The sequence below is a fragment of the Pseudoalteromonas sp. SG43-7 genome, assembly GCF_014164295.1.
Taxonomy (GTDB): Bacteria; Pseudomonadota; Gammaproteobacteria; order Enterobacterales; family Alteromonadaceae; genus Pseudoalteromonas; species Pseudoalteromonas rhizosphaerae.
This window is the reverse complement of the sequence record NZ_JACJEY010000039.1, coordinates 1-44,885: the sequence shown is the minus strand read 5'-3', so window position 1 is coordinate 44,885 and position 44,885 is coordinate 1. Positions and strand designations below refer to the sequence as shown.

General features: G+C 41.7%; 38 protein-coding genes. 17 read left to right on the top strand and 21 right to left on the bottom strand.

The window, feature by feature from the left end; all coding sequences use genetic code 11:
* Positions 1 to 87: 87 nt before the first annotated feature.
* The 3 genes from H5200_RS16315 to H5200_RS16305 all read right to left on the bottom strand — a co-directional run bounded on the left by H5200_RS16315 (position 88) and on the right by H5200_RS16305 (position 3,460).
* Positions 88 to 939, bottom strand: coding sequence for a hypothetical protein (locus H5200_RS16315; protein ID WP_182761866.1), 852 nt, complete (start codon positions 937 to 939; stop codon positions 88 to 90).
* 359 nt (positions 940 to 1,298) lie between these two features.
* Complete coding sequence (locus H5200_RS16310) at positions 1,299 to 2,129, bottom strand: S1 RNA-binding domain-containing protein (RefSeq protein WP_182759316.1); 831 nt, start codon at positions 2,127 to 2,129, stop codon at positions 1,299 to 1,301.
* Between the two features lie 2 nt (positions 2,130 to 2,131).
* Complete coding sequence (locus H5200_RS16305; RefSeq protein ID WP_145233234.1) at positions 2,132 to 3,460, bottom strand: DEAD/DEAH box helicase; 1,329 nt, start codon at positions 3,458 to 3,460, stop codon at positions 2,132 to 2,134.
* Positions 3,461 to 3,675: 215 nt separating this feature from the next.
* Here H5200_RS16305 and H5200_RS16300 point away from each other — a divergent pair, with 215 nt between their 5' ends.
* Positions 3,676 to 4,683 (top strand): rhodanese-related sulfurtransferase, encoded by a 1,008-nt coding sequence (locus H5200_RS16300; protein WP_182761865.1) that lies wholly within the window; start codon positions 3,676 to 3,678, stop codon positions 4,681 to 4,683.
* Between the two features lie 136 nt (positions 4,684 to 4,819).
* The gene (gene aroQ / locus H5200_RS16295; RefSeq protein WP_149982480.1) at positions 4,820 to 5,350 is read left to right on the top strand and encodes a gamma subclass chorismate mutase AroQ; all 531 of its coding nucleotides are present in this window, start codon (positions 4,820 to 4,822) and stop codon (positions 5,348 to 5,350) included.
* A 320-nt stretch (positions 5,351 to 5,670) separates the two neighbouring features.
* Here the strand turns inward: aroQ and H5200_RS16290 are convergent, their stop codons facing one another.
* On the bottom strand, positions 5,671 to 6,012 hold the full coding sequence (locus H5200_RS16290; RefSeq protein ID WP_149982479.1) for a hypothetical protein: 342 nt from the start codon (positions 6,010 to 6,012) through the stop codon (positions 5,671 to 5,673).
* A gap of 410 nt (positions 6,013 to 6,422) precedes the next feature.
* Between H5200_RS16290 and H5200_RS16285 the strand changes: the two genes are divergently transcribed.
* From H5200_RS16285 to H5200_RS16270, 4 genes are all read left to right on the top strand, one after another.
* Positions 6,423 to 7,439 carry an efflux RND transporter periplasmic adaptor subunit gene (locus tag H5200_RS16285; protein WP_182761864.1) on the top strand — a complete coding sequence of 339 codons (1,017 nt, stop codon included), beginning with the start codon at positions 6,423 to 6,425 and terminating at the stop codon, positions 7,437 to 7,439.
* Between the two features lie 2 nt (positions 7,440 to 7,441).
* Complete coding sequence (locus H5200_RS16280; RefSeq protein WP_182761863.1) at positions 7,442 to 10,522, top strand: efflux RND transporter permease subunit; 3,081 nt, start codon at positions 7,442 to 7,444, stop codon at positions 10,520 to 10,522.
* A 94-nt stretch (positions 10,523 to 10,616) separates the two neighbouring features.
* Positions 10,617 to 12,512 carry a DUF294 nucleotidyltransferase-like domain-containing protein gene (locus H5200_RS16275; RefSeq protein WP_145233241.1) on the top strand — a complete coding sequence of 632 codons (1,896 nt, stop codon included), beginning with the start codon at positions 10,617 to 10,619 and terminating at the stop codon, positions 12,510 to 12,512.
* 3 nt (positions 12,513 to 12,515) lie between these two features.
* A complete protein-coding gene (locus H5200_RS16270; protein WP_182735627.1) occupies positions 12,516 to 13,226 on the top strand; it encodes a 3'-5' exonuclease in 711 nt (236 codons plus the stop codon).
* Positions 13,227 to 13,309: 83 nt separating this feature from the next.
* Here the strand turns inward: H5200_RS16270 and H5200_RS16265 are convergent, their stop codons facing one another.
* A complete protein-coding gene (locus H5200_RS16265) occupies positions 13,310 to 14,890 on the bottom strand; it encodes a BCCT family transporter (protein ID WP_145233245.1) in 1,581 nt (526 codons plus the stop codon).
* Positions 14,891 to 15,394: 504 nt separating this feature from the next.
* Between H5200_RS16265 and egtB the strand changes: the two genes are divergently transcribed.
* The 3 genes from egtB (at position 15,395) to H5200_RS16250 (ending at position 18,529) form a co-directional block, all read left to right on the top strand.
* Entirely contained in the window at positions 15,395 to 16,624 is a 1,230-nt protein-coding gene (gene egtB / locus H5200_RS16260; RefSeq protein WP_182761862.1) for an ergothioneine biosynthesis protein EgtB, read from the top strand.
* Positions 16,625 to 16,626: 2 nt separating this feature from the next.
* Positions 16,627 to 17,598, top strand: a complete 972-nt coding sequence (gene egtD, locus H5200_RS16255) for an L-histidine N(alpha)-methyltransferase (protein ID WP_145233249.1) — start codon at positions 16,627 to 16,629, stop codon at positions 17,596 to 17,598.
* A gap of 142 nt (positions 17,599 to 17,740) precedes the next feature.
* Positions 17,741 to 18,529 (top strand): 2-keto-4-pentenoate hydratase, encoded by a 789-nt coding sequence (locus tag H5200_RS16250; RefSeq protein WP_220497035.1) that lies wholly within the window; start codon positions 17,741 to 17,743, stop codon positions 18,527 to 18,529.
* On the opposite strand, the gene H5200_RS16245 is transcribed toward H5200_RS16250, so the two are convergent.
* From H5200_RS16245 to pxpB, 7 genes are all read right to left on the bottom strand, one after another.
* A complete protein-coding gene (locus H5200_RS16245) occupies positions 18,500 to 19,348 on the bottom strand; it encodes a PhzF family phenazine biosynthesis protein (RefSeq protein WP_182759309.1) in 849 nt (282 codons plus the stop codon). The two genes, H5200_RS16250 and H5200_RS16245, sit on opposite strands and share 30 nt — an antisense overlap.
* On the bottom strand, positions 19,332 to 21,005 hold the full coding sequence (gene asnB, locus H5200_RS16240) for an asparagine synthase B (protein WP_182761861.1): 1,674 nt from the start codon (positions 21,003 to 21,005) through the stop codon (positions 19,332 to 19,334). Before asnB ends, H5200_RS16245 begins: the two co-directional genes overlap by 17 nt.
* A gap of 154 nt (positions 21,006 to 21,159) precedes the next feature.
* Complete coding sequence (pcp, locus tag H5200_RS16235; RefSeq protein WP_220497034.1) at positions 21,160 to 21,828, bottom strand: pyroglutamyl-peptidase I; 669 nt, start codon at positions 21,826 to 21,828, stop codon at positions 21,160 to 21,162.
* Positions 21,821 to 22,846, bottom strand: coding sequence for a DUF979 domain-containing protein (locus tag H5200_RS16230; RefSeq protein ID WP_145233259.1), 1,026 nt, complete (start codon positions 22,844 to 22,846; stop codon positions 21,821 to 21,823). The genes pcp and H5200_RS16230 overlap by 8 nt, the downstream gene beginning before the upstream one ends.
* Positions 22,846 to 23,550, bottom strand: a complete 705-nt coding sequence (locus H5200_RS16225; RefSeq protein WP_145233413.1) for a DUF969 domain-containing protein — start codon at positions 23,548 to 23,550, stop codon at positions 22,846 to 22,848. The genes H5200_RS16230 and H5200_RS16225 overlap by 1 nt, the downstream gene beginning before the upstream one ends.
* 65 nt (positions 23,551 to 23,615) lie before the next feature.
* Positions 23,616 to 24,551, bottom strand: a complete 936-nt coding sequence (locus tag H5200_RS16220) for a biotin-dependent carboxyltransferase family protein (protein WP_182761860.1) — start codon at positions 24,549 to 24,551, stop codon at positions 23,616 to 23,618.
* Positions 24,548 to 25,216, bottom strand: coding sequence for a 5-oxoprolinase subunit PxpB (gene pxpB, locus H5200_RS16215; protein WP_182735622.1), 669 nt, complete (start codon positions 25,214 to 25,216; stop codon positions 24,548 to 24,550). Before pxpB ends, H5200_RS16220 begins: the two co-directional genes overlap by 4 nt.
* A gap of 383 nt (positions 25,217 to 25,599) precedes the next feature.
* On the opposite strand from pxpB, the gene msrA reads away from it, so the two are divergent.
* Positions 25,600 to 26,892, top strand: coding sequence for a peptide-methionine (S)-S-oxide reductase MsrA (msrA, locus tag H5200_RS16210; protein ID WP_182761859.1), 1,293 nt, complete (start codon positions 25,600 to 25,602; stop codon positions 26,890 to 26,892).
* Between the two features lie 152 nt (positions 26,893 to 27,044).
* On the opposite strand, the gene H5200_RS16205 is transcribed toward msrA, so the two are convergent.
* From H5200_RS16205 to H5200_RS16165, 9 genes are all read right to left on the bottom strand, one after another.
* The gene (locus H5200_RS16205; protein WP_145233266.1) at positions 27,045 to 27,923 is read right to left on the bottom strand and encodes a LysR family transcriptional regulator; all 879 of its coding nucleotides are present in this window, start codon (positions 27,921 to 27,923) and stop codon (positions 27,045 to 27,047) included.
* 361 nt (positions 27,924 to 28,284) lie between these two features.
* Positions 28,285 to 28,941: a 3-oxoacid CoA-transferase subunit B gene (locus H5200_RS16200; RefSeq protein WP_145233269.1), complete on the bottom strand. Its 657-nt coding sequence runs from the start codon at positions 28,939 to 28,941 to the stop codon at positions 28,285 to 28,287.
* Positions 28,942 to 28,953: 12 nt separating this feature from the next.
* Positions 28,954 to 29,652, bottom strand: a complete 699-nt coding sequence (locus H5200_RS16195) for a CoA transferase subunit A (RefSeq protein ID WP_145233270.1) — start codon at positions 29,650 to 29,652, stop codon at positions 28,954 to 28,956.
* A 54-nt stretch (positions 29,653 to 29,706) separates the two neighbouring features.
* Positions 29,707 to 30,618 carry a hydroxymethylglutaryl-CoA lyase gene (locus H5200_RS16190; protein WP_182759305.1) on the bottom strand — a complete coding sequence of 304 codons (912 nt, stop codon included), beginning with the start codon at positions 30,616 to 30,618 and terminating at the stop codon, positions 29,707 to 29,709.
* A complete protein-coding gene (locus H5200_RS16185) occupies positions 30,611 to 32,587 on the bottom strand; it encodes an acetyl/propionyl/methylcrotonyl-CoA carboxylase subunit alpha (RefSeq protein ID WP_182761858.1) in 1,977 nt (658 codons plus the stop codon). The genes H5200_RS16190 and H5200_RS16185 overlap by 8 nt, the downstream gene beginning before the upstream one ends.
* An 8-nt stretch (positions 32,588 to 32,595) precedes the next feature.
* Positions 32,596 to 33,366, bottom strand: coding sequence for an enoyl-CoA hydratase/isomerase family protein (locus tag H5200_RS16180; RefSeq protein ID WP_145233273.1), 771 nt, complete (start codon positions 33,364 to 33,366; stop codon positions 32,596 to 32,598).
* Between the two features lie 10 nt (positions 33,367 to 33,376).
* Positions 33,377 to 34,984: a carboxyl transferase domain-containing protein gene (locus H5200_RS16175; RefSeq protein WP_182761857.1), complete on the bottom strand. Its 1,608-nt coding sequence runs from the start codon at positions 34,982 to 34,984 to the stop codon at positions 33,377 to 33,379.
* Between the two features lie 11 nt (positions 34,985 to 34,995).
* Positions 34,996 to 36,171, bottom strand: a complete 1,176-nt coding sequence (locus H5200_RS16170) for an isovaleryl-CoA dehydrogenase (RefSeq protein ID WP_182761856.1) — start codon at positions 36,169 to 36,171, stop codon at positions 34,996 to 34,998.
* A 63-nt stretch (positions 36,172 to 36,234) separates the two neighbouring features.
* Positions 36,235 to 36,669 carry a MerR family DNA-binding transcriptional regulator gene (locus H5200_RS16165; RefSeq protein ID WP_145233276.1) on the bottom strand — a complete coding sequence of 145 codons (435 nt, stop codon included), beginning with the start codon at positions 36,667 to 36,669 and terminating at the stop codon, positions 36,235 to 36,237.
* Positions 36,670 to 36,998: 329 nt separating this feature from the next.
* Here H5200_RS16165 and H5200_RS16160 point away from each other — a divergent pair, with 329 nt between their 5' ends.
* The 7 genes from H5200_RS16160 to H5200_RS16130 all read left to right on the top strand — a co-directional run bounded on the left by H5200_RS16160 (position 36,999) and on the right by H5200_RS16130 (position 44,637).
* Complete coding sequence (locus H5200_RS16160; RefSeq protein ID WP_145233277.1) at positions 36,999 to 38,180, top strand: acetyl-CoA C-acyltransferase; 1,182 nt, start codon at positions 36,999 to 37,001, stop codon at positions 38,178 to 38,180.
* Between the two features lie 89 nt (positions 38,181 to 38,269).
* Positions 38,270 to 39,760, top strand: coding sequence for a CoA-acylating methylmalonate-semialdehyde dehydrogenase (locus tag H5200_RS16155; RefSeq protein WP_145233279.1), 1,491 nt, complete (start codon positions 38,270 to 38,272; stop codon positions 39,758 to 39,760).
* 124 nt (positions 39,761 to 39,884) lie between these two features.
* Positions 39,885 to 41,042 (top strand): acyl-CoA dehydrogenase family protein, encoded by a 1,158-nt coding sequence (locus H5200_RS16150; RefSeq protein ID WP_182718997.1) that lies wholly within the window; start codon positions 39,885 to 39,887, stop codon positions 41,040 to 41,042.
* Positions 41,043 to 41,052: 10 nt separating this feature from the next.
* On the top strand, positions 41,053 to 41,832 hold the full coding sequence (locus tag H5200_RS16145) for an enoyl-CoA hydratase (protein ID WP_182718996.1): 780 nt from the start codon (positions 41,053 to 41,055) through the stop codon (positions 41,830 to 41,832).
* Positions 41,832 to 42,977: an enoyl-CoA hydratase/isomerase family protein gene (locus H5200_RS16140; RefSeq protein WP_182761855.1), complete on the top strand. Its 1,146-nt coding sequence runs from the start codon at positions 41,832 to 41,834 to the stop codon at positions 42,975 to 42,977. Before H5200_RS16145 ends, H5200_RS16140 begins: the two co-directional genes overlap by 1 nt.
* Positions 42,978 to 42,981: 4 nt before the next feature.
* Positions 42,982 to 43,872 carry a 3-hydroxyisobutyrate dehydrogenase gene (gene mmsB, locus H5200_RS16135; protein WP_145233289.1) on the top strand — a complete coding sequence of 297 codons (891 nt, stop codon included), beginning with the start codon at positions 42,982 to 42,984 and terminating at the stop codon, positions 43,870 to 43,872.
* Between the two features lie 3 nt (positions 43,873 to 43,875).
* Positions 43,876 to 44,637, top strand: coding sequence for an SDR family oxidoreductase (locus H5200_RS16130; RefSeq protein ID WP_145233291.1), 762 nt, complete (start codon positions 43,876 to 43,878; stop codon positions 44,635 to 44,637).
* The last annotated feature ends 248 nt before the right edge of the window (positions 44,638 to 44,885 follow it).

Sequence of the window (44,885 nt, the reverse complement as noted above, 5' to 3'; positions counted from 1 at the left end):
TGGTCAGGAAAGTCACGAGATTGGTCAATGATAAACGAAGTAAATTTGAATCCTGAGAAAAAAGAAGAAATGCGGGCGGCATAAAATTTAACTTGAGGCGACAACTAACTTGAAAAACTCCGCTAGTTCATATTCTTGCAATGCCTTTTCAATTATTTCTTTATTTCCATCTTCGGTTTCAATAACCATTCGAACCATATGTCCATCTTGTTCAATCTTTACTTTTGCCTCTTGATCTGGATATTTTTCTCGAAGAACTGTACCAAAATAACTTAAAATACCAATTCCAGCACTATGGAACTCAGGCGGAAATTCTATAGAGCGGTTTATTACTACCTGTTTTTCAGCAATTCCGAGTTCAGATTCAATATCTATAACTTCAAGTGCTCCATCATCAAAAGAAACACCGATAATTACAAAAGGGTGTGATTGAGATAAAGGTGCTAGTGCTTGCAATTCTTCAACTGTTTTTTCAAAATTTGCAGACATCATGCTTCTTCGCTTATCTCCGTGAATAGCTTCTTCAGCGTCTGCAGTTAACATTACGGCAACAGGTATATTAATCACGGAGTTTTTATAAGCTATAGGCGTTGTACTAAATAACCAACGGTTTACCAAATCTCTATGTGTAATAAACCTTACTGATATATCTTTTAAGCAATCTCCAAGATAGCCATAATATTTTCTGTTATTACGGTCATCCGCTAAGTATCTTCGAGATGAAACCCATTCTGAATTTTTTATTATTTCTTCCCAGCAACCAAATAGTTTCCTAGGGTTAATCTCGTCATTAATTTCGTTCCTAAAACGGTCAGGAGTTTTACGGATATTTTCTAATGTAACTTGGCTAATAAAGCTCTTTATATCGTTAAATTGGCTTATATGTTTATCTAATTGCGTCCAAGAACCCTCAAAACTAATAACTTTTCTAATGTACATAATTTCCCTATTTAGGTGCTGACTAACTTAAAACTTTAAGAATCTTATTGAACACCATTTTGGTGGTTTATAACACACCAAAACGGCATATATTACATACTCAGATAATTTCACTATTAATTACTTTTGTAAACAAGTAATTAAAATAGCACGAATTCAAAGTTTGTTATTTTGCACCAAAACGGCGGTTAATAATGTTATCGGACAAAATTAGGCTTCTACTCAAAGAAGTAGGAATAAATTTAACGTTTTCAATGACTGCTTCACGCTCATAGTTGCCATTGAAGCTTATAAAAACAAAAAAGAGCAAAGCTTTCACTTTACTCTTTTATTAAGCACTAAATATTAGTAGCTTCTTGTTATTTTAACTTAATAGCCTTAGCTTCAATATCAATTAACCCTTGCTTAAACAAACCACCAATGGCTTTTTTATAATTTGCTTTACTGGTTGAGAAAACTTTTTTAATTGTCTCAGGATCCGATTTATCACCTAAAGCAATAACACCGCCTTCGGATTTTAATCTATCCATTATTTTCTCACCCAAGTCACTTACTTTTGCCATACCTGGTTTTTCAAGAATAACGTCAATTTTTCCGTCTTCGCGTACTTTTTGAATAAATCCAGTTAAGCGTTGGCCAACAAACATGTTTTTAAACACCATGTTGTAAAATATAACGCCGTAATGTGCTTCTTCTATTAATACTTTATAGCCAATATCGGTTTTACCAGCGACAATTAATTGTACTTCTTGTAGCGGCGCGTACTCAGGCTCCGTTTTATTGATAAAACGATTAAAGTTATTCGATGCACAAATACGGCCACTGGCGTTATCTAAATACAAACGTACTAAATAAGAATAGCCTTCTTGCATTCTTGGCTTTTGTTCGTTGAACGGTGCCAGTACATCTTTATCAAGCCCCCAATCTAAGAATGCGCCAATGCTGTTGATTTCTTTAACACGAAGTAGGGCGTATTCACCTACTTGAGCTAACGGCTTTTTAGTTGTTGCAGTGGCGAGATTAGCGTTATCTAAAAAGATAAATACGCTGACACTGTCGCCAGCTTCTAGCTCATGTTTAATTTCACTGCTTGGTAAAAAAACTTCACCCAGATCATGACCATCAAGGTACGCGCCTTCGTTACTTACTTCGTTAACGAATAGGGTTTGGGTGGTTCCAAGGTAACTCATAATTATTCCTGTTCTGGCTTTTTACGACGGCGCATTGGTGCATCACCATCAATATTAAGAGGGGCTTTGATTGGCGCTTGTGGCTTTTTAGGTTTTGCTTTGCGTTTAGTCACAGCTTTTACTTTAGGCTTTACATTTTCTTGTGCTTTAGCCCATGTTGCATCAGGTTTTGGTTCGCGTAAACCTTTAAACTTACCTTTTAACCCTGCAACGGTATGAAACTCAAGTTCATCATTTAAGAATGATTTAATTGCTTTATAGCTTAACCAATCTTTAGGACCGACCAGTGAAATAGCGGTACCTTTAAAGCCAGCTCGACCAGTTCTACCTATACGATGCACATACTCTTCAGCGTGTTTAGGTAAATCAAAATTGATTACATGAGTTACGCTCAGTAAATCAAGACCACGAGAGGCAACATCGGTGGTTATTAAAATTTTAAAGTTTTCACGGCTAAAGCCGTCCATGATATCTAAACGTTTATTTTGGGCTAAATCACCTGCTAATGCTTGGGCTTTAAAACCTTTAGCATTAAGTGATTCGCTTAAACGGCTGGTATCTGTACGAGTCGCTGTAAATATAATGCATTGCCCGACCTCGTCTTGCTTTAAAAAATGCTCAAGTAGCGCTTCTTTATGATCAAGATGATCAGCTAAATATAAGCTTTGTTTAATATCTGAATGTTGTTCGTTAGCCGCACTAAGGGTAATTTGTTTTGGCTTTTTCAGTAAATTACGTGATAACGCATCGACTTGTGCATGATCCAGTGTCGCTGAAAACAATAATGTTTGGCGCAGGCGATGATCAGCTTGCTCGTTGATCATCTTTAACTGTGCAGTAAAACCTAAATCTAAAATACGGTCAGCTTCATCAAAAATAAGTAACTCAAGGCCACTTAATTGTAATGAACGCTGAGTTAAGTGATCGGCTAAACGACCCGGTGTAGCAATAACAAATTGCGGGTCGTTACGCAGTGCTTTAATTTGATCATTAAAGTTTTCACCGCCTAATATTTTCACCGCTTTAATATTAGTACCTGCAATTAGCAGGCGAAGTTGGGTAAATACTTGGGTCGCCAGTTCACGAGTAGGCGCCACAATAAGCACACGAGGATCACGTTTACTGAGCGCCTTTTGTTTCATAACCCGTTGAACAGCAGGTAATAAAAATGCCAAGGTTTTGCCCGACCCAGTTTTAGACTGGGCGAAAATGTCATGGCCTGCCAGTGCGGTGGGCACTGCATGGGCCTGAATATCAGTGGGCTGGGTGATCCCTTGATGCGCTAATTGTGTTTCAAGGCGAGTATCAATCCCAAGATCAGTAAAATGCAAAGTGTGTTTCTCCAAAATGAGCAATTTGTTTGGGTATAAATAATTTCGCTATTATAGCGCAGTCCCGAGTGCGGCTAATAGTAAAAAGCCAATTATCACTGCTTTTTTTGCATTTAATTAGAAAAAGCGTAAAATACGCGCCCTCAATATGTATTATGCGCCGGATTTACGATTCGGTTACCGCCAATAACGGCTAAAGCAAAATAGGAATCACCATGACTGCTGTCCATAAAGACAATGTAACCAGCGAGCACTTTGTTGTATGTGCACTTTATAAGTTTGTTTCTTTACCTGAATTCGAAGCCCTACGCCAACCATTGTTAGATGTGATGGAAGCCAATGAAGTACGTGGTACTTTATTAATTGCCGCAGAAGGTATCAACGGCACAGTTTCTGCCAAGCGTGAAGGCATTGACAACCTTTTAAGCTGGTTAGACAGCCAACCAAACCTTGATAACATTGTTAGCAAAGAATCATTTGATGATGAATGCCCGTTTTACCGTACTAAGGTAAAACTAAAAAAAGAAATCGTCACAATGGGTGTTGAAGGGATTGATCCGCTGAAAGTGGTTGGCAGTTATGTAAAACCACAAGATTGGAATGCATTGATCTCAGATCCTGAGGTTATTTTAGTTGATACCCGTAACGATTATGAAATCGAAATTGGTACTTTTCAAAACGCAGTAGACCCAAATACTAAAACATTCCGCGAGTTTCCGCAGTGGGCAAAAGAAAACCTCGATCCGAGCAAACATAAAAAAGTAGCTATGTTTTGTACTGGTGGTATTCGCTGTGAAAAATCAACTGCTTACATGAAAGAGCAAGGTTTTGAAGATGTGTACCATCTTGAAGGCGGCATTTTAAAATACCTAGAAGAAGTGCCAAAAGAAGAAACCATGTGGGAAGGTGAGTGCTTTGTATTTGATAATCGCGTAGCAGTCGATCACGACTTGCAAAAAGGCTCATACGATCAATGTCATGCGTGTCGTATGCCAATCACTGAAGACGAAAAACTCAAACCAGAGTACATGGAAGGTGTCTCGTGTCATCATTGTATTGATGATGTTACCGACGAACAACGTGAACGATTTGCTGAGCGTCAAAAGCAAATTGAATTAGCGCAAGCTCGTGGCGAAGGCCATATTGGCAACGAAGCACAAGCCGTTTTACAAAAGCGTAAAGAAGCTAAAAAAGCGCAAAAAGACGCACAGCGTAAAAAGTAATTTAGTAGAGCTATTACTACCGTTTTATAAAGCCTCAGCGTTGTCTGGGGCTTTTTTAAGGTAACCAAGATTGAATGAATTTTAATCGTTAGGTTTTTATTGCACGATAACAGTCCCCATCATAAGGTAAGATATTATGTTTCGAATCATCTCAATCTTTGCAGCTATGCTGCTTTCAACTAATTCTTTTGCTGCAAGTACAGCACAAGAGCTTTTTTCAACAATAAACTTGCGCTTGAGTTACATGGAAGATGTTGCGCTTTATAAGAGTAATAATAACCAAGCCATTGAAGATAAAGAGCGTGAGCTAATTGTTATTAACAATGCAAGTTTGTCAGCAGAAAAACAAGGCTTAAACAAAGAAAGTGTCCTCGCGTTTTTTCGTGCCCAAATATCTGCGGCTAAGGCTATACAATACAGATACCGCGCTGACTTGCTTAGTAAGCCAACAGATAAAGAGCCTAGAAATTTAGATACTGTTATCCGTCCTGCGCTGATAAAGCTAGGGAAAGACATCAATATTGAACTTACACAGTATTTACGTCATGGAGGCGTTTTTTCACAGCAAGAATTTAAAGTTTTTGAACGCACACTAAATTCTCGATATTTAACACGAGCAGACAAAGAGATGTTATTTAACGCCTTGATTGAAATCAGGCTTCAATAATATAAATTTTTATACTAGCAGGTAAGCGTTAATCTATAACAATAGGACAGGCACAAATTTTTAAAAATCATAGCTTTAAGCACAGTTATTACATCAGTGATTAAGCTATTAGTATTTTATGATTCGAGCAACAGCAACTTTATTGATTTAGTATTCAGATCCGGTTATTACCATTGCGTATCCCGTGGCGTGCGTCGTGAATTTTTATGTGGTGAATACCTGTTTTCGGTAAATGATTATGATAGGTGTCATCTTAAGTTCTAAATAAGCGTGTTAACACGGTGATGTTTTTATTAAATCACCATGTATACATGCCAACTTTAGATTAATGTTTTTAAATGCGCTTCGGCGGCATTGGTGAGCTGTTCAGGTGTCATATCTTTGGCGTTATCTACAGCAATAGTGCATTGCTCTAGTGTGTACACATCTTTTTTATACATAAAAATCAGCGGCTCACAACCGTCCTCTTTAGCTTTTGCTGATGTCCAATAAACGGCTGAAAATTCAACATTGCCATGTTCGTAAGACTCAACGCTAACTTCTCCGCTGTGATCGAATTGTAGTTGTTTAGAAAGCTGTTCACTAATGTTGATCAGGTTGACCAAAAATACGGCTTCTTGGTGTGTAATACCATGTATATCGGTAAATTTTTGCTTAAACATAATTGTCCTTTTAAATATAAACTAGCAGGAGGGACCCTAATAAAAACTATTGTTGCATACTATACCTGTTTGCCCACTTACTCAAAAGTACTTAGCAATAAATTAGATATTTTGGACCACTTTCAGGGTTTATTAATCCGTAAATTCAACAATTTTTAGTTCTAAAAGCTCAAACTATCATTATGAGTAAATTTAAGACAATACCTTATTCTGACCAATTAGGCTGTTTATGTATAGGGTCTTTATAGCTAGTTAGCCTCTTAGTATTAAATACACGGCTATAGTTACTTTCCCCTATAAAGGTATTTCAACGTATTGTTTTGACAGTTAATCGAACTAGACTTTTTATTGATCAAAACACTGTTACACTGCGTACCATAATGGAAATAATAATTAATTAGGTGATCTTTTTGAAATTACGAGTTCTTTTAGTCAGTGTTTTTATTACTTGTTCAGCGGTAATGCCATCGGCATTTGCTGCTAATGTAATTGTTGAACCTGTTGCGATGGAACGTGCAAAAGAGCAAGTTCAAGCGGTTGGTAATGCTGAAGCGATTCGCTCTGTTATCCTCTATCCTGCAGTGGGGGATAAAGTGACGGCTGTGCATTTTAAACCCGGTGATCAGGTAACCGCAGGTACTATTTTGTTAGAGCTCGATTCGCGCAGACAAAAAGCGGCGCTTAATGAAGCGAAAATAAAGCTTGCAGATAGTGAACGAATACAAACACGTTTGCAGCAAAGTCATGCTAAAGGCGCGGTGCCAAAAAGCGATCTAGATGATGCAAAAACCGTGTATGAGTTAGCTAAGGTTGCGGTGACTAAAGCCGAAACCGAATTAGAAGATCGCCAAGTACGAGCGCCTTTTAGTGGCACCATGGGGTTAACGGATGTCGAAGTTGGCGATCGAATTACCACTCAAACAGCCATCGCCAGTATTGATGATACTCGTTCGTTATACATTAATTTTAATGCACCAGAGTCGGCTATTACAATGCTTAGAACTAGCGGTAATGTGACTGTGATGCCGTGGCAAGGAAGCGATGCGATCAATGCGCAAGTCGCTTATCTTGACTCACGCATTGATCCACAAACACGTACGCTGCGTGTCAAAGCAAAACTGGATAATGCACAAGCACAATTTTTACCGGGTATGAGTTTTAGAGTACATATTGAGGTATTAGGGCAGAGTTTAGCTGCAGTGCCTGAAGCTGCACTTTTATGGGGGGCAACTGGCCCCTATGTATGGAAAAGTGTTGAGCAAAAGGCAACTCGCGTTGATGTTAAAATCCAGCAACGTTTAGCGGGTCGTTTGCTCGTATCTGGGCCTTTAAACGAAGGTGATATTTTGGTAGTTGAAGGCGTACAACGTTTACGCCCAGCGCAAGAGCTTAATTATATCAAGCCGCTTGCAGCTGCGCAGGAGTAGGTATGAAACAACAACCTATGATGCAAGATCTCCCTTCAATGGCCATTCGCCGACCTGTTCTTATTGTGGTACTCAATCTACTGATCATTATTGCGGGTATTGCGGCCATTGCCGGGGTTGAAGTTCGTGAACTACCTGATGTTGATACGCCAAGGATCACGGTGTCGGCTTCATTTCCTGGGGGCTCTCCAGAGACTGTTGATACCGAAGTAACCAGTAAACTTGAAGGGGCGGTAGCCCGCGTAAGTGGTGTAAAAACCATTCGCGCACAAAGTGAAGAAGGTAACGCACGGATTGTTGTTGAGTTTCGTGCTGGTGTTGACCTTGATGATGCTGCGAATGAAACCCGTGAGTCGGTAGCACGTGTGCAACGTGAGTTGCCTGAAGAAGTTGAGCGCGTTTCTATTATCAAGGCTGATAATGATGCTGAGGCGGTTGTATCGCTAACCGTATCAAGCGATACCATAGCCCTTGAAGCGTTGACTGAACTGGTTGAGGTTGATTTAGCACCGCAGTTTTTAACCATTCCAGGTGTGGCCGATGTACGTTTAAATGGTGACCGAAAACGTGTTTTACGGGTGCGTCTTGATCCACTTAAATTAACCAGTTTTAATTTAACCGTTCCTGATGTAGCCCAAGTACTGCGCCAAGCGCCATTTGACGTACCGGCCGGTAGTTTGAAATCGACAGATCAACAAATTATAGTGCGCGCAGATGCAACCTCAGTTACCGCTGAGCAAGTGGCCGATATTATAATTCGTGATGGTACGCGTATTGGTGATATTGCGGCGGTGTATTTTGGTCCTGCGGATCCTCGCTCTATGGTGCGCTTAAACGGCCAGCCAGTGATTGGCATGGAAGTTATACGTCAAGCACAGTCAAATACCATTGAAATATCTGACGAAGTATTAAGTTTATTAGCAAAAATGCAAACGCGTTTTCCGGAGCTGAAATTTACTTTAACTTCTGATGATGCACAATTTATCAGGAGCTCAGTTGATGAGGTGATTTACTCACTGGTGTTAACTGTGCTGCTGGTGATCATTACATTATGGGTATTTATCGGCTCTTGGCGCGCGACTTTAGTGCCTGCATTTGCAATTCCTGTTGCCTTGGTTGGTTCATTAGCGTTGATATGGGCACTGGGTTTTTCAATCAATATACTTACTTTGCTGGCATTAGTGTTAGCAACGGGGCTGATTGTTGATGATGCGATTGTGGTCAGCGAAAACATTCAACGTCAACGCGGTTTAGGCCTTGGCCGCCGTGCTGCTGCGGTAATTGGCACGCGAGAAGTGTTTTTTGCTGTTGTCGCAACGACAGCGGTGTTAGCGGCGGTATTTGTTCCTATCGCTTTTTTACCCTCAACCGCAGGGCGATTATTTAGGGAGTTTGGTGGGGTACTGGCGGGAGCGGTGATCATTTCAAGCTTTGTAGCGCTTTCATTAGTGCCAGCGCTCACCTCAAAGCTAAAACTCAAACAAGGTGGTAAACACCCATTTGCTAAAATAGGTCATTGGCTTGCTAATATTTATACTAAAACCATTCATTGGGTGCTTGATCATGCGTGGCTTACGTTTATAGCTAGTATATTAGTCGCTGCGGGTTCGGGTGCTTTGTATCTCAATTTAGATAATGAATTACTGCCTTCAGAAGATCGCGGAAAAATACGTATCTTTGCTCGGGGCCCTGACGGTGTTGGTTTGAATTTTATGGACCGTCAAGCAATGCAAATGGAAGATATTTTGCTGCCGTATGTGCAAAGCGGCGAAATTGAATCTATTTATACTGTTGTAGGGCAGTGGGATCCAAATATTGTGTTTATTACCGTGCCTTTAAAACACTGGGATGAGCGTCATTTTTCACAGCAAGAGATCATTAATAAAATTCGAGGTCCGCTGGCTAATATTCCTGGGGCGGCAGGTTATCCGTCTGGGTCAAATAGTTTAAATTTACGCGGTCAAGGTGGCGGTATTGAGCTGGCACTATTAGGGCAAGATTACCTGCAGATTTATAAGGCCGCACAAGATTTTGCTGCACAGGTTGAGCAGACTATCCCGTCGATTGACAACGTGCGTATTTCATATCAGCCATCACAGCCGCAATTGCGCGTTAATATTGATAGACGTCGTGCAGAGGAATTAGGAGTGTCACTGAGTGATATATCAATCACCTTACGTGCTGCGATAAATGGCGATGATATTGCAGATTTAAATATTGGTGACCAATCGGTACCGATTATTCTGCAAGCACAAAATCAAACCATTAAAGATCCCAGTGATCTCGCTAATTTATATATCAGTGCAAATAACGGTCAGTTAGTACCACTGAGTAGCGTTGCAACCATTACAGAAGAAGGTGTTGCCGCCGAGCTTGAACGCCACGCACAGCGTCGTGCTATCGAGCTTGATATGGAACTGCCGGCGGACATGAGTATTGCACAGCTGGTATCGCAACTACGTGATATTTCGGAGCAAACGCTACCAAGTGGCATTAGCTTGGCATTTAAAGGTGAAGCATTAACCTTTGAAGAAACTTCTAATGAAGTATTTATCACTTACATACTGGCATTTTTAATCGTATTTTTAGTATTAGCCGCACAGTTTGAAAATGTTAATAGTGCTGTGGTGGTGATGGTAACAGTACCGTTTGGTATTACATCAGCAATTTTAGCGCTGTATTTAACTGGTACTTCGTTAAATATTTACTCGCAAATAGGTTTGGTGATGTTAATTGGCTTAATCGCGAAAAACGCGATTTTGTTAGTTGAATTTGCTGACCAATTGCGCGACCAAGGTTTAACAGTTCGTAAAGCTGTAGAGCAAGCAGCATTAGTACGTTTAAGACCAATTACCATGACCTTGATATCAACCTTACTAGGTGCACTGCCGCTGATATTATCAACCGGGGCAGGTGCTGAGGCACGTAATGCCATTGGCTGGGTCGTGTTTGGTGGCTTGTCTTTAGCGGTGCTATTTACGTTGTACTTAACACCGGTAATTTACTTGGGCTTAGCACGCTTTACTACACCTCGTGGTGATGAAAGTAAGCAACTTGCGCAGGAGCTTGATAAGGTAGAGTAAATCACAATTAAAATAGCCTAATTAACTATTTATCTTTGAAAAATAAGTTAATTAGGCTCACACTTGGGAAAGCTATCCCCAACAGGTTTTTTTTATGCAAGCCGAACAAGTAGAAATCGCGCAGTTTTTAGCACAACACCCGCCTTTTGACAGCCTACCGAGTAAAGCAATCAATGAGCTCGCGCAACAGGTTGAAGTCGCCTATTTTAGAGCGCACACCGATATTTTATTATTTGGTCAAGATATAGCCGATCTTTATGTGATCAGAAGCGGCTCTGTTGAAATGTATCGACGTAATGGGGAACTGGATAATCGTTTAACTACTGCCGGTATATTTGGGCAGATGGGTTTACTGATGAATCGCAAGGTTCGCTTTCCAGCTAAAGCACTTGAAGATACGCTAGTGTATTGCATTAATGTTGAACTATTTAACCGCTATTGCGACGAATTTGATTCATTTGCTGACTATTTTGAAACGGATGGTAATGTTCGTTTACATCAGGCAATTGTTGAACAAGCCGATGGTAATGATTTAACCACGGCAAAAGTAAAATCGCTGATCCACCGTGATGTGGTAACAGTTAATACTGATTCAACGGTGCAACAAGTTGCCCAGCTTATGACTGATGAATCGGTGTCATCGGTTTTAGTTACTGATAGTACCAAACCTATTAACGACGACCCAGAGGAAGATGATGGTCAAGTTGTTGGTATTATCACAGACAAAGATTTACGTACCAAAGTCATTGCTCATGGGCTGGCATTTGACACACCCGCGCATACAATAATGTCTACAAACTTGGTTTTATTAGATGCCAATGCCTATGTTTTCGAAGCTGTACTTGCGATGCTACGTGATAACTTACATCACTTACCGGTGGTCCAAAAACGCCGTCCAATTGGGGTTATTTCTCTTTCTGATATTTTACGCTATGAATCACAAAGCAGCTTGCTATTGGTACGTGGAATACTTGCGCAGCAATCAATTGAAGATTTAACCCACTATGCACGCCAGCTGCCGAATGTGTTTGTACGAATGGTAAATGAAGATGCAAACTCGCATATGATTGGCACGGCAATGGCTGTGATTGGCCGCACTTTTAAACAAAGGTTACTGGTATTAGCCGAAGAAAAGTATGGGCCGCCGCCGGTTGCATACTGTTTTATCGCATTAGGTTCAATGGCGCGGGATGAGCAACTCATTGTTACTGATCAAGATAACGCGCTCATTCTAGATGATGATTATGATGATGAACTTCATGATACGTATTTTCAAAATATTGCCGATTTTGTTTGTGATGGTTTAGCTCAATGCGGTTATACCTATTGTGATGGCGAAATAATGGCGTCATTTAAAAAATGGCGAAAAACACGTGCACAATGGTTTGAGCAATTTGCTCAGTGGATAGAGCTGCCTAAACCGCAAGCCTTACTAAATAGCTCCATATTTTTTGATTTAGACGGGGTGTGGGGTAAAACCAAATGGGCCGATGAGCTTAAAATATTTATTGCCAAACAAAGCAAAGTTAATCGCGTATTTTTAGCTAATATGGCTGCAAATGCTCGCAACAGAACCCCACCATTGGGGTTTTTTAAAGGCTTTGTTATGGAGCACAACGGTCAGCATAAACGTTCTATGAATTTAAAGCGCAGAGGCACAGCGCCGCTTTCAGATGTTATTCGTGTTCACGCATTGGCGGTTGGATCACGTAAGCAAAACTCGTTCGAACGCTTAGAAGATATTATTGAAGCCAAGCTTCTACCACAAGGCAAAGCACAAGATTTGCGAGATGCGCTGGAATATATTGCCATGATGCGGATCCGTCACCAAGCGTGGCAAATTGAACAAGGGGAAGAACCCGACAACGATTTAGACCCTCATTTATTATCGCCTTTTGAGCAGCGTAACTTAAAAGAAGCTTTTGCAATTTTAGAAAAAGCACAAAGCTATTTGAAATTTAGTTACTCAGCAAACTCTGGGGTAAAGTAATTTATGGCTTTCAGAAAGCAAGCAATGATTGACTGGGCAACACGCTATAAAAATTTATTAAGCGGCGCTCAAAATGACACTATCAAACGTTTTTATGGAGCTGCTTTTAGCGATAAATTCGCAGCAATTAAAGATGTGCCATTTGTTGCAATGGACTTTGAAACAACCGGTTTAGATAGCACCAGTGATGATATTGTCAGCGTTGGTTTAATTCCTTTTAATTTACAGCGTATATATTGCAAAGATAGTCGCCATTGGGTGGTGCGCCCTAGGCGTAATTTCAACGAGGGATCCATTGTAATACATGGCATAACACATTCAGAAATTGACGATGCACCGGATTTTAATCATATTATTGAGCCATTATTGCAAGCACTCAGTGGTAAAGTGGTTGTTGTACACTATGGCGCGATTGAGCGGCACTTCTTAAATACTGCACTGTTACTTAGGCTTAACGAGGGGATCAACTTTGCTTTGGTCGATACCATGGAAATTGAACGAAAAGCCTTAAAAGCCAGGCAGGGTTTGCTAGGTTGGTTATTTAATTCTAAGTTAGGATCGCTTAGATTAGGTGATTGTCGCCAGCGCTATTCATTACCTGTGTATAAAAACCATAACGCTTTAACTGACGCTTTAGCAACGGCTGAACTGTTACAAGCACAATTGAGTCACCATTACCGAGAAGATACACCGATCTCGCAGTTATGGAGTTAAAAATTTCTTAACCTGAACTTTGGCTAATAAGCTTAAATAAAAAAACGCCGCAAATTTGCGGCGTTTGTGGTTTTAAATAGCGTTTATTTAGCCGGTAACGGCTCAGTTCTCAGACCTAAAATAAGGCTTAAACACATAAACAGCAAGACGATTGTAAATGGTAAGCCGGTAGAGACCGCACCTGCTTGCAGTGCTTCGATTGCTTGTGTACCACCAATCCACAGTAGCGCGGCTGCGATAGCACCTTCAATAGATGCCCAAAATATGCGTTGTGGTACTGGCGCATCAATTTTCCCGCCAGCAGTGATAGAGTCTATTACTAATGACCCTGAATCAGATGAAGTGATAAAAAACACTAAAACTAATAGCACAGCAATTACAGACAAAATATTAGACATAGGTAATTCATCTAGCATTTGAAACATAGCCATAGGGACATCGGTTAAACCATTTAGGCCAAGTGCGCCAACACCATTGACTACTTGATCAATTGCAATACCGCCGTAAATTGACATCCATAATACTGTAACCAATGTTGGAATAAGTAATACCGCAATCAAAAATTCACGGATAGTACGACCGCGTGATACGCGAGCGATAAACATGCCTACAAACGGTGACCACGAAATCCACCAAGCCCAGTAAAATACAGTCCAGCCATGCATCCATGTTTCGTCTTCACGGCCATGTGGATTACTTAATGGAATGATATTTTCTACATAACCCATAAAGGTGGTAGGAATATTACCCATCGCAACAGCAAAGCCAACTAAGCAAACAAATACCAAAAGGGCAAAAGCAATTAGCATGTTGATATTACTAAGGAGTTTTACACCGCCATCGATACCACGCACAACAGAAATAATAGCCAGTAGGGTAACGCCAACAATAACGAGTATTTGTGAGCCAATGCCACCTTCGAGACCAAACACGTGGTTTATCCCCGCAGACGCTTGCTGAGCGCCTAACCCCAATGATGTTGCCAAGCCAAATAAAGTTGCCAGTACTGCTAAAATATCAATGATATGACCAGGCCAGCCCCATGCTTTATCGCCCAATATAGGGTAAAAAATTGACCGGATAGACAGTGGTAAACCTTTGTTATATGTAAAGAATGATAGTGATAAGCCAACTACAGCATAAATAGCCCAAGGGTGCAGGCCCCAATGGAACATAGTTGCCCCCATTGCCAGTTTTGCAGCTTCTGGGGTGTTGGCTGTTACATTCAGTGGTGTTTCATACCAACCAGTAAAATATGCAACCGGTTCAGCTACCCCCCAAAACATTAAGCCAATACCCATGCCTGCGGCGAATAACATAGCGAGCCATGAAACACGAGTATATGAAGGCTTAGCATCACTGCCTCCTAAACGGATCTTTCCGTAAGGAGAAACAATCAGTGCTAAACAAAAAATAACGAAGAAGTTTGCAGCCCACATAAACAAGGCATCAAAATTATTAATTATATCGAGTTTCACACCATCAAGTGCTGCTTTTGCAGTTTGTGGATCGGTAGCGAGAATGGCGATTAAAAAGATGACAATCAGGCCCGCGCTGATGCCAAAAACAGGGTTGTGTATATCAAATCCCCATTTTTGCACGTTATCCTGACCTACGGTGTAATCCGTATTGTCGATACTATATTTGTCATGATTTTCGCTCATGCAATACCTCTTTTGTTGTCCTAACAAGCTGCTTGTTACCAGCAACATACCTAATTTAATTAGTCTAAGTAACCTGAGCTTTGGATAATAAATCACTACGTTAGTAAATTTTTAAAGCAAAGTTCAGGTTAGGTAATAATTGATACTTAAATTTATTTGAAGACTAACTAATTTAAAAGATGATCATACAGCTACTAGTGTATGAGTTAAATACCAAATGTAAATGATTTTGTAGTTAAATAGCGGCTTATATGGCCATTGCAACCATTTTTATGTTTTTATATAAAACTACATAATTCGCAAAAGGTCAAAAATTAGTTTGATTGTTAAAGTAATCGCTGCTGTTTTTTGTGGTTAATTGAACTATTATTTTTGTAGTTGTAAAAGGCAGTTGCACGAGATTGACGTTTTATAGTCGCAGTAATGAAAGCGTAATATGAATATGATTTAACATTAGGTGAGCTATATCATTGATCAGTAGCGATAAGGAATTTAGTCATTACTATGAGTAACCATGGCAAAGAGAACACTAAAAACACGGCTGATGAGCATCAATTAGTCCATCATTACCAGCGTGTTCGACACCAAAGCGTGACGTTAATAAACTCGTTATCAGCAGAAGATTGTCAATTACAAGCTATGGCAGATATAAGCCCTAGTAAATGGCACCTTGCGCACACAACGTGGTTCTTTGAAACTTTTTTACTAATTGCACATAGCTCTCACTACACAGTATTTAATCCTAACTTTAAAACTTTATTTAACTCATATTATAACGGTATAGGTGAACAATTTAAGCGTGCCTGCAGAGGGAGTTTATCGCGGCCTAGTTTAGATGACGTGATTACCTATAGAGAATATGTTGACCGGGCGGTGATTGAATTACTGAGTGCACCGTGTAGCGAGTCAATAAAGCAAGTTATTGAATTAGGACTTAACCATGAACAACAGCACCAAGAATTAATGCTGATGGACATTCAATATAACTTTTCAGTTAATCCGTTGTTTCCTGCTTATTGTGACACTAACAATATCCGTATAGAAAATCCTGTTACGCAAGCCAGTCCTCTTAGCTTTGTGGCATTCTCAAAGCATACTGCACATATTGGTGCAACTGAGCAAACGTTTAGCTACGACAATGAACGGCCAACTCATCAAGTGCTTATTCAGCCATTTAAATTTGCTAATCGGCTAACTACCAATGCTGAGTATTTAGCGTTTATACAAGATGGTGGTTACCAAAACCCAGAGCATTGGCTCAGTGACGGTTGGGCGCAGATAAATAATGCTCGGCAAACTGCGCCACTCTATTGGCATAAAGTAAATAATGAGTGGTTTGAATTTACATTAGCTGGATTACAGCCTTTGGCGCTAAATGAGCCGCTAAGCCATGTTACCTTTTACGAAGCAAACGCTTTTGCACATTACTCACAAGCTCGCCTCCCAACCGAATTTGAATGGGAAAGCGTGGCTAACAGTAATGCGGCACAAACTATCACCCAGCTGACCGACAACTGTTGGCAGTGGACAAACAGTGCCTATTTACCGTACCCAGGCTTTAAGCCAATAGCAGGCGTGGCAGGGGAATACAATGGTAAATTTATGGCGAATCAAATGGTACTGCGCGGTGGCTGTAAACTTACCCCACAAAATCATTTAAGACTAACTTATCGCAATTTCTATTACCCACACCAAGCGTGGATGCGCAGTGGTATTAGACTCGCTAAGGATTGAGCATGAGCCAAGTAACAACATTAATGACAACCGACATTGATAACCGCTTTTTAAACGATGTTATTGCGGGACTGTCACAGCAACAAAAAAATCTACCCTGTAAATATTTTTATGATGATAATGGGGCCGCTTTGTTTGAGCAGATCACTGAGCTTGATGAGTACTATGTGACACGCACAGAGCTAAGCATTTTAACCAAGCACAGCCAAGCAATTGCCAAGTTGCTTCCTGATAACTTATCAATCATAGAGCCGGGCTGTGGCTCGGGTAAAAAAATTGCTTATTTGTTAGCGCACTTAGTGAATGTGAAAAGTTTTGTGCCATTTGAGATCTCTAATGAAATGCTTAATTACTCACTGGCTCATTTATCTCCATTATTTCCTGAGTTAGCTATTTCGCCGTTGTTGGGGGATTTTACTCATAGCCAAATGGTAAAGCAGTTAAGCCGTGAAACACAATTGGATAGCCAAACGAATCTCGTGTATTTTCCAGGCTCAACAATAGGCAATTTTTCACCACTAAAAGCCATTGAGATCATGAAAAATTTCCATCGGTTATGTGGTATTAACGGTTATGTACTGATTGGCATTGATTTGCTCAAAGACCGTCAAGTATTACTTGATGCTTATGACGATAAACAAGGCGTCACCGCGGCATTTAATAAAAATTTGCTCCAGCGTATTAACGCTGAGTTAAATGCTGATTTCGATCTTAGCCAGTTTAATCACCAATCACGGTTTAATGAAAAACTAAGCCGTATTGAAATGCATTTGATCAGTAACTGTGATCAAACAGTCACCGTCAATGGCGAATCATTTAGCTTTTCTCAAGGTGAGAGTATCCATACAGAAAACTCCCATAAATACGCACTACAGGCATTTACTGAACTTAGCGCCCAAGCTGGATTACGTTTAGAGCAAACATGGCAAGACGAGCAGGGGTATTTTGCATTGTGTTTATTAAGGCCAATTTAAACAATGAACAGTCCATCATTTATTATTTAACTGTACTTAGCTAAAAATGCTGCGCAAATTGATTTTTTAATAGTATAAATACTACATTAAACCTACGGCTGCTGGTGTAGCCATTATAAAACCTTATTACGAAGAGGTTAGTGTGGACAGTTCTACTAAATTAAAAACGATTGCAGCACATTTATTTGCACAACGTACAAGTGCATCGCCACAATCAGATTTACCGCCACAATTAGCATTAACAAGCACTGAAGATAGTTTAGCTGTTCAACAATTGATGATTGCATTAAACAAGGGCCAAGTATTTGGTTGGAAATGCCTATTACCACTTGATAACGGTGCGATTATTTTGGCTCCAATATTAAAGCCGCCGCAATCATTTGCACAAATCTGCACATTATATACTGAACAAAACAAGGCACGGATAGAGCCTGAAATTGCTTTTGTGTTTGCGCAAAATATGCCAAAGCAGGCCAGCTATAGCGAAGCTGAAATTGACCACGCGGTGAGTGACACGCATATGGCACTTGAGCTGATCCAAAACCGTTTCTCTACAGCGTATCAAGCAAATCACTTTGCAAAGTTAGCGGATGGTTTAAGTAACCAAGGGGTGTTACTTGGTCCTAAAATTAATAAGCAAGCGGCTTATGATGCGGCACATATTACTATCGCGATAACACAAAATAATCGCTGTCATAGCTATCTTGGCAAGCACCCATGTGGTCTGGCACAAACACCAATCTATTGGGCAGTAAATTATCTGGCTAAGTGTGGGATCACGCTCGCTGCTGGCCAAATTCTCATAACAGGCTCATATTGTGGTGTTATTGAGTTAGACACTGATGTTGATACTGAAATTGACTATGCAGGGCTTGGAAAATACACCGTCAAATTTAGTGGCTTAACTGATAATGACATTACTGTTTTTTAAACGGTAATTAATGGTTGCTCCGGCAACAGAATCTTGGAAAAGCTGGCCATGTGTTTGTTCAGTGTATTGTTTGATTATCGGGGCAATAATGCTGATGGCTGAACCAGTAGCGCTATCTTCATCCACGCCATAATAAGGAGCAAAATATCGAAAATGCCACTGTGTGGTTTGATTAGCTGTTTGGCGTTGTTGCAATACAATCACTGCATTTGGGTAGTATTGTAATTGTGCTGTATTTATCGCGAGTGTTTCTAAAGGCTGAACACTGTTAATCATCACAGTACTGTAGCCGTTAATTTCTGCTGTTTTATAGCTTTGCACTATTGAGGTAGGAATGGCTTGTTGCAGCAGAACCTCTGTTTGTACCTCGGTGCTATCAATGGTGACTAATTGTAGTTGCAGTGCGCGTTGATGTATTCTGGTTTCAAATACTTCCCCTGTATTTGTATAAAAGGTGTTTGGGCTAAACCCTTGCCATTTTTGTAAAAACAGTGCAGCGGCGAGTGTCCCATGACCACAGCGGCTGATCTCATGGCTGTGATTAAACCAACGAATAGGGCATCGATTTTTTTTGATATTGGCTTGATTTAAAAATACGGTGGCGGGCTGAGCGGTGTTTTTTGCAATGCGCTGCATTAGTCGAGTTGTTAACCCTGTTTTATAAATAACAATTAACGCAGACGAACCTTTACAGCGTCTCGCTGTATCGTTAAAAACTTGCTCAATAGCAAAAGACTGCACAAAGCGCGGGGCTTTGTGCAGTCTGTGAGTTAATGCCAGATTTAATAAGCGACTAGGCTTATTATTTCTTTTGTGCATAGGCGTCGTTATGAATACCTGCGGCACGACCTGATGGATCGGCATTATTTTGAAATGATGCATCCCATAATAACGCTTCAGGCGTTGAACAGGCTACAGACTTACCGTGTGGTACACATTTAGCGGCTGCATCACCTGGGAAGTGAGATTCAAAAATAGTACGGTAGTAATACGCTTCTTTTGAATCAGGTGTATTAATAGGGTATTTAAATTTTGCGTTTTCAAGCTCTTGATCGGTTACTTGCTCGTTTACAAACTCTTTTAATGTATCAATCCAGCTGTAGCCAACACCATCCGAAAACTGCTCTTTTTGACGCCATAACACTTCATCAGGTAAGTATCCGTCAAAGCCTTCACGTAAAATATGCTTTTCAATTTTGCCATCTTTACACATTTTAGCTTCAGGGTTGATACGCATAGCAACATCAACAAACTCTTTATCAAGGAAGGGAACGCGGGCTTCTACACCCCATGCCGCCATTGATTTATTTGCGCGTAAGCAATCAAACATGTGCAGTTTAGATACTTTACGATTTAATTCTTCATGAAACTCTTGTGCATTTGGTGCTTTATGAAAGTACAAGTAACCACCAAATAGCTCATCAGCGCCTTCACCAGAGAGCACCATTTTAATACCCATCGCTTTGATTTGGCGAGCCATTAAGTACATCGGAGTAGAAGCACGGATCGTAGTTACATCGTAGGTTTCAATGTGATAAATAACTTCACGCAGGGCATCAATCCCTTCTTGAATCGTAAATATAATCGGGTGATGAACAGTTCCTATCATATCAGCTACTTTTTGTGCAGCCGCTAGATCTGGGGAGCCCTCAAGGCCAACCGAGAAAGAGTGCAGTTTAGGCCACCATGCATCGCTTTCATCATTATCTTCAATACGTTTTGCAGCAAAACGTTGGGTAATAGCTGAAATAACGGATGAATCTAAACCGCCTGACAACAACACGCCATAAGGTACGTCACACATTAATTGACGTTTAACGGCGGCTTCAAGTGCATCTTTGACGTCTTCGGCTTTTGCGCTGTTATCTTTAACTGCATCGAAGCTTTGCCAATCACGGGCATAATATGGGCGCAATTGACCATCTTTACTCCATAAAAAATGTCCAGGAGGAAATTCTTCAATATGCTTACAGATTGGTGAAAGTGCTTTTAGCTCTGAGGCAACATAAAAGTTACCGTGCTCATCGTGGCCAGTATAAAGTGGAATAATACCAATATGATCACGGCCAATTAAATAAGCGTCTTGTTCTTCGTCATATAAACAAAAAGCAAAAATACCGTTCAGATCATCTAAAAATTCAGGCCCTTTCTGTTTGTATAACGCTAAGATAACTTCACAATCTGATTGAGTTTGAAAAGTGAAATCGGTTTTAAGGTTAGCTGCAAGTTCTTTGTGATTATAAATTTCGCCATTAACCGCTAGAATATGAGTTTTTTCAGGATTGTATAAAGGCTGCGCACCGCTTGATACACCAACAATGGCTAAACGTTCATGCACTAAAATCGCTTTCTCTGATGAATATACACCAGACCAATCAGGCCCGCGGTGACGTAATAATTTTGACATTTCAATTGCTTGCGTACGCAATGGAGCGGGATCAGACTTTATATCTAATACACCAAAAATTGAACACATAGTAACTCCTCATTCCTATCATGTGTGTTAGTTAGGTCATAATACCTAACCATTCACGTTTGTTTTAACAGAAATAATTAACTAAGTCACATAGCTTTTACAATATTTTCAGAATAATTTATGCACCAGCATGGCCGCTGATGCACCAAATTGGTCAGTGGGTGGTGCCAGCCGCGACTTTTACATCTTGTTTTGCAACAATAGCTTCGTTGATCATTACTTTTAACGCGCTTAGCACGGTTTCTTCGCTCATACTCGGTGCGCCATTATGGTGCACAGCTTGGCTTGGTAAATAAGGGATATGCACAAAGCCCCCTTTGATGTGTGGTTCATGCTCATTGATATGATGTAATAGACCATACATAACGTGATTACACACATATGTACCCGCTGTATTAGAAATGGCGGCTGGGATCTCACTTTGTTGCAGTGCTAATAACATGCGTTTGATAGGTAATTGTGCAAAATAAGCGGCAGGAGCATTTTTGACGACGGGGTGATCAATGGGTTGCTTTCCTGCGTTGTCTTTAATTCGGGCATCATCAATATTAATCGCGATACGCTCTATGCTTATTTCACTGCGGCCACCGGCTTGCCCGATACATAATACTAGAACCGGATGATGCTGCTCTATGGCTTTATAAAGCACCTCTAATGAGGCATTAAACTCACACGGTAGCTCAAGGGCTATTACTCGGTGCTTAGCGATTAAATGTTCGTCGAGTTTGCTTACCGCTTGCCACGACGGATTGAGCGATTCGCCGCCAAATGGTGCAAACCCAGTTATCAATACGCAGGGCATGCTTGATGTCAGTTTAGTCATTAAAAATCACCATATACATTAAAATAATATTGACCGTTAATAAGGCCAGCGCAGTAGGTATTTGCACCTTTATAACATGGTATTTGTCTTTTAGGTCGAGTAATGCCGCTGGAATGATATTAAAGTTTGCTGCCATTGGCGTCATTAACGTTCCACAGTAACCACTGTACATCCCAATTGCTACCAGTGGTGCGGCGCTGGCGCCATGACCTTCGATTAAAAAAGGCATAGCAATACCCGCAGTCATTACCGGAAATGCAGCAAACGCATTTCCCATCACCATGGTAAATAACGCCATGCCAACACAATACAGCACCACCAGCATAAAACGATTCTCTGGCGCTATAAATAAAGTAACCAACTCTTTAATTGAGTCTCCTGTTTGCGCCACAATAAACACGCCACCAAGCATTGCTAGCATTTGTGGCAGTATTGCTGCCCAACCGATAGAATCTAGCAGCCGACGGGATTCAGTGACAGCTTCAATCGGATTTCCCCCAGTAATTTTCCAGCCAATAAGTAGCGCAGATACACACGCTATAGTGAGCGATGCGAGAGTTAAATGACGTTGATCAAGTAAGTAATAATCACCAATTGCGATACCATCAAAAGAAACAGTCAGTAATACCGTGATCACGGGTATCATTAATGCGGGAACAAATAATTTATTGCCTAGGCGAGAGGCCGATTGTGTTTGTTGCTGCTCAGTGAGTGGTTGATAACTGCCCATGCTTACTAGGTTTAAACCCGCTAACAGGGCAATTAATACTACGCTCACACCAACCCATAAATAAGTGTTGGCTTTGCCGAACAAGGCAATAGATACATCACCAAATAAAAAACTGCTACCAAATAACAACCAAAATAATGCTGTGGTGAGCCTTTTTGGATGGTTTTTGTCTTGCAGCGTTCGAACAACTAAAAACATCACAACGAGACCGATTAATAAATAAATGTTCTCAATGGTGATAATTGTAGCGTTTGAGTTAGTTACATCGGTTGTTAGTACTTTACTCATCACACTTCCTGCTGTTTGTAGTGAGCAACAGCCAGAGCTATTTTTGCTTCTAAACGAGATAATCTAAATAAATGAATAATGAGTGCGGCAATGGCGGTCGGAATAGCCCATAAACCAATATGCAGCGGTTCAATACCGGCAATGCCGTTTTCCTTTAAGAAGGCATCCATCAATAGTACAGCACCAAAAGCAATGAAAATGTCTTCTCCAAAGAACATCGCAATATTATCAACGGCAGCTGCATGGGCGCTGATCATGTCTTTTATGGGTTTTGGCAGCTCACCGTGTTTATTGGTCGCGGCACCTAATGCCATGGGGGCTAATAATGGACGAACAGTTTGTGCTTGACCGCCAAGGCTTAATAACCCAAGGGCTGCTGAGCATTCTCGAACGATAAAATACAGGGCTAATATACGTGCGCTGGTGGCACTTTGAATTTGTGCAATCCAGTTTTTCGCATGCTGTTGTAAACCATAGCGCTCTAGCAGTGCGATAACGGGTAAAATAAGAATAAAGCTGGCCAGTTGACGAGAGTTCATAAACTTCTCGCCAAAGGTTTGCAAAAGGGTGAGGATATCTAAATTTACCGCCCAACCAGTTGCAAGGCCAGCAACGGTTACTACAATCAGTGGGTTAAAGCGCAAGGCAAATCCTAGCACAACCACTGGAATGCCAATTAATGGCCAATAATTAAGATCAAACATCATAGTTCCTACACTGTGCTGTGTTTATTATTATTTATTAAGCTGAGCTTTTATTTAGTGATTGGTTATCTGATGCTCAAGTTTTTTAGTGCAATAGTCAATTGTTGTAGGTGAGCGTCAAGTTTTCGCTGCGCAGTATTTGCAGCTGCTAGGTTGACGAATTCAAATATTACAAAGTCACCAGGTTTAAGTTGTGCAAATTGGTGTTGATCCGCACTTATTATAGTACCAAGTAGCGGGTATCCTCCGGTTGTTTGGCCATCATTTAGCAATACGATAGGCTCACCACTGGGTGTTAGTTGGATAGAGCCCGGGCTAACAGCTAAAGAAGGCAATGAATGTGTATGCATTAATTGATTATGCTCAGTACTGAGCCTTACTCCCATACGATTACTTTGCGGACTGACTTGCCATTTCGTCTGGGCAAAAAAATCACTAAATTGTTGTGATAGTAATTGTTGATGTGGGCTTGAATGGACGCGGATCACACTGCGCTTAGCGGGGGCAATCGCACCACGTTGCGGCCAATTGCCATCAAATGGCGTGATTGGGACTTGATCATTGGCTTGTAAAGGCGCGCCCGTTAGGCCACCAAAACCTGCTGCAATATCGGTGGCTGTTGAATTCATCACTGCATGACAATCAATGCCGCCTTTAATTGCGAGGTAGCTGCGAAAACCTTGCCGAGCGGTGGCAAATGTCAGTGTTTGTCCTTGCTCTACTGGATAACTCCAGCCGGGATAAATACTTACTCCATCAAGCTTTGCTTGCATATCAGCGCCATGCAGCGCAATAACAGTGGCACATTGAAACTGTAATTGCGCTAAGCCTAAAGTGATCTCAATAACACTTTGATTGTCATCATTGCCCACTAAACGATTGGCAATGATCATTGCATAAGGGTCAAGCGCACCAGATTGGGCAATTCCTAAATGACGATAGCCATGACGACCAAGATCTTGAATCGTCATTTGCATTCCGGGCTTTATTACGGTGATCATAATACCGACTCCTTAGTAACAAATTGCAGCGTATCGCCCGGTTGTATTGCGCATGGTGGAGTATTTTCACTGTCAAATAATGCAAAATCACTGTGGCCGATAATATGCCAACCACCGGGCGAATCAGCTGGGTAAATCGCAGTTTGATTAGCGCCAATGGCAACCGAACCTTTGGGCACTCGAGTTCGCGGCTGTGCTCTGCGCGGAGTATGTAATTGACTATTCAGACCGTGCAAATATGCAAAGCCTGGCTGAAAGCCTAAAAACAATACTTGATAATGCCCTTGGCTATGTATATCAATTACTTGTTGTGGCGATAAATTGTGATACTCAGCTACATAGTCTAGATCTGGGCCATAGTCACCACCGTATTGGGTAATAATTTTATGATGCTTACCCTGATAGTCGTGCGGATTTATATTTGCCCACCAAAGTGCTAACTGAGCTTGCCAGTGAGCAAGCGAAGTAGGGTCTATTAAATAAACTGTCAGCGAGTTCATTGCGGGTACTACATCTATAAAGGCGTCGCTGGTGTTGCATTGTTGCACTAGTGCCCAGATTTTTTTTTGAATGCTCAGACTGTCATCGTTTAGGGCAGTGGCATCAAGCAATATGCTGTTATTACTGAGGACACTAATAGTTGGAGAGATAGTTTGTTGATCCATAGCCAAATGTATTTATTATTCTTGAATACCTCAAACTAGCATATAACGTATGAAATGTTTATAGCGATGCGACTAGTTAACAATCTTGCAATATTTGCAGCGATCTAATAAAGCAAAAAGGATGAGTACAAGAAGAAAAACTAAACTTTGCAGCATGGCTTTGCGTACTAAGTATAGGGCGATTGATAAAGCAGAATAAGCGACAAGGTTTTTGATCTGTCAGCCTTTATTAAATGAATTCGTTTTACCTCATTGCAACGCATAGCTTAAGTTGGATTCGCTTCCGAAGTGATAATGAGCGATAAAATAACCCACATGGCTGAAATAATATGTTCTGCTTCAAGGTCTACTAAAATGAAGCAACAAATAGAAAGAGGTAGAGTATGTTGGCAGCAAAGAATTGGCTTAAATTAACCACTTTAACAATTTTGTTCAGTGCGACAAGTTATGGTGTTTCCCTTAACAATGAAAAAGATAATGATATTCAAGCAACAATGCATTTAGAAACCATGGTACTTGGTTCTGGTTGCTTTTGGGGGGCAGAAAAACGTTATGAAGCGCTTCCTGGTGTAATTGATGCAAAGTCAGGCTATGCAGATGGTAAGGGTTTTAAAGCAACTTATCGTAATATTACCCAATCATCGCGCAAGTTCGATGAAAATAATTACGCTGAAGTTGTTCAGGTTACTTACAATAGCAATATAATCAGTGCTGCAACGTTATTAAAAAGTTACTTTGAAAGTCATGATCCAACGCAAAAAAATCGCCAAGGAAATGATATTGGCACGCAGTACCGTTCAATTATTTTAACTACTACTGAGCAACAAGCTGCACTGGCTGAAGAATTAAAACAGCAGTATCAAGATAAACTAACCCAAGCTGGTTATGGCTCTATAAAAACCATTATAAAACCATTAACGGTATTTTTTCCGGCTGAGGAATATCACCAAGACTACTTAGTTAAAAATCCTAATGGCTATTGCCCTGATCATTCAACAGGCGTTGTTTTTGAAAAACGCAGTGATGATAAAGTTGATAATACGGCTTTACTCGCAGGAAAGCAGATAGTGATCATTGATTCACGAGATTACTGCCCTTATTGTGAAAAACTCAAAAAAGATGTGTTAAATGATTATCAAGGAACCATTGCCGTCACTTATCGTAAAGCCGATCAACTTGATGGTTTAACGATTAAATCAGCGACGTGGGCCACCCCAACAATCTTATTTTTAGAAGATGGTAAAGAGGTTTATGGTCGCCAAGGTTATGTGTCTAGCGAAGAGTTTTATAAAGCACTTGGCGCATTTAAATTAGGGGATAGTGAAGCATATACAGTGGCATTTAAGGCCCGTACAGATAGTCCGTTTTGTAAACAGTACGATATTTTTAAAAATACCCCGGACGGTATTTTTATAGACAAACTCAGTGGTGTACCACTGTTTGATACTCGGGATCGGTTCAAATCGGGCACCGGGTGGCTGTCATTTACTCACCCCATCAAAGACAGTGTGACCATGCATGAAGACAATAGTTACGGTATGCAACGTATTGAAATTAAATCTAAATCTACGGGTATTCATTTAGGGCATTTGTTCCCAGGTGAAGGCCCAAAAGGTGAAGATCGTTATTGTATCAATGCAACTGTGTTAGATTTTGTCGCTCGCAAAGACACCTAACAGTTTAGAATAATGGCTGAGGAAATGCAGAGTAAGGCTTCAAAATAAACTATTTTTACGATAAACCCATTGAGCTGGGTTTATCGTATTTAATGAGTTGTATATCAAATTATAAGAGTACAATTAATGTCGGATCATCACTGTTATTGGCTTTATTTTAAGTGTTTAAATGTGTCTAGCAGCCATTTTATAAATAGCTCAAGCTGTGCATTTGCCTCGCCAGGGTAGTGCTGTACTAAATAGTATTTATCCTTGGTTACTAATGGTTCATCAGTAAAGTTGCACAACCAGCCTTCGTCAAACCATGTTTGACTAATAGGCAAAGGAATTAGCGCTATACCCATACCTTGTTGCGCTGCACGGGCAACACCAAACATACTATCTACTTGTATAATTTGCTTGGGTGAAAAGTCATCAAGGCCTGCATGTTCAGCCCATTGATGCCAAGCCCAAGGACGCGCTTTGTGCAAAATTAACGGCACTTGTTGTAATGCTTCAAGTGGCTTTTTGTGCCACTGTTGCCAATTTTCTTTATTACAAGCCGGTGTGTATTGTAATGAAAACAGCTCGTGGACAACGCCTTCAATTGGCTTCGAAGACGACAGCACAATAGATAAATCACTTTGTTTAGTTAACTCTTTACGCGTTTTCATGGTGTTTAGTTGTAAATTGGTTTTAGGGTGCTCAACAGTCCACTCGCTCAGTTTCGGCATTAATAACTCACTGGCAAAAAACTCTGGCAAAGTAATGCTGATGGTTATATTTTCTTGCAGCTGACTAAATTCGTTAATGGTTTTTTCGAGTGCTTTTATAAGTGGTGATACCGAGTCATAAAAGTTTTTCCCCGCAGCTGTAAGTCTGATCGAGCGTGTTTGGCGCTCAAACAACTCAATCCCTAACTGTTCTTCTAGTTGCTTTATTTGATGACTAACAGCAGATGGAGTCAAATAAAGCTGATTGGCGGCTTCTTTAAAGCTTAGCGTTCTTGCCGCAAAACAAAATGAACGCAATCCTCTGATAGGTGTTTGCATGATAATACTATTTAATTAACTCATACCGTTAGTTAAGCAATTATTAACCCAATTTGCAAAGTACGCACAAGATTTGTATGGGTTATCGTGAATTAGTGCATTTATGCTTAAAAAGCACACTTTAAAAGTTTATTTAATCTACAAAGCTGAGTTTGACAGCTAAATAGTTAGTTATTTTACTTTTTATGCATTACAGATAGCGGGTGGTTTTCACAATTATGGGGCACAAACAGTTTTTTTGCCATAACATAGTGCAACCTAGCAATAGGGTAAAAAAAATCCCTCTTGCGAGGGATTTTGGGTAACTCAGCGCCATTGGCACTGGGAATGAGGTCGGTACAGGGTGAACCTGAGCGTTAAATTAAAAAACCATCTCAGGGATTTCACCATCAACAAGTAATTTACCTGCTGTTTTACTAATAATTTCATCAACTGACACGCCCGGTGCGCGTTCTAAAAGATGAAATGCGCCGTCTTTGACTTCTAACACGGCTAAATCTGTCACTATTTTCTTTACACAGTTAACACCAGTTAAAGGTAAAGAGCAACTTTCTAGCAGTTTCGAGTCACCATGTTTACTTGCATGGGTCATAGTAACGATAATATTTTTTGCACCAGCGACAAGGTCCATCGCGCCGCCCATGCCTTTGATCAACTTTTTAGGGATCATCCACGATGCGATACTACCGTTTTGGTCAACTTCAAATGCACCTAGAACAGTTAAGTCTACATGACCTCCACGGATCATTGCAAAACTATCTGCACTATTAAATATGGCTGCGCCTTTAGCTGCTGTCACGGTTTCTTTACCCGCGTTTATCATATCTGCATCAAGCTCTGCTTTAGTAGGGTATTGCCCCATGCCTAGTAAGCCATTTTCAGACTGTAACATCACTTCAATGTTATCAGGTACGTAGTTTGCCACTAACGTAGGAATACCGATACCGAGGTTAACGTAATAACCGTCTTGTAGTTCTTGTGCAACGCGCATTGCGACTTGTTCACGTGATAATGCCATAATTATTGCTCCTTAATCGCGAGTGGTTACACGTTCAATGCGTTTTTCAAAGTTACCTTTGATCACGCGATTAACAAAAATACCAGGGGTGTGAATTTGGCTTGGTTCTAATTCACCCGGTTCAACAATTTCTTCTACTTCGGCAACGGTAATTTTACCTGCTGTTGCGGCCATTGGATTAAAGTTCATGGCAGTATGGCGAAACACTAAATTACCATAACGGTCCGCTTTCCATGCTTTTACAATGGCAAACTCACCAGTGATTGATTCTTCTAAGATATAAGGGCGTCCGTTAAATTCTTTTACATCTTTACCTTCTGCCACAGGCGTACCGTAACCTGTCGCTGTATAAAAAGCAGGAATGCCAGCACCACCGGCACGCATTTTTTCAGCCAGCGTACCTTGCGGAGTAAGCTCGACATCAATCTCGCCGCTCAACAATTGCTGTTCGAATAGGGCATTTTCACCCACGTAGGAGGCAATAATTTTTTTAATTTGCTTGTCGTGCAATAAAATACCTAAACCAAAATCATCTACACCGCAGTTATTCGATACCACAGTAAGTTCTTTGGTTTGTTTACGTTTGATTTCGCTGATCAATCCCTCAGGGATACCGCATAAACCAAAACCACCAGCGATAATGGTATCGCCATCTTTTAAGCCTTCCATTGCAGCTTCATAACTTGAAACCACTTTATCGAAACCGGCCATGGGCCCACTCCTTATTTGTAATTATATGACTACTAATTTAAGGCTAAATATAGACTATTGATCAGTAGTTTGATTTTTAAGTGCCAAGGATACCTTGCTCACAGGTTGTTTATTTAATGCCGTGCAAATTGCCCAACCAGCTTTAGCCAGTCTTTCTAAATCAATTCCATGCTCTATGCCAAGTCCTTGTAGTAAGTAAACTACATCTTCAGTGGCAACATTTCCTGACGCACCCTTTGCATAAGGGCAGCCACCAAGGCCTGCAACTGCACTGTCAACCGTTGCTATACCTCGCTTTAAGGCAGTGTAAATATTTGTGAGCGCTTGACCATAAGTGTCGTGAAAATGAACAGCTAACAATGACTTATCAATTTCAGCTAGTAGTACGTCCAACAGCTCATCGACCTTTTTTGCGGTACCTACGCCAATAGTGTCACCTAGGCTTACTTCGTAACAACCAAGGTCTAATAACTTTTGACATACTTGTAGTACGCGCTGCGGATCGATATCGCCTTCGTATGGGCAGCCAAGCACACAACTAACATAACCACGAACACGAATATTATGTGATTTAGCAAAGGCCATTACATCAGTAAAGCGGGCTATGCTTTGGTCAATTGAGCAGTTAATATTCTTCTGACAAAAGGCTTCACTGGCAGCAGTAAAAATAGCAAATTCTTTAATACCCACAGCATGGGCTGCTTCTGCACCTTTTAAGTTAGGCGTAAGTGCCGTTAAATTAGTCGTAGGTAAATCAAGCGCACTGATCACATCGCTGGAATCGGCCATTTGTGGCACCCATTTCGGTGATACAAATGCGCCTGCTTCAATGTCTTTAATACCTGCATCAGCAAGGGCGTTAATTAAGGTTACCTTATCTTGAGTAGTTACTGCACGCTCGTTTTGTAAGCCATCACGGGCACCCACTTCAACAATGCGAACATGACTTGGTAGTGTACTATTCATCTGCTGCGCTCTCATCGCTGACAATTGCTAATAGGGCACCATGACTCACCAGAGCACCTTCTGCAAAACAATAGCTTTGCAATACACCATCATGGGGGGCGGTGAGCGTATATTCCATTTTCATTGCTTCGATGATCACCACAGCATCACCTTTTGTGATGGTGCTGCCAACGTCAATAAGGTGTTTTACAACGGTACCATTAAGTGGTGCTGCAAGCGGTAGGGCATCGCTTTCGTGATCACTGATATAGTGTTTATCAAAAATATCAAAGGTAGTTTGCAATGCCTTGTACATTACTGTGATGCTATTGTCTGCAGTAACCACATGGGCGATATGTTTATTGCCATTGATAAATACACTACACAGGTTATTGTCGATACTGCCAGAGGTTGTATAGTCAACCTCATCGATGCGGACTGTGTACCCCGCTTGATGAGCTGTTGCAGTGATCGCATTATCAACGAATGGCACCTTGATTGTTGCTTCTGCATTGAGTTTAAAACCAGCTAGACTGTCCCATGCGTTCTGAGTTCCTTGACGATTAAGCCCAGTTAAATAGCTAAATGCAGCTATAATGCGGCTGCTTACAGCGTGTTGTTGATCAACTTTAAGCAACGCATCGCCTTGCTCTTCAATAAAGTGAGTATCAGGAGCGCCTTGCTTAAAGGTTGCATGGTTAGCAAGGGTGTGTAAGAAGCTCACATTACAACTAAAGCCCGCTAAATGAAATTGTTCAAGGGCTGTGCTTAATCGTGCTAAAGCTTGCTCGCGCGAGTCATCATGAACGATCAATTTAGCGATCATAGGATCGTAAAATGGACTGATCTCATCCCCTTGCATGATCCCAGTATCAATGCGTACATACTCAGATTGAACTGGTATATACAAGCCATTGATGGTACCAGAGCAAGGAATAAAGTCATTGCTTGGATCTTCGGCGTAAATACGCGCTTCAAAGCTGTGGCCCTGTAATTGGATATCACTTTGTTGCATGGGTAATGGGTTACCTGCGGCGACGTTAATTTGCCAATTAACTAAATCGACACCAGTCACCATTTCAGTAACGGGGTGCTCAACTTGCAGCCGGGTGTTCATTTCCATAAAGAAGAATTCATCGCCACACAGTAAAAACTCAACCGTGCCTGCACCTCGGTAATTGATCGCAAGTGCACAGCGTACTGCGGCTTCGCCCATTTCTTTGCGTAGTTCGTCAGATAAACCAGGCGCGGGGGCTTCTTCAATCACCTTTTGATGGCGGCGTTGTAATGAACAATCACGATCACCTAAGTACACACAGTTACCGTGATTATCAGCAAACACTTGTACTTCAACATGGCGTGGTTTATTAACATAGCGCTCAAGTAGTACTAAGTCGTTACCAAAACCGGCGATTGCCTCACGCTGTGCACCTTGTAGAGCACTGATAAAGTCTTTTGCATGTTCAACCACGCGCATGCCTTTACCACCGCCACCAAAGGCTGCTTTGATAAGCACTGGGTAACCAATTTTTTCAGCTTCAGCTTGTAAAAACGCAGGATCTTGTTTGTCACCATAATAACCAGGTACTAATGGTACATTCGCGGCTGCCATTATTTCTTTGGCGCGGGTTTTTGAGCCCATTGCTTCGATACTGCTCGCTGGTGGGCCTATAAACGCAATATTATTGGCTTCACAGGCCTTTGCAAATTCACTGTTCTCAGATAAAAAGCCGTAACCAGGGTGAATGCAATCAGCACCTGCATCCAGTGCTACTTTGATAATTTTATCAGCTACCAAATAGGAGTCTTTACTCGGCGCTGCGCCAATATGGTAGGCTTCATCGGCGAGTTTTACATGTTGTGAATTTTTATCTGCATCAGAGTAAACCGCCACAGTGGTTAAGCCCATTTGCTTTGCGGTACGCATAACCCGACAGGCAATTTCGCCGCGATTAGCAATAAGAATTTTTTGTAATGATTGTGTGCTCATGGTGATCCCTATTTTTGCCAATTTGGTGGGCGTTTTTCAAAAAAGGCAGATAACCCTTCTTGACCTTCTTCAGATACGCGAATTTTGGCGATACGCTCTGCGGTTAAATTTATGATTTGTTCATTAATATCATGGCCAGCTACATCGTTGATCAATTGTTTTGCTGCGCGAACCGCGACAGGGCCGTTGTTGATCAGTGTTTCGAGTAGTTGATCAAGCGCGCATTCAAGTTTACCGGTTACTTGGTGAATTAAGCCTAATTGCTTGGCTGTGTGGGCATCAAAAATCTCAGCGGTTAAAAAATAACGACGTGCAGCGCGCTCGCCAATGGCTCTGATCACATACGGGCTGATTACAGCTGGAATGAGGCCAAGTTTTACTTCGCTTAAACAAAACTGTGCATTGTCTTGGCATATGGCTATGTCACAACAGGCAATTAAGCCCAGTGCGCCGCCAAATGCCGCGCCTTGCACAGCACATACCGTTGGCAGTGGGCTGCTGGCTAATACATGCATTAATTTGGCAAGTTGTTTTGAATCCGCAAGATTCTCACTGAAGTCATTGTTTGCCATGGACTTCATCCAATTAAGATCAGCCCCTGCAGAGAAATGCTCTCCCTCAGTTTTTAAAACAAGGGCGCGTACATTTAAGCTATTAGCATGCTCTATACATTGAATAAGTTCTTGGATCACTTGCTCGTTAAAGGCATTGCGCTTTTCAGGGCGACTTAAAACGAGTACAGCCACATTTGATTTAGTTATTTGTAGTGTTACTGACATACTCACGTCCTTACATTCTAAATACGCCGAATTGCGAATCACGTTTTGGTGCATTGGCTGCAGCACTGAGAGCTAAACCTAGCACACTTCGGGTATCTGCTGGATCGATGATACCGTCATCCCACAAACGGGCGCTGGCATAGTATGGATGACCTTGTTGCTCGTATTGGTCGATAATCGGCTGTTTAAACTCGCTGATTTGCTCATCAGTCATGCTTTGGCCTTTACGGGCTAAACCATCTTGTTTAACTTGCGCCATAACGCCTGCTGCTTGTTCGCCGCCCATCACAGAAATACGCGCATTAGGCCACATCCACATCATAGTCGGTTCAAACGCACGACCACACATGCCATAGTTACCTGCGCCATAAGAGCCGCCAATTAATACGGTAAATTTTGGAACATCAGCACACGAAACAGCCATCACCATTTTAGCACCGTGTTTAGCAATGCCTTCGGCTTCGTATTTTTTACCTACCATAAAGCCGGTAATATTTTGTAAAAACACCAGTGGAATATTTCGTTGTGCGCACAGCTGAATAAAGTGCGCGCCTTTTTGAGCTGACTCACTAAACAAAATGCCATTGTTAGCAACAATCCCAACCGGATGACCATAGATTTTCGCAAACCCAGTCACTAAGGTATCGCCAAAGTAACGTTTAAACTCATCAAATGAAGAATCATCCACGGTACGCGCAATCACTTCGCGAACATCAAATGGCTTTTTAAGATCGGTGCCAACAATGCCGTATAATTCGTTAATATCATAACGCGGTGCTTTTACTTGCTCTAATATTGGCGAAGTAGGGCGTTGATAATTAATTCGTTCAATACATTGGCGAGCAATTGATAACGCATGAGCGTCATTTTCAGCGTAATGATCGGCAACCCCTGATGTTTTACAGTGGACATCAGCGCCGCCAAGTTCTTCTGCGGTTACCTCTTCACCTGTAGCCGCTTTTACCAGCGGTGGGCCGGCTAAAAATATTGTGCCTTGCTCTTTTACAATGATGCTTTCGTCGGCCATTGCAGGCACGTACGCGCCACCTGCGGTACATAAACCCATAACGACTGCAATTTGTGGAATGCCTTTGCCCGACATACGCGCTTGATTATAAAAAATACGACCAAAGTGCAGTTTGTCAGGAAACACATCATCTTGCTCAGGTAGGTTGGCACCACCTGAATCAACCAAATATATACACGGTAGGTGACACCGCTCGGCAATATCTTGTGCGCGTAAATGTTTTTTAACGGTTAGCGGAAAATAGGTGCCGCCCTTAACTGTCGCATCATTGGCGATGATCATACATTCAACGCCTTTAACACGGCCAATACCAGCAACTACACCGGCACAAGGAATCGCTTGCTCATAAACACCAAAGGCTGCAAATTGTGAAATCTCTAAAAATGGTGAACCTTCGTCAAGTAAGGTACTAATGCGTTCACGCACGAACATTTTACCACGGCTTTCATGGCGTTCTATTAACGCTACGCCACCACCTTGGCTGATCTCGCTTACTTTATCGCGTAAATCATCAACCAGTGCCGCCATATTTTTATGATTTTGCAAAAACTGCGGGTCGTGAGGGTTGATGCTTGATTTTAAAATAGTCATAGCGCTTATCCTTAACGGCTTTCAGTAAATAATTCGCGACCAATTAGCATGCGACGAATTTCCGAGGTACCGGCACCAATTTCATAAAGCTTAGCGTCACGCAATAGGCGGCCAGTGGCGTATTCGTTGATATAACCGTTACCACCGAGAATTTGAATAGCATCAAGTGCCATTTTAGTTGCCAGCTCTGCCGCATATAAAATTGCGCCTGCGGCATCTTTACGGGTCGTTTCACCGCGATCACATGAACGCGCAACAGTGTATACATAAGAGCGAGCTGCATTCATTTGTGTATACATGTCGGCTACTTTGCCTTGTATCAGCTGAAATTGACCAATCGGTGTATCAAACTGCTTACGTTCATGAATATAAGGTACAACAATATCCATACAGGCTTGCATGATACCCAGCGGGCCTGCCGCTAGCACAACACGTTCATAATCAAGGCCACTCATTAGTACCTTAACGCCTTCGTTTAAATTGCCAAGGATGTTCTCTTCTGGTACTTCACAGTTTTCGAACACTAATTCACAGGTATTTGAGCCGCGCATCCCGAGTTTGTCGAGTTTTTGGGCGGTAGAAAAACCAGGGAAATTACTCTCAACAATAAATGCGGTGATGCCTTTAGCGCCAGCGGTTAAATCAGTTTTAGCATAGATCACTAAAGTATGCGCATCTGGACCATTGGTGATCCACATTTTATTACCGTTTAAAATGTACTTATCGCCTTTTTTCTCGGCTTTAAGTTTCATTGATACTACGTCAGAGCCTGCGTTAGGCTCACTCATGGCAAGGGCACCAATGTGCTCACCACTAATTAATTTAGGTAAGTATTTTTCTTTTTGTGCTTGCGTGCCATTGCGATTAATTTGATTAACACACAGGTTAGAATGAGCACCGTAACTTAGGCCTATAGAGGCACTCGCTCGGCTAATTTCTTCCATTGCGATTACGTGTTCAAGGTAACCAAGACCGGCACCACCGAGCTCTTCGGATACGGTCATACCTAGTAAGCCCATTTCGCCAAGTTGTGGCCAAAGCTGATTAGGAAACGCATTATCAAGATCGGTTTTTTCAGCTAAAGGGGCAATTTCTTGGCTAGCAAAACTGTTTACATGATCGCGGATCATATCTGCGGTTTCGCCAAGGCCAAAGTTCATTTCTTTATATAGTGAAATAGTGCTCATGATTCATTCCTGTGTGAGAGACTGTTAATGAATAGTCATTTAATCGTTATTGTTTAAAACTAGTTATTCATCTAATTGATTTAAGGTGTCGCGACAACGACGCTCTGCGGTTACTAATTCCATCAAGACAACTTTAATGTCATCCATTTGTTGGCTTAGATCAGCTTTTTTATCTGAAATTAAGTCAAGCATAGTCACTAACTGTTTAGCGCTGGATTTATCGGCATCATAAAGTTCAAACAAACGGCCTGTTTCAGCTAAGGTAAAACCTAACCGCTTGCCACGTAAAATAAGTTTTAAACGCACTTTATCGCGTTTTGAATAAATACGGGTTTGGCCATTACGCTCAGGTGAAATTAAGCCCTGATCTTCGTAAAAGCGAATTGAGCGGGTGGTTATATCAAACTCTTTAGCCAGTTCACTGATACTAAAGGTTTGTTCATTGCTTGCCGGTTCGGCGGCTGAACTTGCAAAGTTTGTTTGATTATCTTGATTCATAGTGTTTTTACCTCATTCGAATAACTCCAATATAAGTGAAGTTTACGTAAAGGTAAAGTGGATTGTAGAACTTATACTTTAGACTAATAACCTAAAGCCATAAATAGCAGGTGTAACCTGTATTAATGCAGCTTGCAGGGGCGCTGTTTGTATTAGGCTACAGCAAAATAAAGATATGTTTACACTTTCGTTGGGCGCAAAAATCTTGATTTTAGATTTACGTTGGCGTAAACGTAAATATTATGTATGCTCATAAGCAGATTATAAATTACAGTGTTTGGCTAATCTCTGCATATGAATATAGCCAATTATAAAATGGAGCCTTTTTTATGACTACCGAAGCCGTTGTTATTGTAGCAGCAAAACGCACCCCAATGGGTGGTTTTATGGGAGCCCTTAGTGATGCAGCCGCCACTGAGTTAGGTGCAACAGCCATTGCCAGTGCGCTTGCTGACACCGGATTAAGCGATACAGCTATTGATGAAGTGATCATGGGCTGTGTATTACCGGCAGGTTTAGGTCAAGCGCCAGCACGTCAAGCAATGTTAAAAGCAGGTCTTGCGCGCAGTACTGGCGCTACGACCATCAACAAAGTATGTGGTTCAGGTTTAAAGGCCGCCATGCTTGCACATGATTTAATTAAAGCCGGTTCAATTAACAGCGCGGTTGCAGGTGGCATGGAAAGCATGACCAACTCGCCATATTTTATTCCTAAAGCGCGTGGCGGTATGCGGATGGGCCATGGCGAAATTAAAGATCACATGATGAGTGATGGCCTAGAAGACGCATACGATAATAAAGCGATGGGCTGTTTTGCTCAAGATACGGCTGATGAATACGGTATTGGCCGCGAGCAAATGGATGAATTTGCACTTAATTCACTGACCAAAGCAAATGCTGCGATTGCAAATGGCGATTTTGTAAATGAAATTGCGCCGCACACTATTAGCTCTCGTAAGGGCGATGTAACCATCAGCATTGACGAGCAACCAGGTAATGCACGCCCAGAAAAAATTCCCGGTTTGCGTGCTGCGTTTAAAAAAGACGGCACCATCACTGCGGCTAATTCATCGTCAATTTCAGACGGTGGCGCAGCCCTTATTTTAATGAGTGAATCGCACGCCAAAGCACAAGGGCTTACGCCACTGTGTCGTATTGTTGCGCACAGTACCCATTCTCAAAAACCAAGTGAGTTTACTCTTGCTCCTGTTGGCGCAATGAATAGTTTGCTTGCAAAAGCAGGCTGGACAACTGACGACGTTGACTTATGGGAAATTAACGAAGCATTCGCCATGGTAACAATGTTGGCGATTAATGAATTAAAACTTGATGCCAGCAAAGTGAATGTTAATGGTGGTGCTTGTGCACTTGGCCACCCAATTGGTGCTAGCGGCGCACGTATTTTAGTGACACTTATCCATGCTCTTAAAAATCGTGGCCTGAAAAAAGGCGTAGCGTCTTTATGTATTGGCGGTGGCGAGGCGGTCGCACTGGCGGTTGAAGCACTATAAATTAGTTAAATTTAAACTCTTACAGCCGTAGGCTCTTTTAACAATAACTACTGCGGCTTAATTTATTACCCTCTGGGGAGGAGTGCGTTATGCACCAAGTACCATTACTGATCAACGGCGAATTTGTTCAATCAACATCAGATCAACTGATTGACGTTATTAATCCAGCAAACCAAGAAGTGTTAGCACAAGTACCGTGTGCTACCGACGCTGAAATGGATGCGGCTATCGCATCAGCCAAAGACACCTTTAAAAGCTGGAAAGATGTGCCAATTACTGAACGTGCGCGCATTATGATGAAGTATGCAGCACTTTTAAAAGAGCACCACGATGAACTAGCCACCATTATTTGCCATGAATTAGGCAAAACCTTTGAAGATGCCAAAGGCGATGTTTGGCGTGGTATTGAAGTGGTTGAGCAAGCAGCTAATGCGCCATCTTTAATGATGGGCGAAACCATGGAAAACGTGGCCCGTAAAATCGATACTTACTCATACATGCAACCACTGGGTGTGTGCGCGGGTATTACGCCGTTTAACTTTCCAGCGATGATCCCACTATGGATGTTCCCACTGGCGATTGTCTGTGGTAACACCTTTATTTTAAAACCCTCTGAGCAAGATCCGCTGACGCCAATGCGACTCGCTGAACTGTTCATTGAAGCCGGCGCACCTGCAGGTGTACTACAAGTTGTTCATGGCACTAAAGTACAAGTTGACCGCTTATTAGAAGATCCCGCAGTACGCGCAATTTCGTTTGTTGGCTCGTGTGGCGTAGGTGAATACATTTACTCTAAAGGCACGGCTAATTTAAAACGTGTACAAGCCTGTGTCGGTGCTAAAAACCACATGGTGATCATGCCTGATGCAAGTCGCTCACATGTAGTTAATAACCTTGTTGGTGCCTCTGTTGGTGCTGCGGGTCAGCGTTGTATGGGTATTTCAGTGGCGGTGTTTGTTGGCCAAGCGAAAGACTGGGTTGAAGACATCAAAGCCGGTTTTGCCAATGTGCGCCCGGGTGTGTGGGATGACAAAGATGCAGCCTATGGTCCGCAAACATCGACCGCAGCCAAAGCGCGTATTTTGTCACTGATTGCACAAGGTAAAGAGCAAGGTGCAACGTGTTTAATTGATGGCTCTGATTTTACTGTTGCAGGCTATGAAAAAGGTAACTGGGTAGGACCTACCTTATTTACTGACGTCACCACTGAGATGGATTTATACAAAGAAGAAATTTTTGGCCCAGTACTGGCGTGTATGTTTGTTGATTCGCTTGATGAAGCAATCGCGCTTATAAATGATTCTCCATTTGGTAATGGCACGTCGTTATTCACTTCAAGTGGTGCGGTTGCGCGTAAGTTCCAACATGAGATTGAAGTTGGTCAAGTGGGTATTAACGTACCAATTCCTGTGCCACTGCCATTCTTTTCGTTCACCGGTTGGAAAGGTTCATTCTATGGCGATACGCATACGTACGGTAAGCAAGGTATTCGTTTTTATACTGAGACCAAAACAATTACTTCACGTTGGTTTGAAGACGAGATTGCCTCTGGTCCAAACATGAGCATTAATCTTAAATAACTAATTTAACTTACTCCACATAATAAAAAAGAGGGGCACGAAGGCGATTTCACACACAATATTGCCTTCGTTGCTCTTCACGAATATCTAATTTGACAACGCAATTATAAACAAGAGGTCTCCAATGGACTTTAATTTAACTGAAGATCAGCAAGCATTTGCTCAAACAGCTCGTCAATTCGCAGAATCAGCACTGGCTCCTTATGCAGCAAAATGGGACCGCGAACATATTTTTCCAAAAGATACCATTAAAGCTGCAGGTGAACTGGGTTTCTGTGGTTTGTATACGCCAGAGGAAGCAGGCGGTTTAGGCCTGTCGCGCTTAGATTCAAGTATTATTTTTGAACAGTTGGCGATGGGTTGTACAGCTACAACCGCAATGTTGACCATTCACAATATGGCGACCTGGATGATTGCAAGTTTTGGTACTGAGCAAACAAAAGCTAAATATTGTGACCAACTTGTTATGGGTGAACTACTAGCTTCTTATTGTTTAACAGAGCCTGGTTCAGGCTCCGATGCAGCCTCATTGAAAACAAAAGCGGTTCGTGATGGCGATGATTACGTGATCAATGGCTCAAAAATGTTTATCTCAGGCGCAGGCGAGACCGAAGTGTTAGTAGTTATGGCGCGTACTGGCGGTGAAGGTGCGGCGGGTATTTCTGCGTTTGTAGTACCGGCTGATGCCAAAGGCGTTGAATACGGTAAAGCAGAAGAAAAAATGGGCTGGAATGCGCAGCCAACACGACTAATTAGTTTTGAAGATGTACGCATACCTGCTCATAATTTATTAGGTCAAGAAGGTGAAGGCTTTAAGTTTGCAATGCAAGGCCTTGATGGCGGGCGTATTAATATTGCAACTTGTTCAATTGGCACTGCCCAAGCGGCACTTGAAACAGCCCGTGAATACTTAAAAGAACGCACACAATTTGGTAAACCGTTGGCTGCTTTTCAAGCGCTGCAATTTAAAATTGCCGATATGAATACCGAGCTTGTTGCGGCGCGTCAAATGGTGCGTTTAGCGGCTTTTAAACTTGATAATAATGACAGCGAAAAAACCACTTATTGCGCCATGGCAAAGCGTTTTGCCACTGATGTAGGTTTTACTGTGTGTAATGACGCACTACAAATTCATGGTGGTTATGGTTATATCAAAGAATACCCACTGGAGCGCCACGTTCGTGATGTGCGCGTTCATCAAATTCTTGAAGGTACTAACGAGATCATGCGGGTGATTATTGCACGCCGTATTTTAGCTGAATCAGCAGCCGATATTTTATAAGGAGCGCGAAATGTCAAACCCAAGTATTGAATTAACCATTGAAGGTCACGTAGCGATTTTAACCATGTCTAATCCGCCAGCGAATACCTGGACTAAAGACACGTTAATTGCCTTAAAAAATATGGTAAATGAGCTCAATGACAATAAAAATGTTTACTCCTTAGTGATCACCGGTGAAGGTGAAAAATTCTTCAGTGCTGGTGCTGATTTAAATGTATTTGCTGGTGGCGATAAAGGCGTAGCAGCGACTATGTCGCAAGTATTTGGTGACGCATTTGAAGCATTAACTGCATTTAGAGGTGTATCCATTGCCGCGATCAATGGCTATGCCATGGGTGGTGGTCTAGAAGTGGCGTTAGCATGTGACATTCGCATTGCAGAAGAGCAAGCACAAATGGCACTACCAGAAGCCAAAGTAGGTTTACTACCGTGTGCGGGTGGCACGCAAAACCTAGCATGGTTAGTTGGTGAAGGCTGGGCTAAACGTATGATTTTATGTGGTGAGCGCCTAAAAGCAGATAAAGCCCTACAAATCGGCTTAGTTGAAGAAGTGGTACCACAAGGCGAAAGTCTTGCGGTGGCACTTAAATTAGCTAATCAAGTGGCAGATCAAAGTCCTGTTGCTGTTAGTGCTTGTAAAACCCTGATCCAAAAGGGCCGCACTCAGCCAATGGCGCATATATTACCCCTTGAACGTGAGTTATTTGTTGGTTTGTTTGATACACAAGATCAACAAGAAGGGGTGAATGCCTTCCTAGAAAAACGCAAAGCAAATTGGGTGAATGGCTAATGACTGAGTTAACGCAATTAAATTCACCAGATGCGCCCGTGGTGTTTGAAACTGCGAGCGCTGCAAACGGCTCACTCATTGGTTTTGCCACGCTCAACTCCCCTAAATCGTTAAATGCACTTAATTTTGAGATGATCAAATTATTAGCGCCACAACTTAACGCATGGGCGGCTGACAGTAATGTTGCGATGGTGATACTTAAAGGGGCAGGGGATAAAGCATTTTGTGCCGGTGGTGATGTAGTCAGCCTGCATAATGCTATGAACAGTGGTGAACCGGCAAATCTAATAGAAGATTACTTTGCTCACGAATATCGCCTTGACCACCTCATTCATTGTTATGATAAACCGATCCTTGTTTGGGGTAATGGTATTGTGATGGGCGGCGGTTTAGGCTTAATGGCCGGAGCAAGTCATCGTGTGGTAACTGAGAACTCACGTATTGCTATGCCTGAGCTAACAATTGGTTTATACCCAGATGTAGGCGGCAGTTATTTTCTACATAAAATGCCTGAACATGTCGGCTTATTTTTGGGGTTAACTGCAGCGTCTATTAATTGTGACGATGCAATGTATGTGGCATTGGCTGATCACTACCTCAAGGCGGATAAATACGACACTCTGATTGAGCAATTGTGCAGTATTAAGTGGGGTAAAACGGCTTCATTGAATCACGAGAAGCTGACCAGTTTACTTACCGAACTTGATAATGTTTCTGGGCGAATGCCAAAAGGCAATGTAAAGGCGCATTTAGCCACCATTCAAAAATTGAGTGAATTTACTGATCTACGCGATAAAGTAAATTATATCTTAAATCTAGAAACTGACGATACGTGGCTTACCCGAGCACAAAAAGCATTAAAGCATGGTTGCCCGCTCAGTTGCGCCTTAGTTGAGCGTCAACTTGCCAGTTCAAAAGGTAAAAGTTTAGGCGAATGTTTTCAAATGGAACTGGGTATGTCGGTTCGCTGTGGTGAAGTCGGTGAGTTTCAAGAAGGTATTCGTGCGTTACTGATTGATAAAGACGGCGCGCCTAATTGGCAGTTTAAAACGCTTGAACAGATCCCTGATGAATTAGTCGAGAGTTTTTTTGTTCAACGTTGGGATCACGACTCACATCCACTAAAACAACTTACACAAGGATAATGTTATGTCACTTTCTATTGGTTTTATTGGTTTAGGTAACATGGGTGGCCCAATGGCTGCCAACTTAGTTAAAGCGGGTCATCAGGTTAAGGTGTTTGATTTAAACCGATCGGTCGTAAATCTACTTGCTGAAAATGGCGCGATCGCCGCGGATGATGCTAAACATTGTGCAACGGATGTTGATGTATTGATCAGCATGCTACCGGCCAGTAAGCACGTTAAGTCACTTTATTTAGGTGATACCGGACTTGTACATATTTTAGCAAAGTCAACGTTAGTAATTGATTGTTCAACGATTGATGCAGCATCAGCACGCGACGTAGGCGCTGAGCTTAGTGAGCATGGTATCGACTTTGTTGACGCGCCGGTATCCGGTGGTGTTGCCGGTGCAACGGCAGGTACACTGACCTTTATCGTCGGTGGTGGCGATGAGCAATTTGCTAAGGCCCAACCGGTGCTTGCTGATATGGGTAAAAATATCTTTCATGCAGGTGATATTGGCGCAGGACAAGTCGCAAAAATTTGTAATAACATGCTATTGAGTATTTTAATGGCGGGAACCAGTGAAGCAATTCAAATGGGTATAAATAATGGCCTTGACGCAAAAGTGCTCAGTGACATTATGACCGCCAGCTCTGGTCGTAACTGGACTCTTGAGCTTTACAATCCTTGCCCAGGTGTGATGGCCACAGCCCCTGCTAGTAATGATTATAAACCAGGCTTTATGGTTGATTTAATGGCTAAAGACCTAGGTCTTGCGATGGAAGCCGCGCAGCAAAGTAATTCAGTAACCCCGATGGGGTCAATGGCTAAAAACCTTTATACCATGTTGCAACACCAAGGTGCGGGCAGCGAAGACTTTAGCGCCATATTTAAATTATTCTCGAAGGAGTAACAGGTGGAAATTAAAAATAATACCGTGGTGATCACCGGTGGCGCGCAAGGCTTAGGCTTTGCAATGGCGCATAAACTTGCGTCGCTTGGTGCTAATATTGCGTTAATTGATATGCAACAAGCGCTGTTAGATGATGCAGTTGCTGAGCTTAGCCAACATGGTGTAACTGTAAAAGCCTATGTTGCCAATGTGACTGATGAAGATGCGGTGGTAAATACATTTAATACCATCAATACAGATTTTGGTCATATTGGTGTATTGATAAATAATGCCGGTATTTTACGCGATGGTATGTTTATCAAAGCCAAAGAAGGCAAAGTGGTTGCTAAAATGGCCCTTGATCAATTTAAGTCAGTGATTGATGTAAACTTAACCGGCGTGTTTTTAGCGGGGCGTGAAGCTGCGTGCCATATGATTGAATCGGGTAAAGGTGGCGTGATAGTTAATATGTCGAGTGTTGCTCGTGCAGGTAACATTGGTCAAACTAACTACGCTGCGTCGAAAGCGGGTGTGGTAGCGATGACCACTGGTTGGGCAAAAGAACTTGGCCGTTTTGGTATTCGTGTAGGTGCCATTGCACCGGGCGTTATTCGTACCAATATGACCGACGCTATGAAACCAGAAGCCAAGCAGCGCATGCTAGCAGTAACACCCGTAGGGCGCTTTGGTGAAGCGGATGAAATTGCACATACAGCACAGTATATTATCGAAAACGACTTCTTCACCGGTCGCGTGGTTGAGATTGACGGCGGTATTCGTTTGTAAGTAAACCTTTTTTAAGTGTAATAAAACGGCAAGCCTCGGCTTGCTGTTTTTGTTTATAACTTAATTGGTTAATAAAGTAGCATCTTAAGTGACGCTGTGTGTATATACAGTTTTTTATTTGTCATACCAATCTGCCAAATTATGTGATCTAATTAGCACTCTGATACTTATCTACTTTTACTAAATTGAACTTAGAAAAATCCAAGCAACTTTTAGCTTTATCACGTAAAGAGCCTAATGCGAGAAAG

Excerpts from the sequence above, each read along its gene's own strand:
- H5200_RS16160 (WP_145233277.1), top strand. The coding sequence starts at position 36,999 with ATGACTACCGAAGCCGTTGTTATTGTAGCAGCAAAACGCACCCCAATG.
- H5200_RS16265 (WP_145233245.1), bottom strand. The coding sequence starts at position 14,890 with ATGAGCGAAAATCATGACAAATATAGTATCGACAATACGGATTACACC.
- H5200_RS16280 (WP_182761863.1), top strand. The coding sequence starts at position 7,442 with ATGAAACAACAACCTATGATGCAAGATCTCCCTTCAATGGCCATTCGC.
- mmsB (WP_145233289.1), top strand. The coding sequence starts at position 42,982 with ATGTCACTTTCTATTGGTTTTATTGGTTTAGGTAACATGGGTGGCCCA.
- pxpB (WP_182735622.1), bottom strand. The coding sequence starts at position 25,216 with ATGGATCAACAAACTATCTCTCCAACTATTAGTGTCCTCAGTAATAAC.
- H5200_RS16170 (WP_182761856.1), bottom strand. The coding sequence starts at position 36,171 with ATGAGCACTATTTCACTATATAAAGAAATGAACTTTGGCCTTGGCGAA.
- H5200_RS16150 (WP_182718997.1), top strand. The coding sequence starts at position 39,885 with ATGGACTTTAATTTAACTGAAGATCAGCAAGCATTTGCTCAAACAGCT.
- H5200_RS16245 (WP_182759309.1), bottom strand. The coding sequence starts at position 19,348 with ATGCACAAAAGAAATAATAAGCCTAGTCGCTTATTAAATCTGGCATTA.
- H5200_RS16175 (WP_182761857.1), bottom strand. The coding sequence starts at position 34,984 with ATGACTATTTTAAAATCAAGCATCAACCCTCACGACCCGCAGTTTTTG.
- H5200_RS16205 (WP_145233266.1), bottom strand. The coding sequence starts at position 27,923 with ATGCAAACACCTATCAGAGGATTGCGTTCATTTTGTTTTGCGGCAAGA.
- H5200_RS16180 (WP_145233273.1), bottom strand. The coding sequence starts at position 33,366 with ATGTCAGTAACACTACAAATAACTAAATCAAATGTGGCTGTACTCGTT.
- H5200_RS16310 (WP_182759316.1), bottom strand. The coding sequence starts at position 2,129 with ATGAGTTACCTTGGAACCACCCAAACCCTATTCGTTAACGAAGTAAGT.
- H5200_RS16145 (WP_182718996.1), top strand. The coding sequence starts at position 41,053 with ATGTCAAACCCAAGTATTGAATTAACCATTGAAGGTCACGTAGCGATT.
- asnB (WP_182761861.1), bottom strand. The coding sequence starts at position 21,005 with ATGTGTTCAATTTTTGGTGTATTAGATATAAAGTCTGATCCCGCTCCA.
- msrA (WP_182761859.1), top strand. The coding sequence starts at position 25,600 with ATGTTGGCAGCAAAGAATTGGCTTAAATTAACCACTTTAACAATTTTG.
- H5200_RS16200 (WP_145233269.1), bottom strand. The coding sequence starts at position 28,941 with ATGGCATTATCACGTGAACAAGTCGCAATGCGCGTTGCACAAGAACTA.
- H5200_RS16195 (WP_145233270.1), bottom strand. The coding sequence starts at position 29,652 with ATGGCCGGTTTCGATAAAGTGGTTTCAAGTTATGAAGCTGCAATGGAA.
- H5200_RS16140 (WP_182761855.1), top strand. The coding sequence starts at position 41,832 with ATGACTGAGTTAACGCAATTAAATTCACCAGATGCGCCCGTGGTGTTT.
- H5200_RS16290 (WP_149982479.1), bottom strand. The coding sequence starts at position 6,012 with ATGTTTAAGCAAAAATTTACCGATATACATGGTATTACACACCAAGAA.
- H5200_RS16225 (WP_145233413.1), bottom strand. The coding sequence starts at position 23,550 with ATGTTTGATCTTAATTATTGGCCATTAATTGGCATTCCAGTGGTTGTG.
- H5200_RS16270 (WP_182735627.1), top strand. The coding sequence starts at position 12,516 with ATGGCTTTCAGAAAGCAAGCAATGATTGACTGGGCAACACGCTATAAA.
- egtB (WP_182761862.1), top strand. The coding sequence starts at position 15,395 with ATGAGTAACCATGGCAAAGAGAACACTAAAAACACGGCTGATGAGCAT.
- H5200_RS16230 (WP_145233259.1), bottom strand. The coding sequence starts at position 22,846 with ATGAGTAAAGTACTAACAACCGATGTAACTAACTCAAACGCTACAATT.
- H5200_RS16315 (WP_182761866.1), bottom strand. The coding sequence starts at position 939 with ATGTACATTAGAAAAGTTATTAGTTTTGAGGGTTCTTGGACGCAATTA.
- H5200_RS16300 (WP_182761865.1), top strand. The coding sequence starts at position 3,676 with ATGACTGCTGTCCATAAAGACAATGTAACCAGCGAGCACTTTGTTGTA.
- pcp (WP_220497034.1), bottom strand. The coding sequence starts at position 21,828 with ATGACTAAACTGACATCAAGCATGCCCTGCGTATTGATAACTGGGTTT.
- H5200_RS16190 (WP_182759305.1), bottom strand. The coding sequence starts at position 30,618 with ATGAATAGTACACTACCAAGTCATGTTCGCATTGTTGAAGTGGGTGCC.
- aroQ (WP_149982480.1), top strand. The coding sequence starts at position 4,820 with ATGTTTCGAATCATCTCAATCTTTGCAGCTATGCTGCTTTCAACTAAT.
- egtD (WP_145233249.1), top strand. The coding sequence starts at position 16,627 with ATGAGCCAAGTAACAACATTAATGACAACCGACATTGATAACCGCTTT.
- H5200_RS16275 (WP_145233241.1), top strand. The coding sequence starts at position 10,617 with ATGCAAGCCGAACAAGTAGAAATCGCGCAGTTTTTAGCACAACACCCG.
- H5200_RS16220 (WP_182761860.1), bottom strand. The coding sequence starts at position 24,551 with ATGATCACCGTAATAAAGCCCGGAATGCAAATGACGATTCAAGATCTT.
- H5200_RS16165 (WP_145233276.1), bottom strand. The coding sequence starts at position 36,669 with ATGAATCAAGATAATCAAACAAACTTTGCAAGTTCAGCCGCCGAACCG.
- H5200_RS16185 (WP_182761858.1), bottom strand. The coding sequence starts at position 32,587 with ATGAGCACACAATCATTACAAAAAATTCTTATTGCTAATCGCGGCGAA.
- H5200_RS16155 (WP_145233279.1), top strand. The coding sequence starts at position 38,270 with ATGCACCAAGTACCATTACTGATCAACGGCGAATTTGTTCAATCAACA.